Annotated in this window: 49 protein-coding genes (1 of these 49 running past the window's edge); 28 read left to right on the top strand and 21 right to left on the bottom strand. The window is 51.6% G+C overall.

The features are described 5' to 3' along the window. The 3 genes from ACQ0MK_RS09695 to ACQ0MK_RS09685 form a co-directional block, all read right to left on the bottom strand. Window positions 1-743, bottom strand: partial view of a carboxyl transferase domain-containing protein gene (locus ACQ0MK_RS09695; protein WP_430475833.1) — the 5' end (the start) only. It extends 868 nt beyond the left edge of the window; 743 of the gene's 1611 nt are visible here — the first part of the coding sequence; it begins with the start codon at window positions 741-743; the stop codon falls past the left edge of the window. Between the two features lie 272 nt (window positions 744-1015). Next, complete coding sequence (locus tag ACQ0MK_RS09690) at window positions 1016-1636, bottom strand: 2-hydroxychromene-2-carboxylate isomerase (RefSeq protein WP_430475832.1); 621 nt, start codon at window positions 1634-1636, stop codon at window positions 1016-1018. Between the two features lie 124 nt (window positions 1637-1760). Continuing rightward, window positions 1761-2234, bottom strand: a complete 474-nt coding sequence (locus ACQ0MK_RS09685; protein WP_430475831.1) for an Lrp/AsnC ligand binding domain-containing protein — start codon at window positions 2232-2234, stop codon at window positions 1761-1763. A 221-nt stretch (window positions 2235-2455) separates the two neighbouring features. On the opposite strand from ACQ0MK_RS09685, the gene putA reads away from it, so the two are divergent. The 3 genes from putA (at window position 2456) to ACQ0MK_RS09670 (ending at window position 7589) form a co-directional block, all read left to right on the top strand. Further along, window positions 2456-6259 carry a bifunctional proline dehydrogenase/L-glutamate gamma-semialdehyde dehydrogenase PutA gene (putA, locus tag ACQ0MK_RS09680; protein WP_430475830.1) on the top strand — a complete coding sequence of 1268 codons (3804 nt, stop codon included), beginning with the start codon at window positions 2456-2458 and terminating at the stop codon, window positions 6257-6259. 312 nt (window positions 6260-6571) lie between these two features. Further along, on the top strand, window positions 6572-7201 hold the full coding sequence (locus ACQ0MK_RS09675; protein ID WP_430475829.1) for a BON domain-containing protein: 630 nt from the start codon (window positions 6572-6574) through the stop codon (window positions 7199-7201). Between the two features lie 154 nt (window positions 7202-7355). Then, window positions 7356-7589, top strand: coding sequence for a (2Fe-2S)-binding protein (locus ACQ0MK_RS09670; protein WP_430475828.1), 234 nt, complete (start codon window positions 7356-7358; stop codon window positions 7587-7589). A 230-nt stretch (window positions 7590-7819) separates the two neighbouring features. On the opposite strand, the gene ACQ0MK_RS09665 is transcribed toward ACQ0MK_RS09670, so the two are convergent. Further along, window positions 7820-8203, bottom strand: coding sequence for a DUF4168 domain-containing protein (locus ACQ0MK_RS09665; protein ID WP_430475827.1), 384 nt, complete (start codon window positions 8201-8203; stop codon window positions 7820-7822). A 79-nt stretch (window positions 8204-8282) separates the two neighbouring features. Here ACQ0MK_RS09665 and ACQ0MK_RS09660 point away from each other — a divergent pair, with 79 nt between their 5' ends. Together ACQ0MK_RS09660 and ACQ0MK_RS09655 are read left to right on the top strand one after the other, a co-directional pair. Then, window positions 8283-8894, top strand: coding sequence for a sigma-70 family RNA polymerase sigma factor (locus ACQ0MK_RS09660; protein ID WP_430475826.1), 612 nt, complete (start codon window positions 8283-8285; stop codon window positions 8892-8894). Continuing rightward, on the top strand, window positions 8891-9946 hold the full coding sequence (locus ACQ0MK_RS09655; protein ID WP_430475825.1) for an anti-sigma factor family protein: 1056 nt from the start codon (window positions 8891-8893) through the stop codon (window positions 9944-9946). The genes ACQ0MK_RS09660 and ACQ0MK_RS09655 overlap by 4 nt, the downstream gene beginning before the upstream one ends. A gap of 84 nt (window positions 9947-10030) precedes the next feature. Here the strand turns inward: ACQ0MK_RS09655 and ACQ0MK_RS09650 are convergent, their stop codons facing one another. Further along, window positions 10031-11089: a Glu/Leu/Phe/Val dehydrogenase dimerization domain-containing protein gene (locus ACQ0MK_RS09650; protein WP_430475824.1), complete on the bottom strand. Its 1059-nt coding sequence runs from the start codon at window positions 11087-11089 to the stop codon at window positions 10031-10033. Window positions 11090-11675: 586 nt separating this feature from the next. On the opposite strand from ACQ0MK_RS09650, the gene ACQ0MK_RS09645 reads away from it, so the two are divergent. After that, window positions 11676-11909, top strand: a complete 234-nt coding sequence (locus ACQ0MK_RS09645; protein ID WP_350042244.1) for a hypothetical protein — start codon at window positions 11676-11678, stop codon at window positions 11907-11909. A gap of 109 nt (window positions 11910-12018) precedes the next feature. Here the strand turns inward: ACQ0MK_RS09645 and ACQ0MK_RS09640 are convergent, their stop codons facing one another. From ACQ0MK_RS09640 to ACQ0MK_RS09625, 4 genes are all read right to left on the bottom strand, one after another. After that, window positions 12019-12609, bottom strand: coding sequence for a 2-hydroxychromene-2-carboxylate isomerase (locus ACQ0MK_RS09640; RefSeq protein ID WP_350042245.1), 591 nt, complete (start codon window positions 12607-12609; stop codon window positions 12019-12021). Window positions 12610-12775: 166 nt separating this feature from the next. After that, window positions 12776-13954 (bottom strand): hypothetical protein, encoded by a 1179-nt coding sequence (locus tag ACQ0MK_RS09635; protein ID WP_430475823.1) that lies wholly within the window; start codon window positions 13952-13954, stop codon window positions 12776-12778. 33 nt (window positions 13955-13987) lie between these two features. Beyond that, complete coding sequence (locus tag ACQ0MK_RS09630) at window positions 13988-15124, bottom strand: NAD(P)/FAD-dependent oxidoreductase (RefSeq protein ID WP_430475822.1); 1137 nt, start codon at window positions 15122-15124, stop codon at window positions 13988-13990. A gap of 55 nt (window positions 15125-15179) precedes the next feature. After that, complete coding sequence (locus tag ACQ0MK_RS09625) at window positions 15180-16199, bottom strand: hypothetical protein (RefSeq protein WP_430475821.1); 1020 nt, start codon at window positions 16197-16199, stop codon at window positions 15180-15182. A gap of 208 nt (window positions 16200-16407) precedes the next feature. On the opposite strand from ACQ0MK_RS09625, the gene ACQ0MK_RS09620 reads away from it, so the two are divergent. The 7 genes from ACQ0MK_RS09620 to ACQ0MK_RS09590 all read left to right on the top strand — a co-directional run bounded on the left by ACQ0MK_RS09620 (window position 16408) and on the right by ACQ0MK_RS09590 (window position 24070). After that, window positions 16408-17307: a division plane positioning ATPase MipZ gene (locus tag ACQ0MK_RS09620; RefSeq protein WP_430475820.1), complete on the top strand. Its 900-nt coding sequence runs from the start codon at window positions 16408-16410 to the stop codon at window positions 17305-17307. A gap of 70 nt (window positions 17308-17377) precedes the next feature. Continuing rightward, window positions 17378-18100: a VWA domain-containing protein gene (locus tag ACQ0MK_RS09615; protein ID WP_430475819.1), complete on the top strand. Its 723-nt coding sequence runs from the start codon at window positions 17378-17380 to the stop codon at window positions 18098-18100. Next, a complete protein-coding gene (locus ACQ0MK_RS09610; protein WP_430475818.1) occupies window positions 18100-18915 on the top strand; it encodes a J domain-containing protein in 816 nt (271 codons plus the stop codon). The genes ACQ0MK_RS09615 and ACQ0MK_RS09610 overlap by 1 nt, the downstream gene beginning before the upstream one ends. A gap of 112 nt (window positions 18916-19027) precedes the next feature. Then, complete coding sequence (galU, locus tag ACQ0MK_RS09605) at window positions 19028-19915, top strand: UTP--glucose-1-phosphate uridylyltransferase GalU (protein WP_430475817.1); 888 nt, start codon at window positions 19028-19030, stop codon at window positions 19913-19915. A gap of 80 nt (window positions 19916-19995) precedes the next feature. Further along, entirely contained in the window at window positions 19996-21312 is a 1317-nt protein-coding gene (locus tag ACQ0MK_RS09600; RefSeq protein WP_430475816.1) for a UDP-glucose dehydrogenase family protein, read from the top strand. An 8-nt stretch (window positions 21313-21320) separates the two neighbouring features. After that, the gene (gene pgmG / locus ACQ0MK_RS09595; protein ID WP_430475815.1) at window positions 21321-22736 is read left to right on the top strand and encodes a phosphoglucomutase/phosphomannomutase PgmG; all 1416 of its coding nucleotides are present in this window, start codon (window positions 21321-21323) and stop codon (window positions 22734-22736) included. Window positions 22737-22859: 123 nt separating this feature from the next. Further along, window positions 22860-24070, top strand: a protein-coding gene (locus tag ACQ0MK_RS09590; protein ID WP_430474919.1) for an IS3 family transposase whose coding sequence is annotated in 2 segments (ribosomal slippage) — window positions 22860-23199 and window positions 23199-24070 — 1212 coding nt in all. Because the reading frame shifts where the segments join, the coding sequence is not laid out codon by codon here. Window positions 24071-24140: 70 nt separating this feature from the next. Here the strand turns inward: ACQ0MK_RS09590 and ACQ0MK_RS09585 are convergent. Next, a complete protein-coding gene (locus ACQ0MK_RS09585) occupies window positions 24141-25412 on the bottom strand; it encodes a serine hydrolase (RefSeq protein WP_430475814.1) in 1272 nt (423 codons plus the stop codon). Between the two features lie 214 nt (window positions 25413-25626). On the opposite strand from ACQ0MK_RS09585, the gene ACQ0MK_RS09580 reads away from it, so the two are divergent. Then, entirely contained in the window at window positions 25627-26379 is a 753-nt protein-coding gene (locus tag ACQ0MK_RS09580; RefSeq protein WP_430475813.1) for a hypothetical protein, read from the top strand. Window positions 26380-26770: 391 nt separating this feature from the next. Here the strand turns inward: ACQ0MK_RS09580 and ACQ0MK_RS09575 are convergent, their stop codons facing one another. Beyond that, the gene (locus ACQ0MK_RS09575) at window positions 26771-27208 is read right to left on the bottom strand and encodes a hypothetical protein (protein WP_430475812.1); all 438 of its coding nucleotides are present in this window, start codon (window positions 27206-27208) and stop codon (window positions 26771-26773) included. On the opposite strand from ACQ0MK_RS09575, the gene ACQ0MK_RS09570 reads away from it, so the two are divergent. The 6 genes from ACQ0MK_RS09570 (at window position 27192) to ACQ0MK_RS09545 (ending at window position 34482) form a co-directional block, all read left to right on the top strand. Further along, window positions 27192-28052, top strand: a complete 861-nt coding sequence (locus ACQ0MK_RS09570; RefSeq protein ID WP_430475811.1) for a phasin family protein — start codon at window positions 27192-27194, stop codon at window positions 28050-28052. The two genes, ACQ0MK_RS09575 and ACQ0MK_RS09570, sit on opposite strands and share 17 nt — an antisense overlap. A gap of 296 nt (window positions 28053-28348) precedes the next feature. After that, on the top strand, window positions 28349-28675 hold the full coding sequence (gene clpS / locus ACQ0MK_RS09565) for an ATP-dependent Clp protease adapter ClpS (protein WP_430475810.1): 327 nt from the start codon (window positions 28349-28351) through the stop codon (window positions 28673-28675). Between the two features lie 3 nt (window positions 28676-28678). Continuing rightward, window positions 28679-30997 (top strand): ATP-dependent Clp protease ATP-binding subunit ClpA, encoded by a 2319-nt coding sequence (gene clpA, locus ACQ0MK_RS09560; protein ID WP_430475809.1) that lies wholly within the window; start codon window positions 28679-28681, stop codon window positions 30995-30997. Between the two features lie 105 nt (window positions 30998-31102). After that, window positions 31103-31642 carry a hypothetical protein gene (locus ACQ0MK_RS09555; RefSeq protein ID WP_430475808.1) on the top strand — a complete coding sequence of 180 codons (540 nt, stop codon included), beginning with the start codon at window positions 31103-31105 and terminating at the stop codon, window positions 31640-31642. Between the two features lie 528 nt (window positions 31643-32170). Beyond that, the gene (locus ACQ0MK_RS09550) at window positions 32171-32788 is read left to right on the top strand and encodes a hypothetical protein (protein WP_430475807.1); all 618 of its coding nucleotides are present in this window, start codon (window positions 32171-32173) and stop codon (window positions 32786-32788) included. A gap of 11 nt (window positions 32789-32799) precedes the next feature. Continuing rightward, window positions 32800-34482, top strand: coding sequence for a methyl-accepting chemotaxis protein (locus tag ACQ0MK_RS09545; protein ID WP_430475806.1), 1683 nt, complete (start codon window positions 32800-32802; stop codon window positions 34480-34482). Window positions 34483-34585: 103 nt separating this feature from the next. Here the strand turns inward: ACQ0MK_RS09545 and ACQ0MK_RS09540 are convergent, their stop codons facing one another. After that, window positions 34586-35734 (bottom strand): GNAT family N-acetyltransferase, encoded by a 1149-nt coding sequence (locus ACQ0MK_RS09540; protein WP_430475805.1) that lies wholly within the window; start codon window positions 35732-35734, stop codon window positions 34586-34588. 254 nt (window positions 35735-35988) lie between these two features. Between ACQ0MK_RS09540 and serA the strand changes: the two genes are divergently transcribed. Next, complete coding sequence (gene serA / locus ACQ0MK_RS09535; RefSeq protein WP_430475804.1) at window positions 35989-37230, top strand: phosphoglycerate dehydrogenase; 1242 nt, start codon at window positions 35989-35991, stop codon at window positions 37228-37230. An 84-nt stretch (window positions 37231-37314) separates the two neighbouring features. Here the strand turns inward: serA and ACQ0MK_RS09530 are convergent, their stop codons facing one another. The 5 genes from ACQ0MK_RS09530 to ACQ0MK_RS09510 all read right to left on the bottom strand — a co-directional run bounded on the left by ACQ0MK_RS09530 (window position 37315) and on the right by ACQ0MK_RS09510 (window position 40855). Beyond that, complete coding sequence (locus ACQ0MK_RS09530; protein ID WP_430475803.1) at window positions 37315-37797, bottom strand: N-acetyltransferase family protein; 483 nt, start codon at window positions 37795-37797, stop codon at window positions 37315-37317. 44 nt (window positions 37798-37841) lie between these two features. Further along, complete coding sequence (gene aat, locus ACQ0MK_RS09525; RefSeq protein ID WP_350043263.1) at window positions 37842-38489, bottom strand: leucyl/phenylalanyl-tRNA--protein transferase; 648 nt, start codon at window positions 38487-38489, stop codon at window positions 37842-37844. A 250-nt stretch (window positions 38490-38739) separates the two neighbouring features. Beyond that, the gene (gene accC / locus ACQ0MK_RS09520; RefSeq protein WP_430475802.1) at window positions 38740-40080 is read right to left on the bottom strand and encodes an acetyl-CoA carboxylase biotin carboxylase subunit; all 1341 of its coding nucleotides are present in this window, start codon (window positions 40078-40080) and stop codon (window positions 38740-38742) included. Between the two features lie 17 nt (window positions 40081-40097). Beyond that, on the bottom strand, window positions 40098-40538 hold the full coding sequence (locus tag ACQ0MK_RS09515; protein ID WP_430475801.1) for an acetyl-CoA carboxylase biotin carboxyl carrier protein: 441 nt from the start codon (window positions 40536-40538) through the stop codon (window positions 40098-40100). Beyond that, entirely contained in the window at window positions 40535-40855 is a 321-nt protein-coding gene (locus tag ACQ0MK_RS09510) for a type II 3-dehydroquinate dehydratase (protein WP_350160349.1), read from the bottom strand. The genes ACQ0MK_RS09515 and ACQ0MK_RS09510 overlap by 4 nt, the downstream gene beginning before the upstream one ends. A 383-nt stretch (window positions 40856-41238) precedes the next feature. Here ACQ0MK_RS09510 and thiS point away from each other — a divergent pair, with 383 nt between their 5' ends. After that, the gene (thiS, locus tag ACQ0MK_RS09505) at window positions 41239-42237 is read left to right on the top strand and encodes a sulfur carrier protein ThiS (RefSeq protein ID WP_430475800.1); all 999 of its coding nucleotides are present in this window, start codon (window positions 41239-41241) and stop codon (window positions 42235-42237) included. Window positions 42238-42382: 145 nt separating this feature from the next. Here thiS and ACQ0MK_RS09500 read toward each other — a convergent pair whose 3' ends face one another. From ACQ0MK_RS09500 to ACQ0MK_RS09490, 3 genes are all read right to left on the bottom strand, one after another. Continuing rightward, window positions 42383-43144: a DsbA family protein gene (locus ACQ0MK_RS09500; RefSeq protein ID WP_430475799.1), complete on the bottom strand. Its 762-nt coding sequence runs from the start codon at window positions 43142-43144 to the stop codon at window positions 42383-42385. A 72-nt stretch (window positions 43145-43216) separates the two neighbouring features. Continuing rightward, on the bottom strand, window positions 43217-43948 hold the full coding sequence (locus ACQ0MK_RS09495; RefSeq protein WP_430475798.1) for a hypothetical protein: 732 nt from the start codon (window positions 43946-43948) through the stop codon (window positions 43217-43219). Then, complete coding sequence (locus ACQ0MK_RS09490; RefSeq protein WP_430475797.1) at window positions 43945-45306, bottom strand: M48 family metalloprotease; 1362 nt, start codon at window positions 45304-45306, stop codon at window positions 43945-43947. The genes ACQ0MK_RS09495 and ACQ0MK_RS09490 overlap by 4 nt, the downstream gene beginning before the upstream one ends. Window positions 45307-45391: 85 nt before the next feature. Between ACQ0MK_RS09490 and ACQ0MK_RS09485 the strand changes: the two genes are divergently transcribed. Together ACQ0MK_RS09485 and ACQ0MK_RS09480 are read left to right on the top strand one after the other, a co-directional pair. After that, window positions 45392-46681 carry a gamma-glutamyltransferase gene (locus ACQ0MK_RS09485; protein ID WP_430475796.1) on the top strand — a complete coding sequence of 430 codons (1290 nt, stop codon included), beginning with the start codon at window positions 45392-45394 and terminating at the stop codon, window positions 46679-46681. 79 nt (window positions 46682-46760) lie between these two features. Beyond that, window positions 46761-47912, top strand: coding sequence for a pyridoxal phosphate-dependent aminotransferase (locus ACQ0MK_RS09480; RefSeq protein ID WP_430475795.1), 1152 nt, complete (start codon window positions 46761-46763; stop codon window positions 47910-47912). Between the two features lie 78 nt (window positions 47913-47990). Here ACQ0MK_RS09480 and ACQ0MK_RS09475 read toward each other — a convergent pair whose 3' ends face one another. After that, window positions 47991-51080 (bottom strand): Rne/Rng family ribonuclease, encoded by a 3090-nt coding sequence (locus ACQ0MK_RS09475; protein ID WP_430475794.1) that lies wholly within the window; start codon window positions 51078-51080, stop codon window positions 47991-47993. 725 nt (window positions 51081-51805) lie between these two features. Here ACQ0MK_RS09475 and ACQ0MK_RS09470 point away from each other — a divergent pair. From ACQ0MK_RS09470 to ACQ0MK_RS09455, 4 genes are all read left to right on the top strand, one after another. Beyond that, window positions 51806-53011, top strand: a complete 1206-nt coding sequence (locus tag ACQ0MK_RS09470; RefSeq protein WP_430475793.1) for an N-acetylmuramoyl-L-alanine amidase — start codon at window positions 51806-51808, stop codon at window positions 53009-53011. Window positions 53012-53312: 301 nt separating this feature from the next. Further along, window positions 53313-55736: a penicillin-binding protein 1A gene (locus tag ACQ0MK_RS09465; protein ID WP_350043275.1), complete on the top strand. Its 2424-nt coding sequence runs from the start codon at window positions 53313-53315 to the stop codon at window positions 55734-55736. 171 nt (window positions 55737-55907) lie between these two features. Next, a protein-coding gene (prfB, locus tag ACQ0MK_RS09460; RefSeq protein ID WP_350160341.1) for a peptide chain release factor 2 occupies window positions 55908-57036 on the top strand; the annotation gives its coding sequence in 2 pieces (ribosomal slippage) (window positions 55908-55976 and window positions 55978-57036; 1128 coding nt in all). Window positions 57037-57323: 287 nt separating this feature from the next. Beyond that, window positions 57324-57578, top strand: a complete 255-nt coding sequence (locus ACQ0MK_RS09455; RefSeq protein ID WP_350047441.1) for a hypothetical protein — start codon at window positions 57324-57326, stop codon at window positions 57576-57578. The last annotated feature ends 93 nt before the right edge of the window (window positions 57579-57671 follow it).

Genomic DNA, 57671 nt, shown 5'->3' with positions numbered 1-57671 from the left:
TGATCGGTCACACCCGATGTTTTACAGTGTACATCAGCCCCGCCAAGGTCTTCGGCAGAAACGACTTCACCAGTGGCTGCCTTGACAAGCGGTGGGCCACCCAAAAAGATCGTGCCCTGTTTACGGACAATGATGCTTTCATCTGACATCGCCGGGACATAAGCCCCACCTGCGGTGCAGGAGCCCATGACAACTGCGATCTGCGGGATGCCTTTGGATGACATGGTTGCCTGATTAAAGAAGATCCGTCCGAAATGATCGCGATCCGGGAAAACATCATCCTGGCGGGGCAGGTTGGCACCGCCACTATCGACCAGATAAATACAGGGCAGATTGTTTTCCAGCGCGATTTCCTGTGCGCGAAGATGCTTCTTTACGGTTATTGGATAGTAGGAACCACCTTTAACCGTCGCATCATTGGCGACAATCACGCATTCAACACCCGATACGCGGCCAATACCGGTAATGATGCCTGCGGCAGGAACGTCTTCATCCCCATACATCCCATGTGCGGCAAGTTGGGAAAGTTCCAAAAACGGTGATCCGATATCAAGAAGCTGACGGATACGTTCACGCGGCAAGAGTTTTCCACGTCCGGTATGGCGATCACGTGCGCGTTCGCCGCCCCCCAGTTTGACCTGCGCTATTTGATCGCGCAGATCAGCAACTTGCTTTTCCATATGTTCGGCATTGTTGCGGAAGTCTTCCGAGCGGGGATTTACCGCAGATTTCAGTACCGTCATCGTCCGTCTACACCGTTTTGTTGTGGGCAAAGTGCGCCCGAATGATTGGCGTTCTGACTGTTGTTATGGGGTAAGTTTACGTAAGCGTCAATATTAAATCGGTATTTTAGTACCGAAATTGTCTATATACAATGATACAGAACCTAAGTCGAGGTTTTCTGCCATTTTTCGCCCGTCATTCTGAATGGAGGGTCGGCATTTATCTTGTTGGATTTTATACGAATCTTGCGTCCTTGGACTGCAAATTATGCCCGCTGGATGCTTGTATTCGTCTAGGCGTTTTGACTGTTGCCAAGGTCTTTACGCAGTGAAATCCACTGGGCTAGTTGATCAATGCGATCATTTCCGAAAAACGGCTCATCTTCATAGAAGAAAAACGGAGATCCGAATGCGCCCATGGCAATGGCTTCGTCGGTGATTTCACGGGTATGGTTTTTCCAACGTGGCAATTCAACTGCAGCACGCATTTCGCTAGGATTGATCGAATGTCGGGTTGCGGCGGCAAAGACATTTTCCGGATTGGCCATATCAAGCCCATCGGCGAAATAGCCACGGTAGATATCCTTGGCAAATTTCCGTGCAAGGGTGGGAGAGCGTGATTCAAGCCAATAAAATGCGCGGGTCGGAACAAGTGCCGAGTAGGGGAAGTTTTCCGGGATTTTAAAAGGTGTCCGCTGAAGTTGTGCGCAGCGTTCCATATCGTGACGGAAATACTTGCCGCGAATCGGTTGTCCTAGAAGCGGGCTTTGACCCGTCTGTTTAAAGGCAGCCCCAATCATAAAGGGGCGCCAAATGACCGTGACGCCTACGCGCGATTCGAATTCTTCCATTCGTTCGGCAGCGAGGTAACCATAGGGCGAGGAGAAATCAAAATAGAAGCTGACTTCGGACATGTTCGTACGCCTGACTCATGTGGTTTGTTTCGGGTAATAGTAATCCCCCGCAGGTCTGATGCCTGTTTAATTTGAGCCTGATTGTGTAATATTAAAATACTGTAAATAAACAAAAAATGGTGGATTAGGGGATTGTGATGCCCGGACGCACTTTTACTTCTTCCATCACGACATATGTATGAGTCTGGCTGACACCTTGAACCGAAGAAAGGCGTTCAAGGAATTCGCGGTAGGCATACATGTCTTCAACCCTTAGTTTGGCAAGATAGTCAAAGCCACCTGCGACCATATGGCATTCTTCGATCTCTGGAAGCTTGCGGATCGCGGTGGCAAAAACGTCAAAAACGTCCGGTGTTGTGCGGTCCAAAGTGATCTCGACAAAGACAACCAATGATTGGCCAAGTTTGCGCGGATCAAGGGTTGCCATATAGCCGGTGATAAAGCCGTGCTGTTCAAGGCGACGCACGCGTTCAAGGCACGGTGTTGGACTTAGATTTACGCGACGCGATAGCTCGACATTTGACATGCGACCGTCATTTTGCAGTTCGCGAAGGATCTGTTTATCGATCTTATCTAGGCTTTTTTGGTTCTTCTGCATTTTAAATATCCAGCCAGTGTTTATGACTATTTAATAGCATAATTTATAGACGATATATCGTAATTTATCGAAAAATGGCAGCACATTTTTTAGGTGTGAGAATATTGTTTGTCGTCATGAAGTGCCATCAGGCCCGGAAAAAGAGAGAACCGGAAATACAGAGACGGGGTTTTCTTCTTCAGGGTCAGTGAAAGTCAACATGCAGGGAGAGAGCGCACAAGATGTTCCGCACTGAATTGCCCCACCCAAATCAAATCCGTCAGCAGATCCGTGATGCCTATCGGGCAGATGAAGAAGCTGCTGTTGAAGGTCTTATTGAAAAAGCACGGTTGTCGCCGGAGCAAACGGTACGTGTTCAGGACCGCGCTTATAAGCTGGTTTCACGTGTTCGTCAGGCAGACAACGGCAAAAGCGGTATTGATGCGCTGCTTCATGAATATGAATTGTCGAGCAAAGAAGGCGTGATCCTGATGTGTCTGGCCGAAGCCCTGCTTCGGGTGCCCGATGCGGTCACGGCGGATAAACTTATTCAGGACAAGCTGTTTGATGCCAATTGGCAAAGCCACCTTGGTCATTCCGACAGTTTCTTTGTCAATGCATCGACTTGGGGGCTTATGCTGACCGGGCAGGTCATTAAGTTTGGCAAGGCCGAGAAGGCTGATCCGGGGCGGTTGCTTAAGCGCATGATCGCGCGTTCTGGCGAACCGGTCATCCGCAAGGCATTTAATCAGGCCATGCGGATTATGGGTCGTCAGTTCGTAATGGGACGCAACATTGACGAGGCATCCGAACGTGCCAAGGCAAACGAAGAAAAAGGCTATCGCTATTCTTATGATATGCTGGGCGAAGCGGCACGCACGATGGATGATGCTGATCGCTATTACAAAGCATATGAAAAGGCGATCCACGATATTGGCCGTGTTGCCAATGGGCGTGGCCCGATCGACAGTCCCGGTATTTCGGTAAAGCTGTCTGCTATTCATCCGCGCTATGATTTCGCCAATTATGAGCGCGTTGTCACCGAACTTACCCCGCGTCTTAAGAAGCTTGCTCTTTTGGCAAAGAAATATGACATCGGCTTTACCGTTGATGCCGAAGAAGCCAATCGTCTTGACCTGTCGCTTGATGTTATCGGTGACGTGTTTGCTGATCCCGAACTTGCCGGTTGGGAAGGTTATGGCTTGGCGGTTCAGGCTTATCAGAAACGGGCTTACTACGTTCTGGAATGGCTGGCTGATTTGTCGACGAAGGTTGGTCGCAAGATGATGGTACGTCTTGTCAAGGGGGCCTATTGGGACACAGAGGTTAAATTCAGTCAGGAAAATGGATTTGACGGGTATCCGTGCTTTACCCGCAAGGCATCAACCGATGTTTCCTATTTGGCCTGTGCCAAACTGATGTTGTCGCGCCGTGATGCGTTTTATTGTCAGTTCGCCAGTCATAACGCCCACAGCGTTGCGTCCATCCTTGAGATGGCGGGCAATGATCGTACTTTTGAATTCCAGCGTCTGCATGGCATGGGCGAAGCGCTTTATGAACAGATTGTCGATAAGGCGGGCGAAAACATTCCATGCCGGGTTTATGCGCCGGTTGGATCGCATGAAGACCTTTTGGCGTATCTGGTACGGCGTCTTTTGGAAAATGGTGCAAACACCAGTTTCGTGAACCGCATTCAGGACGAACAGCTCCCGATCGAAGAAATGATCGCTGATCCGGTCGACAAAGTTGCTGCCTTGCCGCGCAAAGGTCACCCGAAGATTCCGGCACCGATTGATCTTTATGGTGCAGGGCGGGTGAATTCACGCGGGATTGATCTGACCGATACCAACAAGCTTTTGCCGCTTAATGCCAAGCTTGCGGAAATTCAGAATAAAACATGGAATGCCGCACCGCTGATTGACGGGAAGCTGGTGTCGGGCACGCCGATTGACGTGATGAACCCGGCCAAGCTGACGGAAAAAGTCGGCGATCTGGTTCAGGCAACTGAAAAAGACGTCGAAGCTGCGATTGTTGCCGCAGTCAAAGGATATGACGTCTGGAACAAAACGCCCGGTGCAGATCGCGCAGCGGCATTGCGTCGTTTGGGTGATCTTCTTGAAGATCATATGGACGAATTTATCGCCATTTGTCAGCGCGAAGCAGGCAAGCTGTATTCCGATGGTGTTGCAGAAGTACGCGAAGCGGTTGATTTCTGTCGTTACTATGCAAACCGTGCCGAGGAAACTTTCCGCGACGGCAGCCCGCTTGAAGGCCGTGGGGTAATTGTATGTATCAGCCCGTGGAACTTCCCGCTTGCGATCTTCCTTGGTCAGGTTACAGCCGCCCTTGCAGCAGGAAATGCTGTCATTGCCAAACCGGCAGAGCAGACTTCACTGGTAGCCGCCCGTGCTGCAGAATTGATTCTTGAAGCAGGGGTTCCGGGTTCGGCATTCCAGCTTGTTCCCGGACCGGGGCGCGTGATCGGCAATCAGTTGATCAATGATCCGCGCATTGCCGGTGTTGCATTTACCGGGTCGACCGAAACGGCACAGCTGATCAATCAGGCACTGGCAAAACGTCCGGGTGTTCCATTGCCGCTGATTGCCGAAACCGGTGGTCAGAACGCGATGATTGTGGACTCGACCGCCTTGCCCGAACAAGTCGTTCAGGATGTGGTTATTTCGGGATTCCAGTCTGCCGGGCAGCGGTGTTCGGCGCTGCGCGTTTTGTTTGTGCAAGAAGACATTGCCGATAAACTTTGCCATATGCTGGTCGGTGCCATGAAGGAACTCAGGATCGGTGATCCCAAGTTCCTGGATATCGATGTCGGGCCGGTGATTGACGAAAAATCGCGCAAAACTCTTGAAGCCCATGCCAAGCGCATGACCAAGGAAGCCAAGCTTCTGCATGCATGTGATGTCTTGCCGGAATGCAAAGACGGGACATTCTTTGCCCCGCATTGCTTTGAAATTCCATCGATTGACGTTCTTGAACGCGAAGTGTTTGGTCCGGTTGTTCATGTGGTGCGCTACAAGGCGCGTGATCTGGGCAAGGTTCTTGATCAGATCAATGCATCTGGCTACGGACTGACCATGGGTATTCATTCGCGCATCGATAGTACGGTACGTGAAATTTCCCAGAAACTGCGCGTTGGCAATTGTTATGTGAACCGTAACATGATCGGCGCGGTTGTCGGTGTTCAGCCATTTGGCGGACAGGGCAAGTCCGGTACCGGTCCGAAGGCCGGTGGGCCGCACTATGTCGAGCGTTTTGCCAAACCGGTTGCAACGTCGGCAACGCAACAGAATGAAGCGGTGTTTGATGATCGTGCACCGATCATCGTCAAAGACGTTCTGGCGGCATCCGAATATGAGGCAATGCTTTTGGCGCAGGAAGAATGGCAGGCGGTGAATGGCAATGACCGAGTTCAGATTCTTGAAAAGCTTGCCGCAAAGCTAAGTTCATCGTCAAACGATGCACTGATTTCCGGCGCGCACCATGTCGCGGACTTTGCCGCCCTTTCGGAAAACGGGTTTGTTGCCCCGAAACGGATGCCAGGCCCGACGGGGGAAACCAACGACCTTTATTGCCTTGGGCGTGGGGTTTATCTTGTGCAGGCAGACAAGGATGTTGATGCGGCACGGGTGATCCGTCATCTGGGGGCGGCATTGGCTGCGGGCAATGCGGTGATCCTTGCAGGTGATCAGAAATGGTTGGCAAAGCTTTTTGATGTCATTGGGCAGGTAGGGCTTCCGGACAAACTGATTAAGGTCGTCAGTGCAACAACGGGGCTTGGTGCGATGTATGACGGTGCCATTGCCGGCGTTTCCTGTGTTGCGCCGCTTGATCGTGTGACGGCGTTCAAGCAACTGTTGGCCAAACGCGACGGTGCGATCTTGTCGCTGATTTCTGATAGTGGTGTTGACGATGATGGTGCGCTTCCAGATGAAGCGTTCCTGCATCGTTTCGCAACGGAAAAAACCATCACGATCAATACGACGGCGGCGGGCGGTAATGCGTCGCTCATGTCGATGGATGAAGAGTGATCCAAAGCGATCTGAAAAGGTCGGCTTTGAGATATGATGAGCCTGCCGGATAGCAATATCCGGACCTTGGACCGGGAAGAAATTCCCGGTCCTTTTTCTTTCATGCATTTTTCTTTATGTAAGTTATTGTGCAATAAATTGCGGTTGGCCCCGAACTGGGCTTTTTTTGGTCAAAATTGGCTGCGATACATATAGACACCGGAACAGATCGATCCCTGCTGCGTTGCACGTATTGTATCAACTGAATGGACTATATGCGGATCGGTCCAATAATAGTGAACCATGCCAGAAGGCATGCAAAGGAGAACTGGAATGATCAAGGTTAACCAAGGTTGGCGCCGTGTTTTAAAGACGGTTTCAGTCTGTGCTGTTCTGGCTACGCCGCTTGCGGCTTGTGGGCCACTGCAGATGCCGCTGGAAGACCGTGCGGGCAACGACCAGTGGCTTGATACCCAGATCAAGTCAGGCATCCTTGGCGAGTTCTCCAAAGTTGATCACACCTATCTGATGGATGTGAATGTCGACATCTGGAAGCAGGAAGTGATGGTCACCGGACTTGTCGATTCCAAAGGCAAATATTACGACGTCATTTCCCTGATCAAACAGGATAACCGTATCAAGACGGTTCATGATCATCTTGTCGTTGCCGATGAAGAAATGATCGAAGCCTATCATCGTGCAGAAGACGAATATGGCAAGAATGCCGTTCCAACGGATTCGGCGACCCAGTCGGTATCCGATACATGGATCGACAGTCAGATTAAGGCATTGTTATTGGCTGAAAAAGGTGTGAGCTCGGTCAACTACCGTTGGCAGTCGGTGCAGAACATCGTCTATATCATGGGCGACGCACAAAGCGATGTTGAGCTTGAAAAGGTGCTTTCGATCGTTCGACGGATCAAAGGTGTCTCACGCGTTGTTAGTCATGTGAAGGTGGTCTGATCTCCTTCTGATTAAACGACTTTTCGGAAATTCCCTGCAAACGCGCCAGTTTGTGGGGAATTTTTTTGTCTAAATTTTCTAAAAGTGTTTGAAAGTTATTCGCATTTGCCGTAGAGCTTGCCAACCGTGATTAATAACTGATTGCAATTGCACCATGTATGTCTGCATCTGTAATGCCCTTAAGGAAAAAGACGTAAGACGCGCCGCCGAGCAGGGTGGGGCGACGCGTCCGGCGGACGTATTCCGCTTCCATGGCTGCGCTCCGCAATGCGGAAAATGCGCCTGCCATATGCGTGCAGAACTGATCCAGGCGAAAACCTGTGGCAATTGCGATTGCGATGATGCTGCTGCGGTGACCGCAAGCGTTCGGCCGATTGCTGCCGAATAGGTTCTCTGCGGCACATAACTTCTTCTGGCATAATCCAAATATTTTTCGGATCGGTGGGATTTTCTGCCACCTGCCGTGTCATTTGAATATGATGCGGCTTCGCGTTTTTATTTGTATGATGAATGTTGTTTTGGTCGGCATAACAAAACCCCGCTCTTGTTGGAGCGGGGTTTTGTGTGCATGGAAAACACTGTCTGCATCCCGGGAAAGGAGCAGACGAAATATCACCTTTATTGCAGGTGCTGTGTGATCTTGTTCCGAAGTTCCGGATCGTTGGTCGCCGCATCGGTGATCTGGTTGTATTCTTCAAGTGTCAGACCTTCCTCGCGGATGGCGCCAACCATTTCCTCATTGGCGGTCTGGCGCAGTTCCTGTGCCTTGCCCGGATCTTCGGTTTGCTGGATACGCTGTTGCCATTCGACATTCAGTTCCTGAATCTGCGTGACGGCTTCGGCATATTGCTGAAGCTTCTGATCGCCAAACTCCGTCTGTGCTGCCTGTGCGACCTGCTGCGGTGTGCTGGTGGTGGTTTCTGCATGGATGGCCGGGGCCGTCATCAAAAGAAAACCACCAGCAGCGATTGAAAGGGCATAGGCCTTCGGGAAGCGATTCATTTTAAACCTCTTGGTCCTGTTTTAAATACTTTCGTCCAGAGGGCGTCTGTGCCGACTGTCAGAAAAAGGACAGCGGGGTATGACAATTCGTTCCATCGAACTTGAAAAAAGTGTCCAACGGCGGATTTCTCGGGAACTTTTCACCCATTACAGGTGTTGTTGGTCTGTAATGATAAAAAATGCGAATCAGCAAGATATCAAGTGGCGCATCACGCGCGAGATTCCTCATTTGCGCCGTTTTGCGAGATCACTCGTCCGCGATCCGGACAGGGCCGACGATCTGGTACAGGATTGTCTGGAGCGGGCCATCCGAAAACAGCATTTATGGCATCGTACCGGATCGGTGCGTAGCTGGATGTTCCGTATGCTCTACAACCTGTTTCTGAATCAGTGCCGGAGCCAGAAGAAAGAAATACGTGTAGAGGACGTCACCGATACACAGCTTTCCGTCCCGGCAAGTCAGGAAAGCAGTGCTGCCTTCAGGGATGTCGGAGATGCTCTTGATCATCTGCCGCCGGAACAAAAGGCGGTTCTCCTTCTGGTTGCTCTGGAAGGTGTGAGTTACGATGAGGCGTCGGACATTCTGGGCATTGCCGTGGGAACTGTAAGGTCGCGCTTGTCCCGGGGGCGTGATCAGCTCCGCAGTCTGTATTCGGGCGATGAAAAGGTTCAACTCAGGAGGGTGAAATGAACCAGCCGCACGAACCGATAACCGAAATTGATCTGCTGGCCTATGCAGATGGCGGTTTGAACGGGGACCCGCAGCGCGAGGCCGATGTAGAGCAATATTTGCGCGACAATCCAAAAATGTCGGCACGGGTGAAGGCTTTTATCCGCCAGAACGAAGAAATCCGCACCCTTTACGATCCTGTTCTGAGCGAACCGGTGCCGGAACGACTTCGGATGACACTCGACCCGGTGTCGCGGTCATGGCTTCCCCAACTGGCGCGTGGGGCCGTGGCGGCAACGATCCTTTTTGCGACCGGGGCCACCGGTTGGTACCTTGGGCGTAGTTCGACCGATGCCGTGATCTGGCAACGTGATGCTGTGGTCCACAGTGCGCTGGACAGTTACCGGCAAAGCATGAATGCTTCTGCGCCTGTCTCTGGAACTGTAGGAACGTTGCTACCTTCGGGGTCAGGGCAGACCGACCTGCTGGGACCCCAGGCAGACTTTCCTGTGCAGGCAGATACAGGGTCACGTCCCACATCCTGGATTTCCGGGCATGTTGCCTTGCAGATGCGTTTGCCTGATCTGTCGCAGGACGGTTTTCGCATGATTGATAATCAAACGATCGAGACCGATAACGGGAATGCGATACGGGTCAGTTACCATAATGATCAGGGACAGAAGCTTGTGCTGATGCTCCATCCGCGTTGGCGCACCGGCATTTCTGATATCGAGATTGATGACCGTCAGGGTGTCGCCCTTGCATCTTGGGCGGATGGGCCTCTGGCCTATGGATTGGCATCCGATGGCGGTGCGCAGCAAATATTTGATATGGCGCAGCGTATTCGCAATGCGATGCGTGAACCGGGCACCAGCAAACCGGCGCTGACATCCGACCCGCGTTCTTTCCCACAGATAGAAGCACCTGGACGGGGGGCGTCGGAACAACTCATTCCGGGGGACATGATCCCGCAACAACGGCAACCGACCGAGATGCCGGTCATTGACGAACCGGTTGCCAATGCAGATGAAGCAAGGGAAACCGGTATTGTGCCCATGCCGCTTTATCAGTGAAACAATAAATTATAATATCATCAGACTAAAAGGCGAAGCCGCAGGGCTTCGCCTTTTGCTTGGTTTAACTGGGGAAATGAGCGTTCAGGCCGCATGTTTTTGCTGGCCGAACCGCTCTTCGGCCAGGCGGTCGGCGACAAAGCTGGTGGACAGGTTCTGTTGCCTGGCGCGTTCGAAGATTTCGCGCACGGTCGCACCTATGCCTTCAATATGTTTGTTGGTGTCGGCAACCGGCATGCCTTCGCGGCAATAATGGACCTCTATGACACCGCCCGCATTGATCACGTAATCGGGGGCATACAGAACACCGGCTTCACGCAGCATGTTGCCATGACGGTCATGTTCAAGCTGGTTGTTGGCCGCCCCTGCAATGATCCCGGCACGTAAGGTTTCAATGCTGCGGTCATTGATGACGCCGCCCAAGGCACATGGGGCGAGAATGTCGGCATCAACACCAAGAATGTCATCAACTGAAACGGCTGTGGCGTTGAACTCGTTAACAGCCGCAGCCACACTGTTGGTGTTCAGATCCGCAACAATCAGTTTTGCCCCGGCGTTATGGAGCATCGCACACAGGTGATAGCCAACATGGCCAAGCCCCTGCACAGCAACGCGCAAGTCCCTTAGGTCTTCTGTGCCATGTTTAAAGCGCACAGCTTCCTTCAGGCCGATGAAAACGCCATAGGCGGTAAAGGGCGATGGATCGCCCGTGCGGGCGGGATCTGATCCGTCATTGATGCCACCGACATGCTTGGTCTGGCTTGCGATCTGTTCCATGTCGGCCGGGCTGGTGCCGACATCTTCTGCGACGATGTAGCGCCCGCCAACCTGTTCGACGGCACGGCCCATCGCGCGAAACAGTTCCGGGGTTTTCTGACTGCGCGGATCGCCAATGATCACGGATTTGCCACCACCAAGCGGAAGATTGGCAAGGGCAGATTTATACGTCATGCCGCGTGACAGGCGCAGCACATCATGAATGGCTTCCTGTTCACTGGCATAGGGCCACATGCGACATCCACCCAAAGATGGGCCAAGATGGGTGTTATGGACGGCGATGATGGTTTTCAGGCCAGTGGCATCGTCACTGGCAAACACGACCTGTTCATGGCCATCAAATGCGGTATCGGAAAAGACGTTCATCCTTTGCAGCCTCCTGGCAGCATGATTGTTTTGGTGCAGGTTGACGCCTGCTTATCCTTGTATGTTTGATGCATTGGGCGGCGGATCAATTTTAAATTTACCCGAACGCGAAAAAAGAACGTTTCGGTTGGGGGCGGTGTGCTGCGTGGAATTTTATGATCATTGCTGATTCGTTTTGAAACATTGTTGCGCGACCTGTGCGGTGCAGCATGGTGGCCTTGGCGCGATTTCGTAAAATAAGTGTCCCGAGTTGATTCTTTTTGCCGGCTTGATGCGAACGCCCAAACAGCATCAGGACCAATTTAGGAGGCAAAAAGTGGCGATTTATTTTTCATCTGCCTCAGATGCGTGAATTTCGTGCTGATTGGCTCTGCCGGTGGTGTTCTGAGTGATGCTGCTATGAAAAAAAGACACTTGAAACCGGACCGATTAACCTAGAAATACAAATTAGCCGGATGATTTACGGCTCGTTAAGGCACGAAACGTAGACTCACGGTTGGGTATCTTGTGGTTGAGATTCCCGGATCAGGACACGACGGCGTCTGGGCGGCGCCGCCGGACAAAAAAAGTAAGGAGATCGGCGGAAATGTCTGCATTCACAGACCATCGCCAGACCGTTTTCGAAGTTGAACTGCACAACCAGGCCGTTCGCGAATGCGTCAAGGAAAACCGTTCCCACGACATCTTTGACGATCGCTGGGCCGATGTGCAGACCCATGAAGTCGCTGCGAGTGACGAGCTGAAGGCTCTTGCCATGATCGAAAATAGCTATCCGTCAGAAGACGGGTTCGTTGTCGATCACGTCAAACGCCTTGGCTAAGGGGACAAGAATTCTGGTCATTGATCACATCAAAGACCAAAACGAAATGGGCGGGATCATTCCCGCCCATTTCGTTTTTAAGCCATGAAAATGGATTTCTGTTGGCGGATTAGGCCAGTGCGCGGTCGACAAAATCCAGTCGGTCCTGCCCCCAGAACATTTCACTGCCAACGAAATATGTCGGTACACCAAAGATGTTCTGATCACGTGCGGATTGACAATTATCGTCATAAATTTTGGCGGTTCCCGGAAGATCGGCATCTTCAAGATATTCTATGGAAAGCCCGCTTGATGCCAAGGCCTCGCGGATGGTTTTGGGATCGGTGACATCGCGTTCACGCAACCAGATATCCCCCATCAATGTTTCCGTCAGCTTTGTGACGTCCTGACCATCTTCCTGAACCGCAATGATGGTGCGTGCGGCAAGTGTTTCATCAATGGGAAAATATTTAGGCTGAAGATTGATCGGGATGCCCAGATGTTCAGACCAGCGTTTAAGTTCAACCAGTCGATAATCCTGACGCGGCTTAGGCCGCTTTGCCAAAGGCACGCCGCCGCCATGTTCCCATACATCGCCTGCCCGGCAGGGTTTGTGGATAATGTCCACACCATGTTTTTTGGCGATTTCAACAGCCCGGCGAAAGCCAAAGAACGACCACGGGGACTGCACAAAGAAGTAATGAATGATGGGGGCTGACATGAAGGACTCCTGTTTCGCAGACGTGTTTTTATCGTCGCGCTACAGTGCCCAAGCAGATCGGTTGCGTCAAATGGCAGATTACATAACTTAAGCGAAAACCATATCATATCGTCGTGATCGCAGACGGGGTGTGGGATGGTGTTTGGTGCGCGTGGACTGGGATGGATCAGTAATCCAGCCACCAGCCATATTCATCAAGCCCACCCAGAAGCACACCATCAAAGCCAAGCTTCATGATGCCACCCAAATAGCTGCCTTCGCTGCCATAGATGATGCTTTGCCATGAACGCGACCAGTAATGGACATGGTGTTCCTGTCCCCAGCGGGCGAGCATATTGCCTTCGCTGATAAAATCAGGCGACCCGGGACGCCAGCCACTTTTCCAGTAAAAACGATAGGTCTCGGCAGTTGCGATATTGATATAGGCCAGAATGGTTCTTGGTGTTCCGGTCTTTTTGTAGCGCAACCGTTTCATATCATCATAGGTCAGCGGGATGGTGCCGCGATGGAACGGGTCAATGATCAGGGTATCGTAATTGGTTGCAATCAGCGCATTCAGATAGGCATCTTTGGTGCCATAAGGTGAGCTGTCTAGAACCATGGCAAAGTTCTTGGATTGACGGATATTGTCGATCACATACGGATTGGAGCCAATCGGTGTATTTGGCACCTTGGCAAGTGATGAAAGCTGCATGCCCGGTGGTGGTGCGGCATAATACAGGGCGTCCAGATCTGAAACCTGCTGTCGGGCTTTTTGCATATCTTCGAGTTTGTTGGTGTAATCAACAACAAGATATTGCAGGCCTTCAAGCTTAAGCCGTTCAAGGTATCCCAGAATATATTTGGTTTCCTGGTCCTCGGTGGCTTCGCCATATTTATGGTCGAACCCATAGAACGGTGCTTCGGTCATGATCCCGTCAAGGGCACGCAGATAGTTGCGGGCCGGTTCTGCCGTGCCGCGTGCGGCAAACAGGGTGGTTTCAAGATATTCGGTCAGTTCAAGCCCGTTCATGGCAATGATCGAAAAATCACTGCGATAGCTTTTTGCCCAACGGCTGATGGCGATGACGTATTCGCGCATTTCTTCGGTGAAATTGACTTTGGGTTTTCCGGTATTGATCCCTTGACCCGGTGCGTCGCTTAGACTGTTGGGCGATGGGGTGAAGGGTTCAAGCTGCTGGGCATGCACACGTAATGGGCTGGCCGCCAGCATCGCACTTCCAAGTCCAAGGATGCTGCTTTCAAGGAAACGACGGCGTGACAGGCGGTAATCCAATAACGGCCCAGATGATGCTTTGCGTGCATCTTTGCCGTTATGTGCCTTTATCTGGCGTTCCTTGCCCATGGTTTTACCCGTAACTGGTTGCAGATGGCGGCTTTAAGATGCCGCCGAAACTTTGCTGTGCTGTCCTAGAAGATCGGTAACAGTCGCGCCAATCGCAAGTGATGCGGTTAACCCCGGTGATTCAATACCATAGAGCATTACAAGACCATTAAGGCCGTGCAGTTTTTCATCGGCGATCATGAAGTCATGCGCAGGCTCATTCGGCGATTGAATTTTGGGACGCACACCGGCGTAGCCGGTCTGTAGGGCGTCTTCATTCAGGTCTGGATAATATTTGCGAATGGCACTGGCGAATGCCGCGCGGCGTTCTTCAGGGACATCGTAATTTGGTTCATCCACCCATGTGACGTCCGGGCCAAATCGCGCCTGTCCACCCATATCAAGGGTCAAGTGAATGCCAAGACCAGCCTGTTCCGGCGCAGGATAGATCAGGGTCGAAAACGGTGCCTTGCCCGACAGGGTGAAATAACAGCCGCGCGCATAATGTTGTGCGGGCACGGTGTTTTGGGGAAGGCCAACGAAGTTCCGGCCAAGAGTTTGGCTATGCAGTCCGCCGGCAACAATCAGCTCAGCACAGGTCAAGCTCATTTCCTCGCCGTCGGCATCGCTGGTGTTCACGGTATAAAGGCCATTCTCATGGCTTACCGATTTGACTGTGGTGTTCAGTGCCAGTGTCGCGCCATGATTTTCAGCCTCTCCCAACAGCGTCACCATCAATTGATGGGAATCGACAATACCGGTTGATCGACTTTCAAGTGCGCCAACACAGTGAAGGGCGGGTTCACGTTCCTGTGCCTCGGCCTGACTAAGCCAGATCAAATCAGTCACACCATTTTCGTGTGCCTTGGCTTTGATGGCATGCAAGGCATCAATTTGATCTTGTGCGGTGGCGACAATCAGTTTGCCGGTGCGTTTATGGTCAATGCCGTTTTCCGCGCAATAGCGATACAGCATTTTCCGGCCGGAAACGCACAGTTCGGCTTTCAAGCTACCTTTTGGGTAATAGATCCCCGCATGAATGACTTCGCTGTTGCGGGCACTTGTTTCAGTGCCAATGGCGTCATGTTGTTCAATGATCAGGACTTCACGGCCCGAAAGGGCAAGCGAGCGCGCACAGGCAAGTCCGACGACGCCTGCACCGATGACGATGGTTTGAATATCTGCAGTCATGTTCAATTATTTCTTGTTGGGGCGATAAGATTAGGTTTCAGATTTGACGGTGCAATCAATTGGCTTGGCGGAAATAGACAGCCTGTCCCTGATTGTCTTTGCCATCACCGGTAACAACAGACGGCGCTTCGCTGGTGTAGTGACCCCGGGCAAAGCTGCTGTCGTTACAATAGACATACCAACTGCCAAACGGCAGGGTTCCACTTTGATATGCACCGCCTTCATGACGCCAGATACCTTCGCAATGGCGTTGGGCATCATCAAGGATCATGGTGCCTTCACCAGAAGGCTGATCAAAACGAAGTGCACCGGTGCCACGCACGCTTTGCCAATTGGTGACAATGGAAATGCCGTCGGTCGGGGGCGGGGTTACCTCACCTTCCGGCTGCATGGTGTCCATATTGTTCATTGGTGCGGCGATCTCGGCGGTGGCGGCAGTGTTTTCTGGCAGTTCAAGGTTGAGCTGACCAAACAAACTTGCCGCAAATTCCTGTGCATCAATCATAGTGATGTTGTTTTGTGGCGATACAGAACCAGATTGTGCTTGTAGTTGTGCCGGTGTGCAATAATAGCCAAGAATACGGCTGCCACGCTGGATTTGAGTTCGCGGGTCCCATTGCCCGACAAAGGTCACGCATTGTGATCCATCGCGGACAAACGGTGACAGGGCGACGGGCCCATATCGGGTGTCCTGGACAAAGTTCTGCCCATTGATGCTGGTGCGATCCTTTAGAGAATCGAACATTGCCAGCAATTTTTCCGGTGCCATTGCGGTGCTGAATCGGAAACCGGGTGCGGATGTCGTATAAACGGTCTCAAGATACAGATCGCTGGCCGAACTTGTTGGTTCCTTTTCGGTGCGCGGTGCAAACCAGCGGCCGACAAATACGGTGCTGTTATCGCGGTACTGACGCAAAAAGGTGTTTTGTCCCTGAACGCGTGAATTAAATGTCACCGGGCTCTGGTCGTTGGGAATTTGTTCAAACCCGCCTGCTTGCTGTGCAAATCCAGTCTGGGTTGTTGAAACCAGAAGGCTGGCAAATATGCCGCCGATCAAAGCCGCCCGATACTTCACGTTGCGTCCTTTCAGTTTGTTTTTATGCACATTTTTGTGTTGCGCTACCCTTATCTTTACCTTTGTGCACATAGATTAGCTAGTGGTCAGTCATAAGACTTCTGTCAGATGGGTTTCTTTTGCCTTGATTTTTAGCGTCAAAGTGGCTCATTGGGGAGATTGGTCATGGGGACACGATGAATAAGCCTGAATAACGGAGCAAACAATCATGACGGTGCAAGAGACCAGCGCGGGCGGGGAAAGCGCAGGCCCGCAAACCGCGACGGACAAACAACCGCCGTCCAACCGCGCCCATGTGATCGTTATTGGTAATGAAAAAGGCGGGTCGGGCAAGTCGACCACGGCCATGCATCTGATCGTGTCCTTGATGAAGATGGGGTTCAAGGTCGGGTCGCTTGATATCGATGCGCGGCAGGGGACTTTGACGCGCTATGTCGAAAACCGCACGGCCTTTAATGACAGAAAAGGTCTACATCTTCCGCTTCCGGATCACCGCCCGATTTATCGCAGCGAATTGCCGGATGCCAATGAAGCCAAGATCGATGAACGCAATCGCTTTACGACGGCCCTTGGCGAAATGGTTCTGTCTTGCAAATTTGTCGTGATGGATTGTCCGGGTAGCGATAACTATCTTTCGCGTTTGGCGCATGCCTGTGCGGATACCCTGATTACCCCGATCAATGACAGTTTCATTGATCTTGATATGCTTGCCCGGATTGATCCCGATACCCTTGATATCAAAGGGCCAAGCATCTATGCAGAAATGGTGTGGGATGCGCGCAAACGTCGTGCGGGTATTGATGGCGGTACAATTGACTGGATCGTCATGCGCAACCGGCTTTCGCATTTGGATGCGCGCAATAAACGTGACATCGCCGAAATTGTCGAAAAGCTGGGCAGTCGCATCCGGTTCCGTTCGGCGCCGGGCTTTGGGGAACGTGTGATTTATCGTGAATTGTTCCTCAAGGGGCTGACTTTGCTTGATCTGCGTGAAAAAGGGGTGGGTATCCCGATGAGCATGTCCCATATGGCAGCCCGTCAGGAAGTTCGATCCCTGCTTGAAGTGATCGGGTTCAAACCCGCCGAAGGGGAAGAGTTGCCGATCTGACCGTTCCCGGCCTATATCTTAAAGGGCACGTAGCTGTGTCTTCTCGGAACGTTTAGCAGGCAGGTTATCCTTGGCACGCAAAGATATCATTTCCGAAACATCCAACCGGCAGGAAGTCGAAGACTTCCTAAGCCAGGCAAGGGGGCTGTCTGTGTCTGCCCCGGCATCCGGACCGTCACAAGGACGGTTGATCTTTGCCATGGATGCAACGGCCAGCCGTCAGCCAAGCTGGGATCGGGCTGCTGAAATTCAGGCAGAAATGTTTGATGCGGTGGATGGCGTTGGGGCACTTGATATCCAGCTTGTTTTCTTTCGCGGGCTATCGGAATGCAAGGCAAGTGGTTGGTGTCGGAATGCAAAGTCATTACGTAATTACATTTCAAAGGTCAGTTGCCACGCGGGTCATACCCAAATCGAACGGGTCTTGGCCCATGTCGAACGAGAATCGGCCAATGGCAAAGTCGATGCGCTGATTTATGTTGGCGATTGTATCGAAGAAAATCCCGACCATCTTGCCCCGATCGCCGGCAAACTTGCCCTTAAGGGGGTAAAGACATTTATGTTCCAGGAGGGATATGATCGGGATGCTAGTTTTGCCTTTGGCGAAATAGCCCGGATCACCGATGGTGCCTTTATGCAGTTTGATGCCAGTTCGGCCAAAAAGCTTCGCGATCTTCTGGGCGCGGTGGCAAGTTATGCCGTTGGCGGGCAAAATGGTCTTTCCGACTATCAGAAAAAAACAGGGTCAGACGACGTTCTGAAACTTGGCTATCAATTGCGGAAAAAATCCTGATGTCCTGGGTGTTGATCGGGATTGCACTTTTTGTCGGTGTTGGCTTTTTCATTCGCTGGATGACAGAAGCCGAACCCAAAAATGTCCGCAAAATTGGTCTGTTCGTCATCATCATCCTGTTGATCTTATTGGCAGGGTGGCTTCTCCTGACCGGGAAAATCGCCGCAATGACCGCAGCATTGGCCGCTGCTTTACCTTTTTTTGTGCGGATCATGAAGCTTGGCTTTTTATGGCCACTTTTTCGCAGGATATTCGCTGTGTCACGTCGAACGGCCCGACCGGGAAGTTTTGGCAGTCGTAGTGCAGGAGCAGGCAATACGTCTGAAATCAAAACAGAAATTCTGCATATGTTGCTTGATCTGGAAACCGGGCAAATGCGCGGTGGTGTGGTGAACGGACACTATGCCGGAGCAGATCTTGACAGCTTGGGGCTTGACGACCTGCAGTTGCTTTATGTTGAATGCTGCAGCGCAACCGATCAAAGCCAAGCGGTTCTGGAAGCCTATTTTGAACGCCGTCCTGATTGTAGCGGATGGCAAAATTGGCAACAGGCAGACAACGGTGCAGGTGGTGCAGGAAACGGCCGCGACGATGATGCGAGAAGCCAAAGCAAAGGGAATGCCAACGCTGCTGATATGAATGTTGATGAGGCCCGTCAAATTCTGGGTGTGGATGCAAATGCAAGCCGTGCAGATATCAATCGGGCCTATAAAACTCAGATTAAGGCGGTTCACCCTGATCACGGTGGATCGGACTATCTGGCGGCAAAAATCAATGCGGCACGAAGCCTTTTGTTACGGCTATGTAAAGATTAGCGTGAATTATGCGCGCGCTTGCTTGATCCGTGTTCTGGAATTGTGGCAGAAGCATACTTGCGGGCAATTCTGAAGCAGATGAGCGTGCGGCGGTTGAAAAGGGAAGATTTGAATGTCTAGAAGAATCAAGAAGGCAGTATTTCCGGTTGCAGGGATGGGAACCCGTTTCTTGCCCGCGACCAAGGCAATGCCAAAAGAGATGCTCCCTGTCGTCGACAAGCCCCTTATTCAGTATGCTGTTGAAGAAGCCATTGCTGCAGGCATCGAAGAATTCATCTTTGTGACGGGTCGTGGCAAAAGTGCGATTGAAGATCACTTTGACCGGTCTGCTGAGCTTGAAGCCATTCTTAAAGAGCGCGGGAAAGAAGACGCGCTGGCCAAAGCACTTGAAATGATCCCGGAGCATGGTCGGGTGACCTATACCCGCCAAGGCAATCCATTGGGCCTTGGTCATGCTGTTTTATGTGCAAAATCACTGGTTGGGGATGAGCCATTTGTCGTTTTGTTGGCGGATGACCTTATCCAGTCTGATGTCCCTTGCATGAAGCAGATGGTTGATAGCTATGGCCGCACGGGCGGTAACATGGTTGCTGTGATGGATGTTCCGCGCGAAGAAGTTCACCGCTACGGGGTTCTTGAAATCGAAGGCACCAATGGTCGCCTGGTGAGCGCATGTGGGATGGTTGAAAAACCAAAACCGGAAGAAGCTCCATCAACCCTTTCGGCCATTGGGCGCTACATCCTTGATCCGGGAATCTTTGAGGTGCTTGAGAATATCCCACGCGGTGCAGGCAACGAGATTCAGCTTACCGATGCCTTGGCCGCCATGATTGGGAAGGTGCCGTTCTATGGATATAATTTCGAAGGTCGTCGTTTCGATTGCGGTAATAAAATCGGTTTCTTGAAAGCCACAATGGCATTTGCTTTGGCCCGTGAAGATATGCGTGATGATGTACGTCAGCTCATTCATGAATTCGCCGAGGGCGAAGCAGCAGAATAATCAATTAATTTCAATTTGAACCGACCGGAACGGATATATGACCGTTCCGGTCGGAAATCACTTACTAGGGTAAAACATCCATGCGCGTAGCAATGATCGGGACCGGATATGTTGGACTTGTATCTGGTGCCTGTTTCTCCGAGTTCGGCACAGATGTCATTTGTGTCGACAAAGATGTGGAAAAAATAGCACGTCTTGAAGAAGGCATCATGCCAATCTACGAGCCGGGTCTGGATGTTCTTGTTGAGAATAACGTCAAGGCAGGCCGCCTGACCTTTACCACTGATCTTAAAGTAGGGGTCAAGGATGCGGATGCGGTCTTTATTGCTGTTGGCACGCCAACCCGTCGTGGTGATGGTCATGCTGATCTGAGTTACGTGTATGCCGCAGCGGAAGAAATCGCTGAGGCGATGGATGGCTTTACCGTTATCGTGACCAAATCAACTGTACCGGTTGGCACAGGCCGTGAGGTTGAGCGTATCATTCGCGAAAAGCGGCCGGATGCGGAATTTGCCGTTGTATCGAACCCGGAATTCCTGCGCGAAGGATCGGCAATTGGCGATTTTATGCGCCCTGACCGCGTGGTGATTGGCACCAGTGATGAGCGGGCGCGCGACGTAATGTCGGATTTGTATCGCCCGCTTTATCTGATCGAAACGCCGATTGTTTTCACTTCTCGCGAAACTTCGGAAATGATCAAATACGCTGCAAATACTTTCTTGGCGGCGAAGATCACGTTCATCAACGAAATTGCTGATCTGTGTGAAAAAGTCGGCGCTGACGTCCATGACGTTGCACGAGGTATTGGTCTTGATGGCCGTATTGGTAAAAAGTTCCTGCATCCCGGGCCAGGTTATGGCGGGTCGTGCTTCCCCAAAGATACCTTGGCGCTGGTGCGCACTGCTCAGGAACATGGCAGCCCGCTTCGCATTATTGAAACTGTGGTTGATGTGAATGCCAAGCGTAAAAAAGCCATGGCAGATCGTGTTATCGCGGCCTGTGGTGGCTCGGTTGCAGGTAAGACCATTGGTGTTCTTGGGTTGGCATTCAAACCCAACACGGATGATATGCGCGATGCGCCAAGCCTTGATATCTTGCCGATGCTTATCGCAGCGGGTGCGATGGTTAAGGCATATGATCCTGAAGCCATGGAAGAAGCCAAGAAGCTTCTTGATGGCGTTAAATATTGCGACAACGCCTATCAGACGATTGACGGTGCGGATGCAATGGTCGTTTTGACCGAATGGAACGAGTTCCGCGGGATGGATCTTGAGCGCATCAAAGATGCGTTGAACCACCCGATTGTCGTTGATCTGCGTAACGTCTATGACCCGACAGAGATGGCTGAAAACGGTTTCAGCTATTCCTGCGTTGGTCGTGCATCTATCGGAGGCTAATCCAAGTTATGACGAATTCTGCCGGACACAAATTTGATCGCTCTGTTTTACGTGAATATGACGTGCGCGGTATTGTCGGGGATACCTTGCATGTGGCTGATGCCAAGGCATTGGGCAAATCTTTTGGCACCATGGTGCGCCGATCAGGTGGAAAACGTGTGGCCTTGGGGCGTGATGGTCGGCTGAGTTCGCCTGAACTGGCTTCGGCATTGGCAGATGGTATTTTATCAACCGGCTGCGATGTTGTGCGTATTGGCCGTGGTCCAACGCCGATGCTGTATTTCACGGTTTATGATCAGAAAACCGATGCGGGCATTATGGTGACCGGTTCGCATAATCCGTCGAACTATAACGGGTTCAAAATGGTCAACGCGGGTAAGTCCGTGTTTGGCGATGCAATTCAGGAATTGGGCAAAATTGCTGCTGCCGGTGATTTTGAAACCGGGCAGGGCAGTGCAACGGATCTTGATATCGAAGATCGCTTTGTCACGCGTCTGGTGGAAGAACTTGATTGTGACGTTCCCGATCCAATGACAATTGTCTGGGATTGCGGCAATGGGGCGGCTGGTGATGTGGTGCGTAAACTCACCGCAAAGCTTCCGGGTACTCATCACTTGCTGTTTGACGAAATTGACGGTTTGTTCCCGAACCATCATCCCGACCCGACGGTAGAAGCAAATCTGGTTGACCTGAAGGCCGCTGTTGCAAAATACAATGCAGATTGGGGCGTTGCCTTTGACGGTGATGGTGACCGTATTGGTGTGATCGATGGCAAGGGTAATGTTCTTTGGGGCGATCAGTTGCTTCAAATCTTTGCTGCGGATGTTTTGCAGCGTCAACCAGGCGCTGCGATCATTGCTGATGTGAAGGCAAGTCAGACCTTGTTTGATGAAGTCACCCGTCTTGGTGGCAATGCCATCATGTGGAAAACCGGTCATTCGCTGATCAAAACCAAAATGATTGAGGCCAAAGCACCAATTGCCGGTGAGATGAGTGGCCATATCTTCTTTGCTGAACGGTATTACGGTTATGACGATGCGACCTATGCTGCGGTCCGTCTCTATCGCATTTTGGTGCAAAGTGGCAAAAGTCTTGCGCAGTGGCGCGAAGCAATGCCCGTCGCGGTCAATACGCCCGAAACCCGCATTGATTGCCCGGATGATCGTAAATTCGCACTGATCGAAGAAGTGCGCGCTCGCCTTGATCAAACCGGGGCAGAAGTCAGCGGTATTGATGGTGTGCGTGTCAGCACCGAGGACGGTTGGTGGTTGCTGCGTGCATCAAACACCCAACCCGCCATTGTGGCACGCTGCGAAGCAGGCGATGACGCAGGACTTGCCCGTCTTAAAGTTCAAGTCACCGATCAACTTGTGAAAAGCGGACTGTCCTCAGATGATTTCTTTGCGTTGGGTGGCGGGCACTAAGCGATTTAGGGTTCACCAGACGTTCTCGCATTAGATAAAATTAAAGGCCGTCAGAGTGATCTGGCGGCCTTTGGTGTATCTGTGTCTCGTCCTGAAATACGTTGTCACCTATAGGAGATGACAATGTCGATGTCAGGCATAGAGCGCCGTAAGCGCACACAACGTGATTACAATATGGGCTTTAAGCTGGCTGTTGTAGATCAGGTCGAAAAGGGCGAAATGACCTACAAGCAGGCACAGATGCGGTATGGCATACAGGGCCGTAGTACTGTCCTGAAGTGGTTGCGCAAACATGGTAAGCTTGACTGGTCGACAACGAGGCACAAAGCCATGTCCCCATTGAAAGAAACGCCTGAACAGAAGATCAAGCGCCTTGAAAGGGAGCTTGAAGACGAACGGATCCGCGTCATGGTGATGGATGGCATGATCACCATCATGGATGAGGAATATGGAGCGGGTCTGCGAAAAAAGTACTTATCCGAACTGCGAGAACATTACAGGCGCAAGGGCAAGTCAGTCTGAGCCGGACCTGTCGATGTTTTGGTCTTTCAAGGCAGTCGGTTTACCAGTTGTTGCAACGCCGTTGCCGACGACAGGAACAGCTCGCACCACTTTATGATTGCGTCATGCGCTTGCGCCAGCATATGCCCCGGATTGGCGCACGTAAACTCTATCATTTGCTGCAGGATGACTTGCGTCGTCTTGGCATCAAGATGGGGCGTGACCGTTTGTTTGACTGGCTCAGAGAGCATCGTCTTCTGGTACAGCCACGAAAGAATTACACCAAAACCACCCACAGCAAACACTGGATGAGAAAGCATCCGAACCTGTTGGCAGGGCACAAGCCAAGCCGCCCTGAGCAAGTGTTTGTCAGCGACATCACCTATATCGAGAGTGATGAAGGTGTGCATTATCTGTCACTGGTGACAGACGCCTTCTCGCGCAAGATCATGGGGCATGTGCTGAGCCACAGCATGGCCGCTTCTGAGGTTGTCGGAGCCTTGAAGCAAGCAATCAAAAACCGGATCACCAAAGAGCCGCTGATCCACCATTCTGATCGGGGGCTCCAATATTGTTCAGGCTGTTATCAGGAGGTGTTGAGAAAACATCAAATTACACCGTCAATGACCGATGGCTATGATTGTTATCAGAATGCCTTGGCCGAGCGCATGAACGGTATTCTCAAACAGGAGTTCCTCTTACACCGGTGCAAAACTTTCGAGGATCTCCGTAAACTGGTCAAAGAGGCCGTTGATACTTACAATACCATCCGACCGCACATCTCTCTGGAAATGCAAACTCCAGAAAATGTGCATCAAAAAGCCAGCGGATGATCATCCGCTGGCTCAAGTAAAACCGTCAACGTATTTTAGGACGGCACACTGAGTTACGTGATTGTCGGTGTTAACCGGCGTCGCCGGAATTTACCGGGATGCAGGCAAGGTTTTCACGACGAAGGGCAGCGCAAGCTGCACGGGCTTCTGTTTCGCCATCAAAGCCAAGCAATCTGGCACGGTATACAACACCTGTGCCGCTGGCCTGCTGTTCTACTGTCGCACGGGTCAGGCGCAAGACATCGGGTGCTGTGCGGGCTGCTGCAAGAACAGCTTCCTGTGCGCGGCGCTGATCGCTAAAGGCGCCAACCTGAATGGCCCAGCCGTTGGTGGTTTCCGGTTTAAGGCGGGAGACAACGGTTTGGGTGTCGATGCGTCCCGGTTGCTGTTCGGCTTCGCGCATGGTGTCGCGTTTGGCGATCAAAAGCTGTGCGTCAGCTGGCAAAATCTTGTCTTCCGGGCTGTTTCGCGGACGCGGTACCGTGATCTCGCCTTCTTTGGTCAGTTTGATATAGGCCTGATCCAGAAGCTTTTTCATCTGATCATCACGAGTGCGTGCGGTGCGGCCACCAAAGACAACACCAATCAGGCGCTTGCCATTCCGGTTAACCGAGGCAACAAGGTTAAAGCCCGACGCATTGATATAGCCGGTCTTGATCCCGTCGGTTCCGTAATAAGACGCCAGAAGATTGTTGTGGTTGCCATAGGTGCGGTTGCCAAACTTGAACTTCTGTGTCGCAAAATAATGATAATAGCTGCCGTAATTTTTGCGTAGCGCGATTGCCAATTGGATCATGTCGCGCGCGGTAGTCATCTGGCCGCGATTGGGAAGACCAGATGCATTGCGGAACGTTGTCCGTTTCATGCCAATGCTACGCGCTTCGGAGGTCATCATCTGGGCGAACTTGATTTCTGTACCACCAAGATGTTCCGCGACGACAACGGCGATGTCGTTGGCTGATTTGGTAACCAGCGCTAAAATGGCGTCTTTTACGGTAATCGTTTCACCGGGATTAAGCCCCAGTTTGGACGGCGCCTGTCCCCAAGCACGCTTGGAGACTTTCATTGGCGTTGAAAGCGATACCTTGCCATGTTCAAGGGCATTGAAAACCATATATAGCGTCATGATTTTGGTCAGAGACGCTGGATAAACCTTATGATCCGGGCGGTATTCATGGAGAACTTCACCACTTTCGTCATCAATGATCATCGCAGTGTAGGTGCGCGCAAATGCATCATTCGGGGCAAGTATGGTCGTAAGCAGAAGGGCAGTCAGGCACAAAAATGCAGCCAAACAGCCGCGCATCCCGAGGGCGCGCGTTGCAAACAGTGCTTTGGCCATTGCATTTGGCCCAGACGGGGTCATTAAACGCATTATACGGACTCGGCTTTCGATCATCCCCAAGAACTAAATATGATCAATCTCGCATCACAGCCTTAAACAAATGTTTAAGAACGTCGATTTTCATCTTAATCAATACGCGGCCTTGCAGCGGCCATCTTTGTACGCGAAAGTCCTATTTATATCTGCTGTCCGACAAAAAATCGAGGATCGAATGGTTAAATTAATCGCCCCACTTCTCAACAAGATAAACATCAAGCGTACGAATTTGAACAGTTTGGCTGTTCTGACATTGGCTGCTGTCGGGCTCGCAGGCTGCACCTTTACGCAAAATAGTGATGTCAGTAATCCATTGGTGCGCAAATCGACCTGGTTTTCTTATCTGAATGCCGATGATCTTCGTGTGGCCTGTTCTGCGGGGGATGCTGAAGGTCGGATTCGCATCATATATAATGCCGATTACTATAAAGAAGTTCGTGTTTTTGAATTGAATCCACAGTCGGGAAACCAGCAGTTTGAACTGACAAGTCGCGTTTTTGGGCCAGCCCAAGTCAGCAACATCAATGTCGAGGTTACCGCACCACTTGGCGCATTTAGCGGCGATGTCACGACCGACGTGATTGATCGGGATGGCTATCTTAAAGTCACCGATGCACTCCAGAATGACGGATTCGGAACGCAACAGCAGGGTGACGGCGTTCGGCTTTATTCGGATGATTTTTATTGGGTCGCCCTTGGATGTTCATCAGGCTACGTGACGCTGGGCACTTGGATGTCAGGAGTCGATGACCTGCAAGCACTCACTTTCCCAAATGTTCTGTCTGAGATATCGAGTATCGAAAATGACTTACCCAAACCGCCAGCCAAGGATAAAGCCCGTTCGCAAAGCGCAGCGCAGAGTGCCGCTATTATGAATGACGATTCCCGGACCTTCTACCGCACAGTGCGCGGAAACATGCTGCGTTAAGCCTGTTCATTCGATGATCTGATTCCAAATGGGTGCGCTGGCAAAAGCGCGCCCATTTTTGTTTATCCCGCATTGCGAAATCAAAGCTGCCGGCTAGGCATCTGTTCAAATTGGGATTTTGCCGTTGAGGACGGCGGCTGCTGGATTTGATTGGTTAAAAAGAAGAGTTCTTTGAAGGCAGGAGTGATCGATTGTCATGAAAGTGTTCTTGACCTTGTGGGGTTATTCCATCTAGGGTTATGTTGCAATGCAGCATCGCCTCAGGGCGATATCCCGAATGGCAGGAGGTTGAGGCAATGGCTGTTTCTAAACAGAATTCCTCTGTGAAATCAGGGAAAAAGGTATCTGCGCCGGCCAAAACGATGACCCGTTCGGCTGTTTCCGAGCCAGATCAGGCGAAATCCGCTTCCAAACCCGCGTCAACAACGGTCTCTGCGTCAAAGGCAGTACCGTCACCAAAGCGTGTGGTTATGACATCCTCGGAGATTGAAGCGGCGGCCAAGCACGTCAATGTTGACGTGGGCAATAGCGTCAAAAAAACGGATTCCACGGACGCCAGGGAACCGGTTGGTGCCGTTAGCCCAGAGCCCGCGTCACCTGAGGTGGAGGTTGCGGAAACGAAGCCAAGCGAAATGAGTGCGCCTGAGCCCGAGTCGGCAAAAGCATTTGCATCAAGTTCTTCTGCCGCGGAAAAAACTGCATCGCGGACAACGGCAAAGGGTGCATCTTCTCCTGCAGCGGCACAAAAGAAAGCTGCAGTGGTCACGCCGTCCGCGCCGTCATCTTCTTCTGAAATTGAAAAGGCGAGTACTGTGAGTACGAAAAGCAAAACCGCAACATCCCCCAAAGCGGCTGCGCCTGCTGCTGCTAAACTGGCGACAGCCCCTAAAAAGGTTGCTGCTGTACCTGCTGCGCAATCAACGAAGCCAGCAAAGACAACAGCAGAGCCAAAACCAAAATCCAAGCCAGTAGCCAAAGCAGCAGCAACGCCGGCAGCCAAGCCCGCGCCGAAAACGGTTGCGCCTGAGGTTGTTAAGGCAACAGCGCCAGCGTCGAAGGCAAGTCCTGCTCCAGATTCTGCTCCGAAACTTGTCGCAAAAGAAGCAGCGGAGCCGCTGGCAGCCAAGTCTAACAATGTGTTTGGCTTTGGCGCGATGTTTATGGACCCAAGTGCGATGGAACCGTATCTGCAGCTTTGGAAAACGCCGGAAATTGATGCAATGGTATCGGCCAGTAATGATGCGCTTGAAGAAAGCGTTTCGGTTGCCAACGAAGCCTTCACAAAACTGTTCGAAACAATGACCGGGCAATCAGATGTTTTTTCTGGTGCCGGATCACGGGTGGTCGCGCAATGTGAAGAGTTGCTAGATACGCAGCAAAAGAGTTTTGAGGAAGTCTGGCAGGCATCCATGGCGCTGTTTGAAAAAACAGGTGGCATTGGAACTGAGCTTGCAACATGGATGCAGTGTGAGATTGAAGCATCACAAGCAGATATAGACGCGCTTACCAAGGTCGAAAGTCTGTCGGATATTCAGGAGTTGCAAACTCGGATTCTGAACCGTTGCTATGAAAGCAGTGTTGCCGAAGGCGAGAAAGTTCAGGAAATTATGATGTCGGTGATGGCAGATAGCTTCAATGCGATGACCAAAGCGGCAAATACTGTGACGAAATGATGCGAAGTCGACTGGTTCAGTCGATCTACTTTTGAATGTGATAACGGGCATGGCATCTGGTCATGTCCGTTTTTTTATGAGTCAGAATTTTAAAACAATGCCGGTTTTCTGCGCTGCGAACGCAATCACGTTTATGAAGTTTGTCGGGTGATCTTGCAGCGGGTTAATCTCAGCCTAAATGAATCGTGGATAGACAATAATTTAGTCGTGCCAATTTGCTCTGCGGCCTTTGAAACAGTGTGGCAATGACCTATCATGGAGTTCATGCAGGAAATAAGGGTTCCGGTAAGTAGAAGATGACTGAACAGGATAATGACGGCGTTGATCTGCCGAATACGGGGATCGTAACAAAGACACGGCCCAAGACGAAAAAGCCGGCCATGTATAAGGTGTTGTTGCTAAACGACGACTACACTCCGATGGAGTTCGTTGTTCAAGTGCTGGAACGGTTTTTTGAAAAGGGTCGCGAAGAGGCTACCGAAATCATGCTTCAGGTTCACCGCAAAGGAGTTGGGGTATGTGGCGTGTTTACGTATGAAATTGCGGAAACCAAGGTTAATCAGGTCATGGATCTGGCCCGCCAGAACCAGCATCCGCTGCAGTGTACCTTAGAGAAGGAGTGACATATGTTATCGCGCAATCTTGAGGAAAGCCTGCACCGTGCGCTCGCATATGCGTCAGAGCGCCGTCATGAATATGCCACTCTTGAACATCTTCTTTTGTCACTGACCGAAGATCAGGACGCGCTTGCAGTGCTTAAAGCCTGTCGGGTGGATGTTGATAGGCTGCGCTCAGACCTTTTGGAGTTCGCTGACAGCGAACTTTCCGGTCTGATCAGTGCGCGGTTGATTGATCCGAAACCAACTGCAGGCTTCCAACGTGTCATTCAACGTGCAGCCATTCACGTTCAGTCGTCTGGTCGCGAAGAAGTCACGGGGGCAAATGTACTGGTTGCGTTGTTCTCTGAGCGGGAATCGCACGCGGTTTATTACCTGCAACTTCAGGATATGACCCGTCTTGATGCGGTGAATTATATTTCCCACGGCATTGCCAAAGCGACCGAGCTCAATGAGCGTCGCATTCCACGTGGTGCTGACGAAGAACCGGTTTCGGGCATGCCACCAGAAGGCGAAGAAACCGGACCGGCAGAAGGCGAGGCGCTTAAAGCATATTGCGTTAACCTGAATGCTAAAGCGCAGAAGGGTAAAATTGACCCGCTGATCGGCCGTCAAAGCGAAATTGACCGAACCATTCAGGTCCTGTGCCGTCGTACCAAAAATAACCCTCTTTATGTGGGGGATCCGGGGGTTGGTAAAACGGCCATCGCCGAAGGTCTGGCGCGCCGGATCAATGATGGCGATGTGCCAGAAGTTCTGGCGGATGCAACGATTTTTGCTCTTGATATGGGCGCATTGTTGGCGGGTACTCGTTATCGTGGTGACTTTGAAGAACGCCTGAAAGCGGTCGTCAAAGAACTTGAAGAATATGACGGTGCTGTCCTGTTTATTGATGAAATTCATACTGTCATTGGTGCAGGTGCCACATCTGGCGGGGCAATGGATGCGTCCAATTTGCTTAAACCAGCCTTGGCAAGCGGTTCATTGCGCTGCATTGGGTCGACAACCTATAAGGAATTCCGCGGTCACTTTGAAAAAGACCGTGCACTTGTGCGTCGTTTCCAGAAAATCGATGTTGATGAGCCTTCCGAAGAAGATACCGTCAAGATTCTGAAAGGCCTGAAGCCGTATTACGAAGACCATCACAAGGTCAAATACACCAACGAGGCCATTCGTTCTGCGGTTGAGCTTGCATCACGTTATATTAATGACCGCAAGCGCCCTGATAGTGCGATTGATGTCATTGACGAAGTCGGTGCGTCACGGATGCTTGTTGCGCCGAGCAAACGCAAACGCACAGTAAGCAAACGTGACGTCGAGGAAATCGTTGCGAAGATTGCCCGCATCCCGCCAAAATCGGTTTCAACCGATGACCGTAAGGCATTGGCCAATCTTGAGCGTGACCTTAAGACTGTCGTGTTTGGTCAGGACAAGGCAATTGAATCGGTTGCCAGTGCAATCAAACTGGCACGTGCAGGGTTGCGGGAACCTGAAAAACCAATCGGGAGCTACCTGTTCTCCGGCCCGACCGGGGTCGGTAAGACCGAGGTCACCAAACAGCTCGCAACTGTGATGGGCATTGAGTTTATCCGGTTTGATATGTCGGAATATATGGAACGCCACAGCGTTTCACGCCTGATTGGGGCGCCACCGGGCTATGTTGGTTTTGATCAAGGTGGGCTGTTAACCGATTCCGTCGATCAGCATCCGCATGCCGTTGTACTACTTGATGAAATCGAAAAGGCTCACCCGGATCTGTTTAATATCCTTCTTCAGGTTATGGATCACGGCAAACTGACCGACAATAATGGCAAGACGGTTGATTTCCGGAATGTTGTTTTGGTCATGACGACCAATGCCGGTGCGTCGGATATGGCCAAGCCACCAATTGGCTTTAAGCGCGAAATGCGTATCGGCGAAGATGAGGAGGCGATTAAACGCACCTTCTCGCCGGAATTCCGCAACCGTCTGGATGCGGTTGTTCCGTTCGCCAACCTGAAACCGGAAGTGGTCAAGATGGTTGTCGACAAGTTCATCTTGCAGCTTGAAGTGCAGCTTGCTGACCGCAATGTTTCGATTGAACTTACCGAAGCCGCCCGGACGTGGCTTGGCGAGCGGGGCTATGACATAGCATTTGGTGCGCGTCCGCTTGGCCGTGTCATTCAGGAACATGTTAAAAAACCGCTGGCGGAAGAGCTTCTGTTTGGCAAATTGTCCAAAGGTGGGGCTGTTCTGGTCGACATCGAAGATGATGCCATCATTTTCCGTTATCCGGAGGATGAAGGTGGAAAAAAACAGCAAAAAAAGAACCCTGAGATGGCTGGTTGATAAATCAGTTCTCTGGTTTGGAGATGTTGTTAATCATTGGCAGTTTAGATTGGGGCCCGGGGAAGTGATCCCCGGGCGCCGTTTTATAAAGAATGCCAAAACACAATGAGCCAAGCTGCACAAAGAAAATTTAGAAATGAAGTCGAGGAATTCCTGTCCCGGCTTGAATTACGTGCGCGTAAGCTGGTTGCGTTGGCCAATGAGCTTGAAAAACGTGCGGAAAATTCGGACATCACTGGATATCGACCGTTCCGCGAAGAGGTTGACAACTTCAAAGCGCTGTCATTGGTGATTATGGAGCGCCTGAATAAGCTGGAAAAGCATCCCAAGAAAGAAGAGCTTGAAGAACAGTTTCATAAGCTTCAGGTCGTGATGCTTAAAATCGTGATTAAAACCAGTTTGAAGTTTTTCCATGTGATGAGCGTGAAAGAAAACTTGCCACTTGGGGCGCGTGAGATGTTCCAAAGCGAGTTGCGGACCTTGTATGAGGCAGAGCGGATGATCTCTGACCCGCGCTATATCAGTCAGCTTGACGGGACCGCGCGTAACGACCTTGATCGTGCAAAATCAATCCTCCAAGATATTATCGAGAAGGCACCAGCCCTGTTGAATTTTGGTACGCGAAAGAAAAAGCGCGCCAAATGAATCTTGGATAGCCTCGTTGATTTGAATGCCCAAAAATGCAAAGATTGCAAAATGCAAAGATAATAATTCGCATTTTGCAATCTTTGCATTTTGAAATGCAAAGATGTCTTGGTCCTGCCCAAAAGGGCAGGACCGGTAGGGGGTGAAATTCCCCAGAAAGTGGGGTTTTTACAAAATTCAAAAGTTGGCACGCTTCCTGCTTAGGTGGTATCGGACAGTTGTTCTTTGCAGGGGCGCATTATGCGTCTGGAACAACGTAATCTTCTGCAGTTTGCTCGTGTCCCAACCAAACTCAGCGGCGGATTTTCCGCCGCTTTTTTCTTGTCTGGATTTCAAAGATTCACAATGGCGCTCTTGTCGAGGCGCCCGCAATCCACATATCACACATGTGGAAAATAATCTTTTGTGTCTCACATTGATCACCATTTCTAAATTAAGTTGTAGAAGTCAAATTTCTTTAGTATAGATATCTATACTTTAGTTTAGGGATGTTTATTCTCGGGATGATAACGTCTGGGAGGCAAGCTAATGATATCTAAGAAAAGTATGATTTTTTGGGGCGTTGTTGCTGCAACGCTATTGGGTTCATCCTATGTCGCGACGGCAAAGTCAGAGCTTCCGGGGGATCCGAATGTTCTTATCACCGATGCGATGATCAAAGATGTTCGGGAGTGGTTGAAAAACCCTGTTGTCGGTTTGTCGATAACCTCTCAGAACAAGCTTCGAAAAGATATGTCGCAGGATGAGATCGATGCTGCTGATCTACAATGGCGCGCAGAACGAGAAGCCGAAGACCAGCCACTTGTCGCCACCATTCTGACAAACCCCCTTTCCAGTTACCTCACACAGGTCCAAGCACGATCAGGTGGATTGTTTGCCGAGATTTTTGTCATGGATGCTGTTGGACTGAATGTTGGGCAAAGTTCAATCACTTCGGATTTCTGGCAAGGGGATGAAGCAAAGTTCCAGAATACCTATCCCAATGGCCCTGATGCCGTTTTTATTGACGAAGCGGAATATAACGAAGAATCCGATACGTGGCGTTCGCAGCTCAACATGACCATGAGCAATGAAGAACGTCTGCCGATCGGTGCTGTGACCATTGAAGTCAATCTGAATGAACTTGCACGTCGCAGCAGTCAGTAGGGAGAAAAGCCATGAACTTTTTCAAAAACCTTTCCATTCCTGCGAAGCTGACAACCTGTTTTGCTGTAATGATTGCGGTAATCCTGATGGTCGCGGCGGCGGGCATGTTTTCGACGATGAAAGTGCAAAGTGCCAACGAACAGCGCGACTATCTTTCAGAATTTGAACGTGATTACCGCAACCTTGATCGTTCCTATCTTATGGCGCGACAGGAATTGATTTATTTCCTGACCACCGGCGACCGTGCAGGGCTTCTAAGTTATCAGAAGTCACTGGAGGAAATCGATATTCGTACCGATGTCCTTAAAACCTATGGAACCATCAGCCCGGATGTAGCCAGTCTAATCGAAGAAATGGATGGTGCGATTGATCGGTGGGAAGAAATCGCCGCCGAACAAGCAAAGCTGATGCGGCATTATCTTACGGTGAATCATGCGCGTGCAATTGAAGCATCAGGCGAACCGCGCGAGCTTTCTGATCGCGTGAGTATGATTGCAGGTCAACTTGCCAAAAACATCGATGAACGGGTGCTAGATGTTGAAAATCAGGTTGCCCAGGCAATGCGGATTTTTCAGGTCACACTTGGTGTTGGTGTTGCGCTTTTGATAGCAATGGCCGCTTTGTTTGGCGGGACCTTGTCGCGTATGATTGCAACCCCGATCCGAAAAATGACTGAAGCCATGGGCAGCCTCGCATCGGGTAACCTCGATATCGAAACCCTTGATATGAAGCGCTCCGACGAAGTCGGTGCCATGGCCAAGTCGCTTGAAGTGTTTCGTGAGAATGCCCGCGAACGGGCCCGTATGGCAGAGCAGGAAAAACTCGAAGCCGAACGGCAGGTCGAGCGTGGCAAGCGTATGGGGATCATAACGGCTGGGTTCGATGAAAAAATTCAGGATGTCTTGAATTCGGTGAAAGTGGCCCTTGATGAAGTTCGTTCAGCATCTGAGACATTGAGTTCCCACGCGGTGCGGGCAAATCAGGATGCCCAGAATGTGGCTGAACAGGCTCATGAATCTTCGACCAATATCGAAACGGTTGCCTCTGCAACAGCACAGCTTTCGGCATCGATTTCGGAAATCTCGTCGCAGATTGCCCGTATTACTGAAATCACGCAACTGGCTGTTGGGGAAACCGAACGCACCAATGAGCGCGTCGAGAGGCTTAACGAAGCAGCCCAAAGTGTCGGCGAGGTCGTCAATCTGATCAGTGATATCGCCGATCAGACCAATCTTCTGGCCTTGAACGCAACCATTGAATCAGCCCGTGCGGGTGAAGCTGGCAAAGGCTTTGCCGTAGTTGCCGGTGAGGTTAAAAACCTTGCATCTCAGACGGTAAAGGCGACAGAGCAGATCACTGCCAAAATTGCCGAGATGCAAAGTGAAACCGGTGCCGCATCCGAAGCCGTCCACGGGTTTGCCGATACCATTCATAAGATCGACGAATTGATGTCGGTTGTTGCCAGTGCAGTTGAAGAGCAAGGTGCTGCAACCGAAGAAATTTCGCGCAGTGTCGAAGGGGCAGCTAACGGCAACAACGCCATTTCCAGTGCTGTGAAAAACGTTGCCGATGCAACAACTGAAAGTGGTGATCTTTCCAATGGTCAGCTTGACAGTGTTGGCAAATTGGCCGCGGCCAATGATGAACTTCGCACGCATGTGAACGGCTTCCTGGACGACGTACGTACCGTCTGATCAGAAAGCAGATTTTCCCAAAAGGCGCGGTGTCAAAACCGCGCCTTTTCTTATGGGTAACTCTTATGTACGGCGTTGCGTTGTATGCTGGCCACAGACAGTTCTATTCCTGACGGTAAGGGCTGTGTTCGGCCAAGATAAAGTCACGATCCTGCGCGATATGGTCTTGTTCCTGACGTAGGAATTGCGCCACGGCACGTTTCAGGGCGGGATCGTTAATCATGTGGGCGGAATGGGTTATCACCGGCTCATATCCGCGCTGGATTTTATGTTCGCCTTGGGCACCGGCCTCCACCGTTTTCAAACCATGTTCGATGGCAATATCAATCGCCTGATAATAACAGGTTTCAAAATGCAGAAGCGGGGCGCGGTCCATCGTACCCCAGTTCCGGCCATAAAGCGTTTCTGACCCGATCAGGTTCAGCGCACCTGCAACCATGTCATCATCGTGAAATGCCGCAACCAGAACCGTGCGGTCGCGCAACCGTTCATGGAGCAATTCAAAGAACTCACGGGTCAGATAAGCCTGCCCCCATTTGCGATCCGATGTGTCGTGATAGAAATGATAAAACCGGTCCCAGTGATGGGGTTTAAGGTCATCCCCGCGCAGGGCTTCAAATCTGTACCCAGCCTCAAGAACCTGTTTGCGTTCTTTGCGTAGGTTTTTGCGTTTGCGTGAATTCAGCGCACCGAGAAAATCATCGAAGCTTTGATAATCCCGGTTATGCCAGTGATATTGAATGCCGGTCCGGCGCAGAAACCCGGCATCTTCCATAAGTTGGCTTTCACCCTCACTGCAAAACGTAACATGCAACGTGGCTATACCGAGTTGTTCGGGTAATGCGGCCAAACCATTGATCAGGATACGGCGAATGCTATCGGGATCAGGATGGTCGGGATCGACCAAAAGACGGGGGCCCGGAACAGGGGAAAAGGGCACAGCGGATTGTAATTTTGGATAATATTTCCCACCGGCCCGCTGATAGGCCTCTGCCCAGTTCCAGTCAAAAACATATTCACCATATGAATGGGCTTTGACATAAAGCGGGACAATGCCCGATATGGTGCCGTTGTCATCGCTGAGTACAAGGTGAAATGGCTGCCAGCCGGTTTGGGCTGTTGTTGAACCGCTATCTTCCATTGCCGATAGGAAGGCAAAGCTGACAAACGGGTTGTCTGAACCTGCGCATTTGTCCCAATTGGCTTGTCCGATCTTATGGATGTCGGTCACGGTTTTGATTTCGGCAGGCAAAATACGATCCCCTGATTCGATCCGATACTGGTCTTTGATCTGTGCTTAACCCTTTTGGGGCCTTTGTTTTTGTACGCATTAGCCGGTATATGCGTTCAGAAGATAGGGGCAATGCATATTTACGCAAGGGAAAGCCTTTGACGGACGCGCTTCAAGGTCCTATTTCATTGGGCCACGGGCCGTAACGGAACGGCCTGACAAACGGCTCGGGGATTATCCCGTGTCGCCCCTCGCGAAAAAAAGGATGGTGCGCCGTGAACAGCAAACTTTCGTTGGAGAAGGACAAGATCAAGATCGTCCTGCTCGAAGGTATCCATGAAAACGCTGTAAAGATGTTCAAAGAGGCCGGCTACTCTAATGTCGACCATTACCCTGCTGCGCTCGACGCGGACGAATTAAAGTCCGTTGTCTCCGATGCGCACTTCTTGGGCATTCGTTCTCGCACCAAACTAACCGAAGAAGTCATTGATGCCGCGACCAAGCTAACCTCTATCGGGTGTTTCTGTATCGGCACCAATCAGGTTGATCTGACGGCTGCTGCAATGCGCGGTATTCCGGTGTTTAATGCCCCATATTCCAACACCCGTTCGGTTGCCGAGCTGGTATTAGGTCAGGTCATCATGTTGCTTCGTGGTATCCCACAGCGTAATGCTGCTGCCCATGATGGTGGTTGGCTAAAAAATGCCAAGGGTTCTTATGAAGCACGTGGCAAGACGTTGGGTATCATCGGCTATGGCCATATTGGGACGCAGCTTTCGGTTCTTGCTGAATCGCTTGGCATGAACGTCATTTATTATGATGTCATCAACAAGCTTGCGATGGGCAATGCAACGACCTGTAATTCGATGGATGAGTTGCTTGCGAAATCGGATGTTGTTTCGCTGCATGTTCCTGCAAACGAGCAGACCAAAAACATGATTACGGCGGCTGAAATTGCCAAGATGAAGCTAGGCGCGCATTTGATTAATGCTGCCCGTGGCAATGTTATTGTGATTGATGATCTGGCAGCAGCCCTTGAAAGCGGTCACCTTGCTGGTGCGGCACTTGATGTGTTCCCGGTTGAACCGGCCGGTAAGGACGAGCAGTTCGAAAGCCCGCTTCGCGGCATGAGCAACGTGATCCTGACCCCGCATATCGGCGGATCAACCCAGGAAGCGCAGGAAAACATCGGGATTGAGGTCGCTGATAAGCTGATCACTTATTCCGATAATGGATCGACTCTTGGTGCGGTGAACTTCCCTGAAGTCTCACTGCCGGTCAAGGATCGCAGCCATACGCGTTTCTTGCATATTCATCGCAACGTGCCGGGCGTTCTGTTGAAAATCAACGACGTGTTCGCGCGTCGTGGTGTGAATATCAGCGGTCAGTATCTTCGTTCAGAAGGCGGGGTTGGCTATGTGGTTGTTGAAGTCGACGAAGAAATCAAACCGGGTGCAGGTGTTCGTAAAGAACTTGCGTCAATCGAAGGCACGCTGCGTGTTCGTTTCCTGTTCTGATCTGATAGGGACCTAAAAAGATAAAAGGGCGGGTGCCAGAAGGTGCCCGCCCTTTGTTATGTTTTGATCTTATTTGTGGTGGGATCAAAGTTTACGATACATCACCAATGCATCGGTTTCGCCCAATGTCGGATGCATAAAGGCACCGGGAAGGCGACCGACAATTTCAAAGCCAAGTTTTGGCCAAAGGTGCACGGCTGCTGCGTTGCTGGCGATCACGAAATTGAACTGCATGGCGCGATATCCAAGTTCTTTGGCGCGGACGAGAGAATCTTCGCACATTTGTCGTGCGAACCCCCGGCCACTTGCCTTGGGGGATGTCATGTAACCGCAGTTACAGACATGCGACCCGCCACCGCCTTGGTTTTGCTTGATATAATAGGTGCCAACAATTTCACCGTCTTCTTCGGCGACCAGTGTGACTTTGTCCTTGGCCATCCAATAAGCGATAACGTCATCATCGCTCATATTGCTGTCGATGGCATAGGTGTCGCCAGCCCGCAAAATCGGCGCCACAACTTCAAGAATAGAAGGAATATCGTTTTTCGTCGCGAGACGGATCTGCATGTGATGACTCGTTTGAATGGGAATGTGTGGGGCAGTTGGGATGATTAACTATCACCGCTGGAAAGGACTTGTTCAAGGATTTCCGGTTCAACTTCAAACGGGAGATTAGCCCGTCCAGCCAATGCCTTGGCCAATTCATTGCGATATCGCTCGCGCGGGATTTCGACAACACCAAACTGTTTGAGATGATCATTCACAAACTGGGTGTCGAGTAAACTAAAGCCGCCCTGACGCATCAAGGCAACCAGATGGACAAGGGCGATCTTTGAGGCGTTCGTTGCCCGTGAAAACATACTTTCACCAAAGAACGCCTTACCAAGGCTCACACCATACAGTCCGCCAACCAGTTCACCGTCAAGCCATGCCTCGATTGAATGGGCACAGCCCATCTTGTGAAGGGCGCAATAGGCATCAAGGATATTGTCATTGATCCATGTGTCGTCGCGGTTATCCGATGGTTCAGCACAGGCACGGATAACGTCGGGAAATGCACGATCAACATGGATTTTATATGTGCCTTTTCGCACAGCCTTTTTCAGGCTGCGGGGCACGTGAAATCCGTCAAGCGGCAATACACCACGCCATTCCGGATCGATCCAGTAAAGGGTTGGATCATCATGGCTTTCAGCCATGGGAAATAGGCCGACGGAATATGCTCGGATCAACAGATCAGGGGTCAACTGGTTGGACATGATCGCAGAGATAATTGTTTCAATCCTGTTATCTGAGGTCTGCTTACATATGAGCAACTCTGCCCATCCAGACAAGATCAGAATTTAATCTGACCTGTAGAATACCTGTTTTTGATTAACTTTTTGATGGCAGTGCGATGAAATGTAAGAGTTTCGTCATTCAGATATCGTGAACTGATGTCAGCGAAGCCCGAAATAAAAAACGGGAACCCTGAGGTTCCCGTTTGAAATCATCATAAGCAGTGATTGCTTATTTCATGCCCATGAACTTTTCCAGCCAGTGGATGTCGTAATCCCCCTTTTGGATGTCCGGATTGGCAAGAAGCTTCTGATGCAGCGGAATGGTGGTTTTAATGCCACCAATCGCGTATTCAGCCAATGCACGGCGCAGGCGCATCATGCATTCTTCACGATCACGACCATGCACAATCAGCTTGGCAATCATGCTGTCGTAATAGGGCGGAATCGAATAGCCGGTATAAATACCACTATCAACGCGCACGCCCAGACCGCCGGGAGCATGATATTCCTTGATCTTGCCCGGGGATGGAACGAATGTTTCCGGGTCCTCGGCATTGATGCGGCATTCAATCGCGTGACCATGAATTTCAAGGTCTTCTTGTTTGAATGACAATTCAAGGCCGGCTGCAACGCGGATCTGCTCACGCACGAGGTCAACGCCCGAAATCATTTCGGTGACCGGGTGTTCGACCTGCAGGCGGGTGTTCATTTCAATGAAATAGAACTCGCCGTTTTCATACAGGAATTCGATGGTCCCGGCATTGCGATAGCCCATACCGATCATGGCATTGGCAACGGTCGAACCGATACGCTGACGTTCTTCCGGTGTTAGGGTCGGTGAGGGGGCTTCTTCAAGCACCTTCTGGTGACGACGCTGCAATGAGCAATCACGTTCAAACAAATGAACGGCATTGCCATGCGTGTCGCCAATAACCTGCAATTCGATATGACGCGGTTTACCAAGGTACTTTTCCATATAGACCGCAGCATTGCCAAAGTTCTGCAATGCTTCTTTACGGGTCATGGAAAACGCTTCGGTAAGGTCTTCGTCGCGTTCAACGACTTTCATGCCGCGACCGCCGCCACCACCCGATGCCTTGATCAGGATCGGATAGCCGATTTCTTTGGCGCATTTCTTGGCTTCTTCAACGGTGGTGATTTCACCGTCAGAACCCGGAACAACCGGAATACCAAGCTTTTCCACAGTCTGTTTTGCGGTGATCTTGTCACCCATTGTGCGGATATGCTCTGGCGTCGGGCCGATAAAGGCAAAGCCGTGTTCTTCAACCATTGCGGCGAAGTCTGCACTTTCCGACAGGAAACCATATCCCGGATGGATGGCGTTTGCCCCGGTGATTTCAGCAGCCGAAAGAATGGCAGGAATATTAAGATAGCTGTCTTTGGATGCGGGCGGACCGATGCAAACCGATTCGTCGGCAAGACGAACATGCATTGCATCTGCATCCGCGGTGGAGTGCACCGCGACAGTTTTGATGCCCATTTCACGGCAGGCGCGCTGGATACGGAGCGCGATTTCGCCGCGATTGGCAATCAGGATTTTGTCGAACATGCGGTTCTTACCCCGGCTTATTCAATAATGATCAGCGTTTCGTCATATTCGACCGGATGCCCGTCGGTGGCGACAATCTGAGCCACTTTACCGGATTTCGGCGCGCGGATCGGATTGAAGGTTTTCATCGCTTCGATCAGCATCAGGGTCTGGCCTTCCGCAACGGTCGAACCGACCGAGATGAAAGGTGCTGCACCTGGTTCCGGTGCAAAGTATACGACACCGACCATCGGGGATTTTACAGCGCCCGGATGGGAACCCGCATCAATGGGTGCAGCAGCAGGTGCCGCAACCGGAGCCGCAGCAGCAGGGGCTGCAACAGGTGCGGCCACAAGGCCCTGACGGGCAACGCGGATACGGTTGTCACCAGCGGCAACTTCAATTTCGGTCAGATTGGTGTCGTCCAGCAGCTCGGCGAGCTGGCGAATGGCGTCATTGTCGATGTTGAACTTGCTCATTTCGATATCTTTTGTGATGGTGTGTGGATCAATCTGCGCATGGCATCCAGGGCGTATTTATAACTCTGGGAGCCAAAGCCATAGATCATACCGTTTGCAGCTTTCGAGACGTTTGAATGGTGTCTAAACGTATCCCGTTTTTGAATATTGGACAGATGGACCTCGATCATCGGCAAATCTGATGCCCAAATTGCATCGAGGATCGCAACCGATATGTGCGTATATGCCCCAGCATTGCAAAGAATGCCAGAATCTTCTTGTCGGGTTTCCCAAAACAAGTCAACCAAGTCACCTTCTTTGTTGTCTTTATGGCAGATGAAAGACTGATAGAGTTCTGTGTCGATAGATCACAGTGGTCTTTGATCAGGTTCAAGGTCATTTCACCCCAGACATCCGTTTGACACATCTCTGCAGATTCAGATGCGGTTCACCATAATCCCGGTGAAGTGCCGCATCTGATCTAAGATGCTCAAGATATTGGTATTGCGTTTATAACATGCCCAAAGTCTGACGCAACTTTGCAATGGTCTTCGCAGAACAGGGTTGCAAAGCCAATTGTCGACCGACTTTTGTCTTTCAAATGACTTTCGGCGGCTTAAGGCAAAAAAGCGGCGCAAGACCGCTTGCTTCAAGGCCACCTGCTGCGCATACTGCGCGGCAATCATGAAGATTTTAATACGACAGGGATTGAACGAAAAAGATGCGCCTTACGATCAACGGTGAAGACCGCAATATCGAAAATGCCGCTAATGTTGCGGAACTGCTTGGCGAACTTGGCATTGCCGCAACCAAGGTTGCCGTCGAACGCAATCTCGAAATTGTTCCTAAAACAGCATATGGCGAAACGCTTCTTTGCGATGGCGATAAATTTGAAATCGTTCATTTCATCGGGGGCGGTTCACAGGAAGCTGATCTTGCCGCTGCGCAGGGGGATGAAGGCTTTGTTGTTGCGGGCAAAAAGTTTTCGTCACGTTTGCTGGTCGGGACCGGAAAATACAAAGATTTCGATGAAACCCGTGTGGCGATTGAAACATCCGGTGCGGAAATTGTCACCGTGGCGGTACGCCGGGTGAATTTGACCGATCCAAATCAGCCGATGCTGGTCGATTATGTTGATCCCAAGAAATACACCTATCTGCCCAACACAGCAGGTTGCTTTACCGCTGATGACGCCGTGCGGACCTTGCGTCTGGCCCGTGAAGCAGGGGGCTGGAACTTGGTGAAGCTTGAAGTTCTGGGTGATCAGGCAACGCTTTATCCCAATATGCCAGAAACCCTGATCGCGGCCGAAGCCCTGATCAAGGATGGCTTTGATGTCATGGTTTACTGCAGCGACGATCCGATTCAGGCCAAGATGCTTGAAGACATGGGCTGCTGCGCCATCATGCCGTTGGGGTCATTGATTGGATCGGGTATGGGTATTCTTAACCCGGTTAATATCGCGCTGATCAAACAGAATGCCAATGTGCCGGTTCTGGTCGATGCCGGTGTCGGCACCGCATCAGATGCCGCCGTTGCAATGGAGCTTGGCTGTGACGGGGTTCTGATGAACACCGCAATCGCCGGGGCCAAAGACCCGATCCGCATGGCGCGCGCGATGAAGCATGCCATCATTGCTGGCCGTGAATCGTTTCTGGCCGGACGGATGCCCAAGAAACAGTATGCTGATCCGTCCTCGCCTTTGGCCGGGATCATCTAGGCGTCGTCGGTTAAACGCGATGACCATTTAAAACAAAGGGCCGTTTCGAATATGAAACGGCCCTTTGTTCATTAATGCACTGTTTGTTTGGCTTGCGAAACGGGATGACTGCAAAAGTAGTCAGCGGCGTCAAACCCGTCACAAATCAGGAAGCGTCTTCGAGCCCTGAGAGAACCAAAGAATTCACGCGATCCATATCAGCACCGGAAACCATCGTTCCATTGATCAGGAAGGCCGGTGTACCGCTGATGCCAACAGAACGGGCCATTGCGGAATATTGCGCAAGCATGCCATTGATTTCGGGCGATTTCATATCTTCACGCATCTTTGCGACATCCACACCGGCACCGGTCGCAAGATCATTGATGCGTTCTTCATCAAGAAGGCCACGGTTACTCATGAAGGCTTCGTGGATTTCCATGTATTTTCCTTGCTTGGCAGCGGCAAGGGCAGCCCGGGCGGCATCAGCACTTTCTTCGCGCAGGATGGGGAATTCGACAAAGATGGTGCGCACTTTGCCGTCATGTTCTTTGGCAATTTCCATCACACCGTCAAAGGCGCTTTTGCAGTAACCACAATGGTAATCAAAAAATTCGATCACGGTGACAGGCGCGTCAACCGGGCCAATCGATGGAACAGAGCTATCTGCGACCAGTGCATCCCAAACCGGGGCGATGGATGCTGACTGCTCACGGGCTTGCTCGCTGGCCTGCCAGGCTTGAACATTTTGAATGGCGCGCAAAAGGACATCCGGATTTTTCATCAGATATTCTTCGATGACGCTTTCGACCTCGGTTTTCTGACCGGCACTCAACATTTCATCAGCTAGCGCCAAGGGTGCGCAAAACAGCATGGTTGCCGCGATTGCGCTACCACCAAGAGTGCGTTTAACGATCTGGGAGTTCATGGAGCGTCCTTTTGTCATTGAAGCTTATCACCGACGGTGAAGGTCATGGGTATGTGATACGTGATCAGAGCGCTAACGGGAAAGTAAAATATGCGTTAGATAGGTGATCCCACTCACAGAAGCTTGGTTTTCCGTGCCAGATACGATCCCAACCCATACCAGTCGAATTTCATCGCCTTTAGCATCCGGCCAATAGCGGCGATAGAGTGTTGATAAATCAAAATATTCCCGCTGCCATTCGCCGTAACGAACAGACTGCTTTCCGACAGGAATACGCACGGTTTGATCAATCGAAGGTTTTCCTGATCCCAGATCACTTTCTGACCAGTTTCCTTGGTTTTGCCGACGAAAGCCAAGGATCAGCTCTACATCACCGATTTGGGCCGTGCTGTTAAATTGCCAGTCAAAGGAAAGATAGGGCGATGCAAGGACAACCACATTCGTGCGTCGGCCAATGTCAAAATCGCCAAGCCCCGGGCGTGCGGCCAAGGCGATCCTGCCGTCTTTGTCCTGCCATGCCAACGGTGAGGGATCTGAATCGGCACTGGTGTTCTCAATCGAGGCTGCTGGACCCGCTTGTTGGCTGACATACCAATAACGTGGCGGTGTTTTGAGCGAGAAGGGAGCATATAAAAGTTTTAAATCCCCGCCAACATCAACTCCGGCACCGGGAAGCGAACACCCGGCAAGCTGCAAGGTGCAGAAGGTCAACAGAACCAAACGCCAGTTCAAACCCGGTCGGTGTGGTGTGGTTTTACTTTTGAAAGAAACCTGTTTCACACCACGCCACAGCGAAGGGATCACTGCGGTTCGTCCTTGTCCTTACCCGGAATGCCGTCCGGATTGGTCGCCTGCAGAATGTCTTGGGAACGCAGCCAGGCCGCGGTACCTTTTTCAAGTTTTCGATCAGCCTGCACTGCGTGGTAACTCGCAGCCTGTCTGTCGCCGGTCAAAAGACTGTATTCGGCCTGTGACAAGGATGCTTCACCCTCGTTGCCCAAACGGTTTTCAACAATGGCGCGGAAACGCCATGCAGATGCATTACCCCGTTCACGTGAAAGAACGCCGAGCAAATTCTTTTTCGCAGGTTCAAGATACTCGTCTTTTCCCGTTTCAATCATGGCATGGGCCAGAAGAAGACGGATAAGGGGCGCACCATTTGCAAGCTCGGTTGATTTTTCCAGCGGCGCAATTGCATCATTGGCCCGACCAAATTCAAGCAATACCTGCCCTTTAAGTTCTTCGAAAAATGGATTGGCCGGTTCTTCGGCGATCAGGGATTCGATAATCTCAAGTGCCGGATCAAGTTCGGAATTCTGATAATAGGCGATTGCGCGGGCATAGCGCGCAGCGATGCTGGTGTCGCTTTCAGGATAGGTCCGCAGTGTGTTTCGCAGTTGGTTTGTAAACGCATAAAGTTTGGCCCGCATACGTGCGTGACGTTCATAAAGCTCCGGGCTGACTTTGGTGTCCTTCAACGGCGAATTGGCAACATAGTTTTGCAAAAATTCGACACGTTCGGTTGTCAGTGGGTGACTGCGCATATACGGGTCCTGACTTGCTGTGCTGAGTAATTCCTGACCTTCAAGGGTTTTCATAAATTCCAGAACACCCCGCGATGAAATGCCCGCTTCGGTCAAGTATTTTACGCCCGCCTGATCAGCACTGCTTTCCTGTGTCCGCGAATAGGCAAGGAAATTACGGGTTGCGATGTTTTGACCACCCAAAATTGCCGCAGTCCCGACATCAGATCGCCCGGCGGCAACCCCGGCGGCAACCCCGGCAATCGTCGAAAGAATGGAAATTGCCGACGCATTGCGCAGTTGATCATGGATGCGCGAAAGGTGCCCGCCGGTAATGTGACCGGTTTCGTGGGCCATCACGCCAATAACCTGTTCTGGAGTCTCTGCTTTTAACAAGAGCCCCGTATTGATAAAAAGCTTTTGGCCGCCGGCAACAAATGCGTTCAAGCTGTTGTCAGAAACGATATAAACGGACACACCATTCGGATCGAGTTCCGCCGCCTTGAAGATTGGCGTGGCATAAAGTCGAAGAGTGTCTTCGATCTCGGTATCGCGGATAAAAGAACGACCCTGCGCGAAAACCGTGCTAGGCAGGACGACAAGGAAAATGGCAGTGAGAGTAATAATGCGTCTGAGCAAAATGTGCGTTCCATATTTTCGTTCGACTGATGTCGGTTCAATGCCGACGCGTAAGCCATCATGGCGGATCGCGTGTGCAATCGCAATGACTGCCGGACTTGCTGCCTGCAGTAGTACTAATACAGAGAATCTTGGTCAAATAGGGGCGGTTACCGGTTATTTCGGTGGCGTTGTCGGCGATGAACCCCGTTCTGTGCGGATTGCCCGCGATGTTTTGTCGGCTGGCGGCACGGCGGCGGATGCGGCTGTATCGCTTTATGCCACGATGACAGTCACCAAACCGTCTGTTGCCGGAATTGGCGGTGGCGGTGTTTGCATGGTGCATGACCGGGCATCAAAAAAGGTCGAGGTTCTTGATTTCTGGCCACGTCCGGGCACTTCGACCCGTGCCGGTCAAACACCAACAACCATTCCAACTGTGCCACGTGGCCTTTATGCGTTAAGCGCGCGCTATGGGCGTCTGGAATGGCGGTCGCTTCTGAGTGCGGCTGAACAATATGCCCGTTTGGGGGTTCCGGTATCGCGGTCACTGGTAAATGATATCGAAGCCAACCGTGCACGTATTGAAGCAAGCCCGGCTTTGCGCAAAACCTTTATGCCAGATGGCAAGATGCTTCAGGTCGGCGACCGTATTCGGTCGGTCAATCTGGCAGCCCTTTTGACGTCTTTGCGGGTCAAAGGACCGGGAGATTTCTATAGTGGTGCGCTTGGCGCTGATATTGCCAATGCGGTGACACAGGCCGGCGGGACACTTACCGCTGATGACATGCGGACCTATCGTCCGGAATGGAAGACCGCGACCGAGGTTAAAGTCGGCAATGAAACACTTTACCTTGCCTATCCGCCGCGTTCGGCATCCGGTGCGTCCGTAATCACACAGGGCGATGAACTGGCCGATATCCTGAACCGTTATCTGGCCGATATCACATCGGGGGATCATGCCGGACAGGCGCTTTCGGGGCGGAGTGGTTTTGTGATTATCGACCGTGCGGCAAATGCTGTTGCCTGTGTGACAACGATGAACACACCGTTTGGTGCCGGGCTTGGTGCGGATGCATTTGGTCTTAACCTTGCCGCCGGGGACGCGGCACAGGCCGCGACCCCGTTGATTGGGCCGGCATTGATGGTGAACCCGTTTGTTTGGGAATATTATTACGGTATTGCCGGAACCGGGACACCGGCCGGGGCCACCAAACAGATTGCCACCATGGCAGAAGATTTGATCGGTACCGGGGTGGCATCGGGGATTGCGCTTAATTCCCAAGGTGCGTCATCGGTGAACATCATCCGCTGCCTTGAAGGTACGCCACCCCATCCAGAAAGCTGTCAGTTTATTGCTGATCCGGCTGGTGGCGGTATGGCTGGCGTTCGATAATAGATCGACGAAACGAACGGGGCAGGGCGTTATTGGTCCTGCCCTGTTTTTTAGTTAAACAAAATTCAGGACCTCACAGATGGCTTTGAAACAATCCCTTCGCGGTGCGATTTCGCCTTTTATTGTCATGGACGTGATGCGTGCTGCCAATGCACGTGAGAATGAAGGCAAAGCCGTTTATCACCTTGAAGTCGGCCAACCGGGAACGCCCGCACCGCGCAAGGTTCGAGAAGCCGCCGCCAAGGCGCTTGAAACCGACTTGATCGGCTATACCAATGCCATGGGCATTGATCCGCTGCGTGAAGCCATTGCAGGGCACTATAAAACCAAGTTCGGTGTGTCTGTGGACCCGAGCCGGGTTTGTGTCGCCAGTGGGTCATCTTCGATCTTTGTGCTGGCATTTCTTGCGGCCTTTGATGCCGGGGATCGTGTCGCGATGGCTGCACCTGGATATCCGGCCTATCACAACATTCTAAGTGCCCTTGGCATTGATACGGTCAATTTGCCAGCCGGTCCTGAAACCCATTATCAACCGACCGTTCAGATGCTGCGTGATCTTGATGAGCCGGTTGATGGTTTGATCGTTGCCAGCCCGTCAAACCCGGCGGGTAGCATGATTGACGTTGAAACCTACCGCGAACTGGCAACCTATTGCCGCGACAACGGCATTCGCCTGATCAGTGACGAGATTTATCAGGGTATTTCGTTTGGCGACGTTGCCGAATGTACCGCCCTTGAATTCGGTGATGAGGCCATCATTATCAATAGTTTTTCGAAATATTTTTCCATGACGGGCTGGCGTCTGGGCTGGGCGGTGGTGCCGCCGGATCTGATGCGGGCGGTGGAATGTTTGCAGCAGAACCTGTTTATCTCGGCCCCGGCATTGTCACAGATCGCAGCCGTAGCCGCTTTTGACTGCGAAGATGAACTTCAGGCCAATATTTCTGCCTATGCCCGTAATCGCGAAATCCTGCTTGATGGACTACCCAAGGCAGGATTTACCAAGTTCGCCCCGGCGGATGGTGCGTTTTATCTTTATGCCGATGTTCGCGAACTGACCAAGGACAGCGAAGCGTTTTGTCGTCAGATGCTGGATGAAACCGGTGTTGCCACCACACCGGGCACGGATTTCGACAGAATGCGCGGCAAGGGATATGTAAGATTTTCCTTTGCGCACAGCGAAGCAACCATGATCGGTGCGGTCAAAGCGCTTCAGAACTGGAAGCGCTGATCTGAACTGTGGGATTGGTACGAAAAAGGGCTGCCCGATTAACCGGGCAGCCCTTTTTATTTGGTTTAGATGTTGGTCTTAACGACCAAGGCTCCACCAACCGCGTTTCTTCGGTTCCTGTTTCTCGTCCTTTTTCGGTTCTGCAGCAGGTGCAGCTTCCGGGGCAGGCGTAGGAGCAGGTGTCGGTGCTTCAGCTTTAACCGGTTCAGCAGGCTTTGGCGCAGCAGGTTTTTCTACTGGTGCTTCGGCCTTTGGTGCCGGTGCAGTTTCCTGCGGGGCTTTGGCGGGTGCCGTTGACGCACTGGTTGCGCTTACTTCAGCCGGTGCGCTTGCCGGTGCAGGCGCGCTGGTTTCAGATTTGCTGTCAACAGCAGCTTCCGGTGCCGGGCCGGACTGGATCGGAATGTTTTTCACATCCCCACGATCCGTGCTGCCGTCCTTATTGGCTTGACGTGCATTACGATCGCGGCGGTTGCGACGGTTGTCATTGCGATCACGGCGCGGACGGGCCGGGGCCGGGGCTGTCGTACTACGGCTGCGGCCGATACGAACGCCTTCCTGATCGAAACTGTCGGCATCCTGACCTTCGCTGTCGGCATCAACAGATACGTCTTCTGCTGAACCGTCCGGTGCTTCGTGATCACGGTTGCGGCGTGCAGCCGTCAGGGCCGGATCATCGTTTGGCGAACGGGTGCGATTGGTTTCGAAATCCGGGCGACGTGAACGGCGGCGACCACCACGCTTGCCGCGACGGCGGCGCTTGCGCTGGCTTTCTTCGTCATCGTCATCCGGGTTTTCTTCGTCCGAACCATCAGCATCTTCGGCATCATTGGGTGATGCTTCCTGCTGTTGTTCGGTGCGTTCTTCCCGGTCGTCATTACGGCCACGACGGCGACGGCGACGGCGGCGTTTGCCACCCTGTTTTTCGTCATCACCGGTTACCGTGGTTGCGACTTCTTCTTCGTCTTCTTCTTCGTCTTCATCCGCATCAACCGGATTTTCAATCGCAGTCAGCGATACACTGTCGGTGTTGAGAACAGCCGAAGGCGTTTCGTCAAGCTCGTCACCTTTTTTCGCGCGGGAGCGTTCAATGCGGTGATCTGGCGAAATCAGGCTGTCATCGCCAAAGATCATGACCGTAAAGCCATAACGTTGTTCGATTTCGGCCAGCGTTTCACGCTTGCGGTTCAGAATATAAAGCGCAACTTCACTTGCAACATGGACGGTCAGTGCACCGGAACGGCGGCGCATGCCTTCTTCTTCAAGAACACGCAGAAGATGAAGAGCAGCACTTTCGATCGAACGCACAAGGCCAACACCACGGCAATGCGCGCAAACTTCAAACGCGCTTTCCACCAGCGACGGACGCAGGCGTTGGCGCGACATCTCCAGCAGACCAAACGGGCTGATGCGACCAATCTGCAGACGGGCACGGTCATTGCGCATTGCTTCTTTAAGCTTGCGTTCAACCGATGCCTGATTGCGGTGATCTTCCATGTCGATAAAGTCGACAACGATCAGACCGGCAAGGTCACGCAGACGAAGCTGGCGGGCCAGTTCTTCGGCGGCTTCAAGGTTGGTCTTGTAAGCGGTTTCTTCGATGTTGCGTTCACGGGTCGAACGGCCGGAGTTAACGTCAATCGCGACCAATGCTTCGGTCGGGTTGATGACGATATAACCACCGGATTTAAGTTGTACGGTCGGGTTAAGCATCGCATCAAGCTGACTTTCCACCTGGAAACGGTGGAACAGCGGAACGCCCTGATCTTTATAAGGCTGTACGCGCTTTGCATGCGAAGGCATCAACATTTTCATGAAGTCTTTGGCAATCCGGTAACCTTCGTCACCTTCGACCAGGACTTCATCAACATCACGCGCATAAAGATCGCGGATGGAACGTTTGATTAAATCGGCTTCTTCATAAATCAGGCACGGTGCCTGACTCTGAAGCGTGGTTTCGCGGATACGATCCCATAGGCGCATCAGGTAATCGAAATCGCGTTTGATTTCGGCTTTGGTGCGTTCGGACCCTGCGGTACGAACGATCACTGCCATGCCGTCCGGAATTTCCAGATCGGCCAAAATCGATTTCAGACGTTTGCGATCCTGGGCATTGGTAATCTTGCGCGAGATACCACCACCACGCGGGGTGTTTGGCATCAGAACGCAATAGCGACCAGCCAGCGACAGGAAGGTCGAAAGGGCAGCACCCTTGTTCCCGCGCTCTTCTTTAACGACCTGAACCAGAATGATCTGGCGGCGTTTGATCACTTCCTGAATTTTATAGCGTTTCTGAAGCTGACGGCTGTGTGTTTCGACAAACTCGTCGGAATCATCGCCGCCAAAATCTTCAATGTCTTCTTTGGCAACAGGACTTACATCGTCTTCTTTGGCAACAGGACTTACATCCGATTCGGCTTCCGAAGAGGTTGCCGTGTCGTCGTCGTCATCTGCATTCACATCGACGCTCAGTTCAGCAACTTCTGCCGACATTGCGGCATTGCCGCCGGTCGGTGTGTCATCGCCGTTCGAACCGCTGTCGGCATCGTTACCTGAAGCCGGGGCTTCGGTTGCGGATGCGTCTGCTGCAGATGTTTCTGTTTCGTCGGATTTTTTGCGACGGTTGCGCGTGCGGCGGCGGCGCGGTTTGGAATCTTCTTCATCGGAAGTTCCGCTTGCGTCGGTTGTCGCATCGGTTGCCGGGGCGTCTGCAGATGCAGCACCTTCGGTCGCAACAGTCTCACCGTCGTTGGTTTCGACGGTTTCGTCCTTGTCCTTTGCGCGCGGTTTGCGGCGGGAACGTGAACGGGTGGGTTTCTTTTCTTTTTTCTGATTGTCGTCGCCACCGTCGATATTATCTTCGACGATTTCGGCGTCTTTTACCTTGTTATGCCCCTGCGTCAGGGCTTCGCGGTCAGCAACCGGGATTTGGTAATAATCAGAATGAATTTCGCTAAAGGCGAGGAAACCGTGACGGTTTCCACCATAATCAACAAAAGCCGCCTGCAGAGATGGTTCTACCCGCGTCACTTTCGCGAGATAGATGTTTCCCTTTATTTGTTTTTTCGTCGAAGTCTCGACGTCGTATTCTTCTAGGCGATTTCCGTTAATAACGACGACACGGCTTTCTTCCGCGTGCGTCGCATCGATAAGCATGCGTTTGACCATTCGGAACCTGTTCCTGGAGGCCCCGCCAGTTCTATGCTACGCGCATTATTGCGCTGGTATGCAAACAAACCGGCGTGACCGGAGGCGCCGTCCATAAAGATCGCGATATGTCCTGATTGTATATGGTTCATCGCGTGGCGGCTGCTCTTCCGGTTCGGACCTGGTTTTGGTGTTGAAACAAAATAGCTTGCGTAATTTTCGAGCGCGCCAAGACAGCCTTTTTCAGGAGGGCTCTATCGGGAGCGGGAATTGCCGCGTCACCGAGACACCGACCTAGAGAACTGTACTAGTCGCGTCCTCAGCCTGGTGGCGTTTTGTGTACTTACCACAAAGCATAGGAATCTCGGGTGCAACATATCCGGTTTATTCTCCTGCGACAAACAGTTTTGTTACACCGGATGACGACTTTCTGACGTGACCGGATAAAAACGCGAAGGTTTCTGCGCGATTTCACCTTTGGCGATCAATTTTGGGCAAATCTATGAAAAAGCAAAGTTTTTCCCCTGTCGGGCGATCGTGAATTGATCGTGACGCGGCAAAGGTTGCGACTGTTAAGTTCTTTGTTTGGTCAATTGCCCGTTAACCAACGCATTGCTATAAGCGGGTATCACATCCTTTGGCAAGGTATATAGGCGCAAACACGACACATGAATTCACCGCATGCAAAACCACATTCCATTGTGCGAAATGTAACATTGTCTCGGCGCTTTCAAACGCTGTTTAAAATGGCAGCGTTATTGTTTTTGCTGCTGTTTTCAGCCCAGTTGGTTGCGTCAAACGCCCATGCACAAGCCGCCAAAGTTCTTGGCGCGCGTCTTGGCGTTTATCCCGATTACACACGGTTTGTGATCGATCTTGATCGGGATGTTGAATTTACATATTTCCTGCTGCCCGATCCGTATCGCATTATCATTGATATGCCTGAAATCGACTGGAGCGCCCCTCCGGGCAAGGTGACATCCGGTGGTGGCCTGATTTCGGGCTTGCGCTATGGCCTGTTTAAACCTGGCACTTTCCGTGTTGTCCTGGATGTTGCCGAACCGTCGCTGGTTTCAAAAATCTTCTCATTGCCATCATCGGACGGGAAGCCCAATCGATTGGTCGTGGATTTGAAGTCATCATCCCGCGATGCGTTTCTCAATGCGTCGCGCGAAAGCATGGTGGCGTATTCTGCACGCAGTCGAAATGACACCAGTGTGACCGAACAAAGCGTTGATGTCGCTGTGACGTCGGGACGCGGCGGGGATGAGAAACCCCTGATCGCCATTGATGCGGGGCATGGCGGGGTCGATCCCGGTGCCATCGGGGTTGGCAATGTCTATGAAAAAGACCTGACATTGGCGGCTGCCCGCCAACTTGCCGATACATTGACGGCGACCGGGCGCTATCGCGTGATCTTGACACGCGACAAGGACGTTTTCCTGAAATTGCGGCAGCGCGTTGAAATTGCGCGTAAAAATGACGCTGATTTGTTTATTTCACTGCATGCCGATTCAATCGGTAACCCGAAACATCGCGGTGGATCGGTTTATACCCTGTCTGAAAACGCGTCAGATAAAGAAGCCGCAGCACTGGCATCGAAAGAAAATAAATCAGACGTGATTGCCGGCATTGATCTTTCAGATGAAAATTCATTGGTTCAAAGCATTCTGATTGATCTTGCCCAACGCGAAACCATGAACCTGTCGGCGACTTTGGCGGCTAACATGGTTAGCCAGTTGGCACAAAGCATCGAATTACAACGCAGAACCCATCGCTTTGCCGGGTTTGCCGTGCTTAAGGCGCCCGATATTCCATCAGCCCTGTTTGAAATGGGATATTTGTCAAACGCAACCGATGCCAAGCTTTTGCAAAGCCCGGCACATCGCAAAAAGATCGCCGAGGCAGTCTTGCGTGCGATTGATATCTACTTCGAGAAACACAAATTCTAATATGAAGGTGTGCTAAGAAGGTGTCTGCGCGGTGTGACATACGCAGCGACGGCGATCATTTGATATCACGCAAAACAGATAGCGGTTTGGTGTGATGTTGAAACAAAAAAGCCTCCTGCATGCGTGCTATCACAACCTTGTCACTTTTTTGCCGCTATACTAGGGCTAAGTGCGAGGGTGCGGTCATATCTGACCGGATATCTGCTGGGACATTGCATTTCTGATGGTTGTGCATGAAGATGCGCGGTTCTTGGGGTAAGTCCCTGACATCAGGCCAACAAAACGAAAAAGACCTGCTTACATGCGAATTTTACTAAGTATTTTTGGCTTTCTGTTTCTGATGGGGATTGCTGGCGGCGCCGGTGTTATCGCTATTTTCTGGCATTTTGGGCAGGATCTGCCCGATTACACCCAGCTTGAAAATTACGAGCCAGAGGTCATGACACGCGTTCATGCGTCTGATGGGGCGTTGATTGCTGAATATGCGCGTGAAAAACGGGTGTTCGTTCCCTATACCGCCATCCCGCATAAGGTGGTGGATGCTTTTGTTGCCGCCGAAGATAAAAACTTCTTCTCCCATCCGGGGATTGATTTTGCTTCGGTTCTGCGCGCGGCTGTAACCAACGTTGTCAATTTGGGGACGGGGCGTCGTCCGGTTGGTGCATCAACCATCACCCAGCAGGTCGCCAAAAACTTCCTTCTGACCAACGAAGTTTCCTATGAGCGCAAGATCAAGGAAGCGATCCTGTCCTTCCGTATTGAACGCGCCTTTTCCAAGGAACATATCCTTGAGCTGTATCTGAACGAGATTTATCTCGGCAGTGGCAGTTATGGCGTTGCCGCAGCTGCCTTGCGCTATTTCGACAAATCGCTTGATGAGCTGAATGTCGAAGAGGCCGCATATCTTGCTGCCCTGCCAAAGGCACCATCGAATTATCATCCGGTCCGCAACCATGACGAAGCCAAATCACGCCGGAACTGGGTGATTGGCCGGATGCTTGAAGAAAAATACATCACCGAAGCCGAAGCACAAACAGCTTGGTCGGCCCCGCTTGAAGGCAAATCACGCCAATCTGTTGATACCTATCAGGCTGATTTCTTTGCTGAAGAAGTCCGCCGTCAGTTGGTCGACCGTTACGGCGAAGGTATGCTTTATGACGGCGGACTTTCCGTGCGTGCGACCGTTGATCCCCATATGCAGACAGTTGCCGACAAGGCCCTGTTTGATGGATTGGTCGAGTATGACCGCCGCCATGGCTGGCGCGGACCGATCACGACGATTGAGCTTGACGGAAACTGGCAGCAGGCCTTGCGCGAAATCGAAACGCCAAGTGACGTTCCGTGGGAACGTGCAGTTGTCATGTCAACTGATGCGAATGAAGCCAAACTTGGCCTTCTGTCGGGTGAGGAGGGCCGAATTCCCCTGCGCTTCCTGACTTGGGCGCGTCCGTGGCAAAAGGGACAGACATTGGGGGCGGTTGTTGGTCGGCCGTCTGATGTGATCAAAGCGGGCGATGTTATTTACGTTAAACATTTTGCCGAACTTGATGGTGAAAAGCTTCCGCCAAATACCTATGGTTTACGCCAAATCCCCAATGTGAACGGGGCCTTGGTTGCAATGGATCCGCATACGGGACGTGTTTTGGCAATGGCGGGCGGTTTCTCGCATGCTTTGTCGAAATTCAACCGGGCAACACAGGCCCGTCGTCAGCCGGGATCGGCATTCAAGCCGTTTGTTTATCTAGCGGCCCTGGATGAAGGATTTACCCCGTCAACCTTGGTTCTTGATGCACCATTCGTGATCGATCAGGGGCCGGGACTTGGCAAATGGAAACCGGGCAACTATAGCGGTCAGTTCTATGGTCCTTCGACCATGCGCCTTGGGATTGAAAAGTCGCGAAACCTGATGACCGTGCGTTTGGCGCAGACCATTGGTATGCCCGTCGTTGCCGACTATGCAGAACGTTTTGGCATTGTTGATGAGTTGCCAGAAGTTCTGTCAATGTCACTTGGTGCGGCTGAAACGACCGTCATGCGGTTAACAGCGGCCTATGCCGAACTGGTGAATGGCGGCAAGAAAATCACCCCGACCCTGATTGACCGTATTCAGGACCGTCGTGGCAACGTGATTTACCGTCGCGATGAACGTGAATGCGCACAATGTCAGGATGTGACTTTCCGCAATCAGATGCCGCCGGACCTTCCCGATACCCGTGAACAACTGACCGATCCGTCCAGCGCGTTTCAGATGGTTCATATCCTTGAAGGTGTGATTGAACGCGGGACCGGCCGTAGCATTGCCGAACTTGGTTATCCGTTGGCGGGCAAAACCGGCACAACCAATGATTCGCGGGATGCATGGTTTGCCGGGTTTTCGCCGGATTTGGCGGTTGGTGTTTATGTTGGCTTTGATGATAACCGATCCCTTGGTGACAAGGAACAAGGTGCCAGTGCCGCAGCCCCGATCTGGAAAGAGTTCATGCGTGGTGCGCTTGAAGGAACCAAGGCCATTCCGTTCCGGACTCCTCCGGGTATTCGGATGGTTCGGGTTGAATCCAGAACAGGTCTTCCGGCCCGTCCGGGGGATCAGGGTGTCATTTGGGAAGCCTTCAAACCCGGTACTATTCCGGCATCAAATGAGAATGTCATTGATGGCGGCTATAGCGGCGGCGGAAGTGCAGAAAACAGCGGTGGCGCTGTTTCAGGACCGGGTGGAATTTACTGATCTTGTTAAAGACCCACCGATAAAAGCGATCTCAAACCCGGCGCAGAAATTGCGCCGGGTTTTTGCAATGTTGCAGGGGTTTCAACTGCGGCAAAAGCTGTTATAAGCGGCGCCGAGGTTGCCACTACACCATGTGGCCAAACGAATTTCAGATGAATAACGGAGACGTCAATGCGCGCTGAAGCACAGGCATTGGTCGATGAAATCAAGCAGTCGATGGCACTGCTGAGGAGGCATCTTTGACTGGGATAACGCACTTAGACGCCTTGACGAACTGAACGCACTGGCCGAAGACCCGACCCTTTGGGACAATGCCGCCAATGCGCAGAAAGTCATGCGTGAACGTACCCAGCTTGATGATGCGATTAATGGCTATAAAAAGCTCGCTCAAGAGCTTGATGACAATATCGAACTGATCGAACTTGGCGAAGCCGAGGGCGACGACGATACGGTCAAGGAAGCCGAAGACGGGTTGCGAAGCATCCAGGCGATTGCAGCGCAGCGTGAACTCGAAAGCCTGCTTTCTGGTGAAGCAGACGCCAATGATGCTTATCTTGAAATCCATGCTGGTGCCGGTGGTACCGAAGCACAGGATTGGGCAAGCATGATGGCACGCATGTATTATCGTTGGGCAGAGTCCAAGAAATACAAGCTTGAAATGCTTGAAGAAAGCAATGGCGAGGAAGCCGGTATCAAATCGGTGACCTATAAAGTCTCGGGCCATAATGCTTATGGCTGGCTTAAGAACGAAGTCGGTGTGCATCGTCTGGTGCGTATTTCGCCCTATGACAGTTCTGCCCGTCGCCATACCAGCTTCTCATCCGTCTGGGTCTATCCGGTGATTGATGACGATATCAATATCGAAATCCTTGATAAGGATCTTCGTGTTGATACCTACCGGGCATCGGGTGCCGGTGGTCAGCACGTTAACCGTACCGATTCTGCGGTACGTATGACCCATATTCCGACCGGGATTGTTGCCCAGTGTCAGAACGACCGATCACAGCATAAAAACCGCGAAACGGCGATGAAGATGCTCAAAGCGCGTTTGTATGAGGCCGAGCTGAAAAAACGCGAAGCCGAAGCACAGGCAGTTGAAGACAACAAAACCGATATCGGTTGGGGCCATCAGATCAGATCGTATGTCTTGCAGCCTTATCAAATGATCAAGGATCTGCGGACCGGAACGGAAACGTCCGACACGCAGGGCGTTCTGAATGGTGATCTGGATGCCTTTATGGCGGCGGCTTTGGCGGCAAAGGTCACCGGATCGGCTGGCGAGATCGAAGATATCGATTGATCAGACGTCGGTTCTGATCCTAACCATTTGAAATTTAAAACACCCCGTTAATTTTGGGCGGGGTGTTTTGCTTTTGGAATACTGTTCGCAGGTAAATTGAAGGTGCTGAAACCCGCAGAAAAATGCGGGATGCCTAAAAAATTTCCGTTTCTGTCACACAATTGACGAATAGTTTTGCCATGGTGCCTTTAAGCTATGCCTACCAAGCAATAACAAATTACCAATTCATCGCTGGTTACTGGTAGGAAGAGTGCCGAGCAAACGTCTAATGTCAGGTGAAGTCCCAAATGGCCCAACACTCTCTTGGTCCGGTCGCAATAGGCGACCAGTTCAAACTTGCTACTCCGAACGGTCCGATTTTCGAGGTTACAAAAATCCGTCAGATGTCACCTGTTGATCATGCCTTGATCACAAAGGTTCGGGATGCCAAATCCGAAAGGTTGATTGCGGTTACGACTTTGCTGGACCGAGATTTCTATTTACCTGTCGCGCCGGAGCATCGCCAGCTTCCCGACAATGACGGGATTATACGCGGTATCTGATTGTAAAGGCATTCGATAGGCTGTTTCGCAGCATGCTTTACGAGAAATGAGTTGGCATGGCGGCTCCGTCACGGTGAAATAGCGACATCGCAC

The organism is Thalassospira lucentensis (genome assembly GCF_050516545.1).
GTDB lineage: Bacteria > Pseudomonadota > Alphaproteobacteria > Rhodospirillales > Thalassospiraceae > Thalassospira > Thalassospira lucentensis_C.
This window is presented reverse-complemented; position numbering and strand designations above follow the sequence as displayed.

Coding starts and splice junctions, on each gene's coding strand:
- ACQ0MK_RS09690 (WP_430475832.1), bottom strand. CDS start 1,636: ATGTCCGAAGTCAGCTTCTATTTTGATTTCTCCTCGCCCTATGGTTAC.
- ACQ0MK_RS09685 (WP_430475831.1), bottom strand. CDS start 2,234: ATGCAGAAGAACCAAAAAAGCCTAGATAAGATCGATAAACAGATCCTT.
- putA (WP_430475830.1), top strand. CDS start 2,456: ATGTTCCGCACTGAATTGCCCCACCCAAATCAAATCCGTCAGCAGATC.
- ACQ0MK_RS09675 (WP_430475829.1), top strand. CDS start 6,572: ATGATCAAGGTTAACCAAGGTTGGCGCCGTGTTTTAAAGACGGTTTCA.
- ACQ0MK_RS09670 (WP_430475828.1), top strand. CDS start 7,356: ATGTATGTCTGCATCTGTAATGCCCTTAAGGAAAAAGACGTAAGACGC.
- ACQ0MK_RS09665 (WP_430475827.1), bottom strand. CDS start 8,203: ATGAATCGCTTCCCGAAGGCCTATGCCCTTTCAATCGCTGCTGGTGGT.
- ACQ0MK_RS09660 (WP_430475826.1), top strand. CDS start 8,283: ATGACAATTCGTTCCATCGAACTTGAAAAAAGTGTCCAACGGCGGATT.
- ACQ0MK_RS09655 (WP_430475825.1), top strand. CDS start 8,891: ATGAACCAGCCGCACGAACCGATAACCGAAATTGATCTGCTGGCCTAT.
- ACQ0MK_RS09650 (WP_430475824.1), bottom strand. CDS start 11,089: ATGAACGTCTTTTCCGATACCGCATTTGATGGCCATGAACAGGTCGTG.
- ACQ0MK_RS09645 (WP_350042244.1), top strand. CDS start 11,676: ATGTCTGCATTCACAGACCATCGCCAGACCGTTTTCGAAGTTGAACTG.
- ACQ0MK_RS09640 (WP_350042245.1), bottom strand. CDS start 12,609: ATGTCAGCCCCCATCATTCATTACTTCTTTGTGCAGTCCCCGTGGTCG.
- ACQ0MK_RS09635 (WP_430475823.1), bottom strand. CDS start 13,954: ATGGGCAAGGAACGCCAGATAAAGGCACATAACGGCAAAGATGCACGC.
- ACQ0MK_RS09630 (WP_430475822.1), bottom strand. CDS start 15,124: ATGACTGCAGATATTCAAACCATCGTCATCGGTGCAGGCGTCGTCGGA.
- ACQ0MK_RS09620 (WP_430475820.1), top strand. CDS start 16,408: ATGACGGTGCAAGAGACCAGCGCGGGCGGGGAAAGCGCAGGCCCGCAA.
- ACQ0MK_RS09610 (WP_430475818.1), top strand. CDS start 18,100: ATGTCCTGGGTGTTGATCGGGATTGCACTTTTTGTCGGTGTTGGCTTT.
- galU (WP_430475817.1), top strand. CDS start 19,028: ATGTCTAGAAGAATCAAGAAGGCAGTATTTCCGGTTGCAGGGATGGGA.
- ACQ0MK_RS09600 (WP_430475816.1), top strand. CDS start 19,996: ATGCGCGTAGCAATGATCGGGACCGGATATGTTGGACTTGTATCTGGT.
- pgmG (WP_430475815.1), top strand. CDS start 21,321: ATGACGAATTCTGCCGGACACAAATTTGATCGCTCTGTTTTACGTGAA.
- ACQ0MK_RS09585 (WP_430475814.1), bottom strand. CDS start 25,412: ATGGCCAAAGCACTGTTTGCAACGCGCGCCCTCGGGATGCGCGGCTGT.
- ACQ0MK_RS09580 (WP_430475813.1), top strand. CDS start 25,627: ATGGTTAAATTAATCGCCCCACTTCTCAACAAGATAAACATCAAGCGT.
- clpS (WP_430475810.1), top strand. CDS start 28,349: ATGACTGAACAGGATAATGACGGCGTTGATCTGCCGAATACGGGGATC.
- clpA (WP_430475809.1), top strand. CDS start 28,679: ATGTTATCGCGCAATCTTGAGGAAAGCCTGCACCGTGCGCTCGCATAT.
- ACQ0MK_RS09555 (WP_430475808.1), top strand. CDS start 31,103: ATGAGCCAAGCTGCACAAAGAAAATTTAGAAATGAAGTCGAGGAATTC.
- ACQ0MK_RS09550 (WP_430475807.1), top strand. CDS start 32,171: ATGATATCTAAGAAAAGTATGATTTTTTGGGGCGTTGTTGCTGCAACG.
- ACQ0MK_RS09545 (WP_430475806.1), top strand. CDS start 32,800: ATGAACTTTTTCAAAAACCTTTCCATTCCTGCGAAGCTGACAACCTGT.
- ACQ0MK_RS09530 (WP_430475803.1), bottom strand. CDS start 37,797: ATGCAGATCCGTCTCGCGACGAAAAACGATATTCCTTCTATTCTTGAA.
- aat (WP_350043263.1), bottom strand. CDS start 38,489: ATGTCCAACCAGTTGACCCCTGATCTGTTGATCCGAGCATATTCCGTC.
- accC (WP_430475802.1), bottom strand. CDS start 40,080: ATGTTCGACAAAATCCTGATTGCCAATCGCGGCGAAATCGCGCTCCGT.
- ACQ0MK_RS09515 (WP_430475801.1), bottom strand. CDS start 40,538: ATGAGCAAGTTCAACATCGACAATGACGCCATTCGCCAGCTCGCCGAG.
- thiS (WP_430475800.1), top strand. CDS start 41,239: ATGCGCCTTACGATCAACGGTGAAGACCGCAATATCGAAAATGCCGCT.
- ACQ0MK_RS09500 (WP_430475799.1), bottom strand. CDS start 43,144: ATGAACTCCCAGATCGTTAAACGCACTCTTGGTGGTAGCGCAATCGCG.
- ACQ0MK_RS09485 (WP_430475796.1), top strand. CDS start 45,392: ATGACTGCCGGACTTGCTGCCTGCAGTAGTACTAATACAGAGAATCTT.
- ACQ0MK_RS09480 (WP_430475795.1), top strand. CDS start 46,761: ATGGCTTTGAAACAATCCCTTCGCGGTGCGATTTCGCCTTTTATTGTC.
- ACQ0MK_RS09475 (WP_430475794.1), bottom strand. CDS start 51,080: ATGGTCAAACGCATGCTTATCGATGCGACGCACGCGGAAGAAAGCCGT.
- ACQ0MK_RS09470 (WP_430475793.1), top strand. CDS start 51,806: ATGGCAGCGTTATTGTTTTTGCTGCTGTTTTCAGCCCAGTTGGTTGCG.
- ACQ0MK_RS09465 (WP_350043275.1), top strand. CDS start 53,313: ATGCGAATTTTACTAAGTATTTTTGGCTTTCTGTTTCTGATGGGGATT.
- ACQ0MK_RS09455 (WP_350047441.1), top strand. CDS start 57,324: ATGGCCCAACACTCTCTTGGTCCGGTCGCAATAGGCGACCAGTTCAAA.